The organism is Lysinibacillus sphaericus, assembly GCF_015844675.1.
Classification (GTDB): Bacteria; Bacillota; Bacilli; order Bacillales_A; family Planococcaceae; genus Lysinibacillus; species Lysinibacillus sphaericus_E.
The window spans coordinates 1-57,671 of record NZ_LDGC01000007.1 but is presented as its reverse complement, the minus strand read 5'-3'; the positions used below and the strand labels follow the sequence as shown (position 1 = coordinate 57,671).

Below are 57,671 nucleotides of genomic sequence, written 5' to 3'. Positions count from 1 at the left end.
GGTGCAGCAACCTGAGTAGGATGAATCTCCCATGAGTGCTTCCCGTGAGGGAGCGACAGTCAGTGATACACCGTGGTCGTTGGAGTCAGACTAACGGAAGGGCTCAAGGCACCATAGTTTATCGACCTTCCTCTCCCAGCCGTAGTATACAATACCCGTTCTGAGTACATTTTCATCTTCTGTGGTGTAGCGCTGGTTTTTGCGCTACATGGATGGCTAACGGGTGCTTTAGTTGAACAAAAAAGTTAAGGTAGCCTTGTTAAAAGCAATCTAACAAGGCTATTTTTTTACTTCATTAATTATCTATTTAAACTGCTCAAAATGATTAGAAACCCATCGCTTCTGATTTTCTGCAACATATTGTTCAACTGCTATCAATCTGTTCACCAATTCTTCTTTTGTAAGCTGGATATACTTTTTTTTAGCATTGTTTACATCACGTTCAGGGGAAATCCTTCTTAATGTTGCTTCATCAAATTTAAAGGGCATTACAGACTTTTTACGTGTATTCTTCACTTTGTATGTTCTACTATGCATTTGATAATAGGTATGTAAATCATTATTTTTTTTAATTGTATTAGGATGTATTCCTTTTCCTTTTTTATCAAATTGTTTTGAATGCTCACTAATATTGTGATACGTCACCGGGATACCTTGTTCAATGAGAAAATCTATCGTATTAATTCCTATAGAAACTAATCGTTCTTTAAATTCCAGTCTACTTGTAATCGTTTATTAGTCCTTCATCCATTATAACTTCTACCATATTTGAAGACCCCATCCTAAGTTTAGGTCTACGTTTAGGGCTCGGTATACTATAAAGCTCCACCAAAAACTACTTATAAGCATCAAAAAAATGAATAGTAATCGGAATAGGTTTCCCATTGCCATCATACAAATAATTTATAAAATAATAGTATGAAAATGAATAAATATTAGTATAATGTTCTATTTATGTATTTTTATGCTATAATACAACTGTAAACGGACGTATGAAACATATTCTATTGCATGAAAGAAGTGTTTATTTGAGTTTATATGTAGCGTATGTGTTGGTAGGACTTGCGATTGCCATGCCTGTTGGGGCCATTACAGTAGAAATGACAAAGCAAGGACTAAAAAATGGGTTTATGCACGGTTGGGCTGTCGGACTTGGTGGTATGACAATTGATATTGTATTGGTTTTTGCGTTATATATGGGACTAGCTACCATTTTAGCAATGCCTATCATTCAAATCCCTATGTGGATTATAGGGGCTGGATTTTTATTCCTTTTAGGACTGGATTCTATCAAAAATGCTGATCATGATATTACGCTAGCAGGAGAGAAAGTGACAAAATCATTTTTTACTTCTTATCGTAATGGTTTACTAGTTGCAATTTCGCCTGGAAATCTAGTGTTCTGGGTAAACGTTTTCGGTGTTGTACTAGCCAAATCATATGGGCAAGGGGAGTCATCGAACTTTCTAGTGATTGCTGCAGGTGTTCTGAGTGGCATATTGTTACATGATATAAGCTTGATGGCCATTATTTCGGTTACTCGTAAAGCGATGAGTCGTAAAGTCATTAAGTCGCTTACAATGGTAGCGGGCGTATTACTAATTGGATTTGCTGGATATTTTATTTATGAATTTATACAAGCTATAAAGAGCTATATCTAAGGCTATTAACTTCAACAGTGTAGCAAAAGAAGCTGGCTTAACGAAAGCGAACTTATATAATCATCCTGACATTCGAGAATGCATAGAATTCTAGTAATGCAAGAGTTAAGCGAGATTAAGCAAATCAAGACGCTATGATTGCTTCTCTTAGACGGAGAATTAAGAAATTAGTAGAAAGAATTGAAGAGTTGGAAGATGAAAACAAAAAATTACGCAAAATAGAAAGTACAGAACTAGCATATTATATGAAAAATTACTTTCTGTAGCTTTGTAAAAAAGATTAATATAGATTGATAATTTGTAATAAAGTTTGATAAAAATCATCTCCTTAGTTATCCTTTGAGATGGTTTTTTTATTGGACATTAATGTTAAAACTGATGTTTATCTTGTGAAGAATTTCTTCCAATCCTTCCACCGTATGGTCCACTTTATCAAACGAACTTAACAATTGACCAAATGATTGCTATTCAACGCTCTCATAAAATTGGCGTCAAGAATTTAAATAAATGGAAATTACCGGTGAAGGGAGAGTAATTGGGGATTTGTGGTATTATATAGTGAGCGAAGAAACAGAATAAAATTTTCCAACGAGCTTCGCAAACAATTGAAAATTGAAATTACCAATAGGGGGTCCTGCCGACAAAATTTAGAAGGATAAATCAGTTCCTACTTTTATAGAATAGGCTGAAATGGTATTTACGTAGGTTATAGTAACAGCTAGGTTTTAATAGCTGAGAATTAAAAGGAGAGATTTCATTATTTATGTATAAAAATTTTTTTGGAAAGTGCTTAGTAACTTTTTTTGTTTTACTTTTACTTATTCCTGTTTTTACAAATCAAAAGGCTACAGCTAATTCACTACCTCAAAATGAAATGCGTGCAGCCTGGATTGCAACAGTATCTAATATTGATATGAAGGCAGGTATGAGTAAAATCCAATATACTCAATGGGTTCAAAGTACCTTAGACAAATTAAAAGCTGATAACTTTAATACAGTTATTTTTCAAGTTAAGCCATTAAATGATGCGCTGTACCCGTCTAAGCTTGCTCCATGGTCATCGTATATAACAGGCAATACACAAGGGACCAATCCAGGTTTTGATCCATTGCAAATAATGCTGGACGAAGCACATAAGCGAGGATTAGAACTTCATGCTTGGGTAAACCCATATAGGGTCACTATGCCTTCGCAATCTTTGTCTAATCTTGCTGCCGATAATGTAGCCCGTAAAAATCCTAATTGGGTAGTGAAATACGGTAAACAATACTATTTAGATCCTGGTTTGTCGGAAGTTCAAAATTACTTATTATCAACCATAGAAGAATTAGTAAGCAACTATGATATCGACGCTGTACATATGGATGATTACTTCTATCCTTATAAAATAAAAGGAGAGACTTTTCAAGATCAACAAACTTTTAAAAAGTATGGTGGCTCATTCAATAATATTGAAGACTGGCGCAGAAATAATGTTAATCAATTAGTAAAAAAGGTTTATGCAAGCATTAAGGCAATTAAACCCCATGTTCAATATGGAATATCTCCGTTTGGAATTTGGCGAAACAAAGGGCAAGATTCTACTGGTAGTAACACGAATGGAATGAGTAACTACGATGATCTTTATGCTGATACAAGACAGTGGATTAAAGATGGAAGTATCGATTATATTGCTCCTCAAATCTATTGGTCCAGAAATCATAAAACAGCAAATTACTCTGTTTTATTAGATTGGTGGGGAAGAGAAGTTCAAACGTACGCAAAAGTCCATCCTGTTAATCTATATATTGGCATGGCCAATCATAAAGTTGGAAATGATTCTGATACTGCATGGAATAATAAGACGGAACTTATCAGCCAAGTAATCGCCAACAGAGCAAATAAAAATGCTCAAGGACAAATGCATTTTTCTCTAAGAAGTATTAACAATAACGCTCTTGGATATGCTTCTTATCTAAATCAGCAACTATACAATTATAAAGCTTTAACACCTACAATTTATTGGAAAGGCTCTGCAATACCTTTATGTCCAACTGATGTTAAATTGAGTAAAGAGTCTTTAGGCATGAAGCTTACTATTACAGATGAAAATAGTACTCAACCTAGGAAATATGTAATATACCGATTTGATGGAACAAAAGAAGGATCATATGAAGACGTTAAAAATATAGTTGACGTGGTTTATAACACACAAGGTAATACTGTTTATGTAGATACTATTGCAAATAATAGTAAAGTATACACATATGGTATAAAGTCTATATCTGCTACAGGTGTGGAAAGTAAAACTGCTTTTGTTCTAAAAGACGGAAATCCTTACCAGTAGCAATAGAGCCAACACCTGAAGGGGCAGAGCAACCAGAAAAACCTGTAGATCCAAAGCCTATTGGTAGAAAATAATCGATCTTTTTTATAAAAACCAATCTTAAATTTGAGGGATAGAATCCATTTTGATCAATCTTTTTTCAAAATGGATTCTTTTTATTTATCGTAAAATGCTGGCTTGTGAAGAATTTGAATTTTTGATCAAACTTTAGTTTAAAGCAACACTTTCTCTTCTTTGTCAATTTAAAATCACCACTAATACTATCTTTCTCTCCCCAGAAAAACCACATATATTTATTTGCTTTATTAGCAATAAACTTTTCTTTCTACTGCCGCACCTGTTTTACCCGATCCGACCAAAAGACCAACTTTCCCTTCTTCACCAATCAACAAATACTCACCCTTTGTCCCGTCACCAAAAGTAACAGGTAATGAAAAAGAAGGACTTACCTCTCGATTTTCCTTCTCATTAATATTGTTAAAACCGACAAGTGTCATTAAGAATAGCACAGGAATCAACATAATCATTTTGTTCCTCATATTGCCCCCCTTATCAACTAGATAGACCTGTTATTAAACCTGAGATAAACGATATTCTCTACTACTTCAACATTATTACAAATACACCTTCTTCTTCAACTAGCCTGCACCATTAGTTGAAGAAGAAAAAGATGGGATCTCTGTGGAATCCCATCTTAAAGTAAAGCCCCAGTTAATTCAATAAATATATACTTTATTCAATAAAGGTGATAATACAATTAATTAAAGACCGTAAAGAGGTGTATTCAGGAAAATGAAAAGGATATTACTCGTTTTTACACTCTCCTTTGTTCTAATTATATCTTTTCAAACAACAACCGTTTCATCATCTGAACCAACGCAAGACTCTAACCAGCTTAGATTACAGGATATGCTTATGTTAATGCTTACTCCTTATATAGAAAAAGATTTAAATAGCTATTATTTATCCTAAGATTTTAAAGGATTTTTCACCTCATGTCACACCATGGAAAATTGAAGTTATTGAAACTAGAAGAGTAAATAGTTTCCGTGGTTTTATTTTGCAAATTACATTTGAAATTGAACCTACTGATGGTGGACAGGGGATTCCAGTAGGGAAGGACCGAATGACGTATGAAGTTTCTTTTGGACCAGAGGTTAAATTAATAAATCACACGCACTTAAAAACATATAAATATCCACCAGAATAATTACGTAATTTATACTGACTTTGTTCAACTAACCTGCACCGTTAGTTGAATAAGACAAGATAAAACAACAATCGTTACGAACAGAATCATAAAAAATAGGCCAAATATATTTTAAATATAAAATATGTTTGATCTATTTATTTACATACGTTTGAAGGTTGTCACCCTAAGATAACCTAATGATCGCACTTTTTATTGTTCCTAAGTTCATGGTCAGTGAACTTTGTATATGCATGGATGCAAGCTAAAATTTCCTCTGCTAATGAAAAGTTCAGCATATGTAAATTTTAGTATGGGATTTATTAAACCTTACTATGATTGCTTTCTTTGAAAAACTGTAAGATATAAAATCATGCAGAGAATAAGGATTGTCCCAATAAATTGAAAACCTCCAAAGGTAATTTTAAGCCAAAGCACACTCGTTATAACAGCTGTTAGGGGCTCCAGACTACCAAGTAAACTCGTCTCTTTAGGCGATAAATAATTCAAACTAGCAATATAAAACCAAAATGCTAGCATTGTCCCGAAAATAACGATAAATAAAAAGTAAACGATAGTCGACAATGCCCAGTTTGACACGTCAATTTGCCATGGCTGATGGAAGAGGCTCATTACAATCCCGCCAATAAACATTGACCAGCCTACGACTAACAATGAATGAAATTGCTGTAAAAGTGGGACTGCATATAACGTATAAAAAGCAGCCGAAAGACCAGATAAAATCCCCCAAAACACGGCCATCGCTGGTACAGAAAGTGTAGACAACGAGCCATTTGTTAGTAATAAAAAAGTACCAACAAGTGTAAAAGTTACAGCGATTCCATCCTGCCTTGTCAATTGACTGTGCTTCGTTATTAAATAATAGGCCATAATAAAAAGTGGTGCTAAATATTGCAATAAAGTCGCAACAGCTGAGTTACCTATAGCAATCGACATCATATAAGTATATTGAACCGCCAGCATTCCTAATAAACTAAATAAAATTTGTCTAAAGGCATTTTGCTTTGTCCGCCACATCATGAAAATAGACTCTTTGCGATGTGTAAGTTTATAGGCAGTAATGAGCAATAGGCCAGCTAAAAGGAGACGACTGGAAACGAGCCAGCCAACCTCTATATTTTCCTGCTGAAAAAGCTTTTGAGCGACGGTACCACCAATACCCCAAAAACTTGCTCCTAGAATGACAAGTATAAAACCAAGCGTACGATTTTTCTGAGCTGATTGATTCAACTTAAAACATCTCCTAAACTATCAATATAAAGAAATTATAAAAAATGTTTGGCGTAAAAAATATCGATTTAAAGGGTTAATAATATCAATATATTGAGGTGAGCTAAGTAGTGGTGTTAACACATATTAAAATTGCAAAGGATTTACAAGAACTTACGTTACATGGGACGAAAGAATTTCCAGTTGCACTGTATGAGACGCTTTTGCGATTAGATCGTTTAGATTTTTTACCGTTACATTGGCATAAAGAAATTCAATTTGTCTATGTGAAAAGTGGCCGTGTGGAATATCGTGTAGGAGCAGATGTTTTTGTACTTGAGGCGGGGGAGGGACTATTTGTCAATGCATCAGGCTTACATGAAGCAAAGCCTTTTCAAGTAGAACAGGCTACAATTTTGTGTATTAACGTGGACCCGTTGCTATTAGGTGGACATAAGGACAGCATTTTTGCCACTAAATATGTACTACCTTATATAACGAACAATAGACTGCCTTATGTCAAGCTTTCTGGCCAATTGGCGCAAAAAGTAGACATCGTGGCTAAATTACTACAAGAACAAGCCGTTTTTTATGAGCTAAAGGTATGGAGAGAGCTATTAGTCATTTGGGAAACTGTTTTGGCACAATCAATGCTAACAGAAGAAATACTGGATCCAGCATTTATTGTCCAGCATGAACGAGCGAAGGATATGCTTGATTATTTACATACTCATTATCAGGAAAAGATATCTTTAGAAAGTTTAGCTGGTCATGTTTTTTTAAGTCGTGCAGAATGTAGTCGCTTTTTCAAAAAAATGGTCGGCATGACACCATTCACATATTTACTACACTATCGTCTTCGTAAAACTATGGAGCTATTACGAGATAGTGAGCAATCCATCACTACAATTGCTACAACTACAGGCTTCAGTACAGTAAGTTACTATATTGAAAAATTTAAAACATATACAGGATACTCCCCATATGTATATCGTAAACAATTTTTTGATAAAGGAAAGTATTGAAGTGGAACAGAATCGAATACTCGTGTTTATCTAATGAAATAGGGATGTCTACTTATTTTGTAATTTAATTATAGTGAATAGAATAAACTTGGAGGTGGCTCAATGAAAAAATCGATGTTCCGGATTTTATTCGTCATTCTTTTTTTACTTTCTGCGTGTACTAATGCAAAAACGCAAACATTAGAAAAATTTTATAAGGATGCAAAAATTGAAACTGTAGATAAAGCAATCATTCAAGATGGTTCAACTGGTTATTCTAAAACGATTACAAAGCAAGAACAAATTGGTGAATTGCTAAATTTGATTAAAGATATAGAATTTACGCCACTAGATAATCAAGAAGAACGAACAGGCTGGCGATATGGTATTGCTCTTTTTGATGGCGAAAAAGAAATTATATTTACGCTTAGTGAAATAGACGATATCTATTACGACTCAAAGCCGGATATTTATCCAATCGTAGAGAATTATTACAAACAATTAGATATCGAAGAAAAATAAGGATGTTAAAACTAGACCTCTTAATCAGGGGTCTTTTATTTTCCCATTCTAATGTCTCGATAGTTGAAATAAGCATTTACCACTGGCTTTGTTAAGACATGTGAAAAGTTTTTGAAAATTAAAGGGTTAGTTCCTGCACTTTATCGCTGAACATATTGACAATAATAACCATATAAAATAAAGTAAAGTTAATAGTAAAGATACCTTTACTATTAACTTTACTTAAAGGAATGAATGAGTTATGGCAAAGGATGAAGAACTTATCTATAAGCTTGTGGAGGAAATAAATAAAGCTATTTATTCGATGGATGGTCATTTCATAAAGCTACATCAAAATCTAATCAGTGATGAACTTTCTCCTAAACAAATAATTTTATTGGATTTTATTAACAAAAATAGGGTAGTGACGATTGGACAAATTGCGAGTTATATGAATATAACTTCTAGTGCGGTCGGACAGCTAGTTAGTAAACTTGAGGAACAGCACTATGTATCTCGGAGCATTAATCCGGAAAATAGACGTGAAATATTTGTGAGTCTTGATACGTCAGGCATTAAGTATTTTGAAAGGGAGGAAGAAATAAAACGATTTATTATCTCGAGATATTATTCAAAACTTGAGTTAAATGAGATCGTGCAATTAAAAGAGATTGTTCAGAAGTTAAACCAAATTGTATTAAAGGAAGGAATTATACATGAAATAAATGATAAGGGAGAGATTTAACATGATTGCATTAAAGAAAAAGCAAAATATATGGCTAGCATTTTTGTTAGTCGTACTTGCCAGTAATTTTACGCTTTATAACACTGGGCTCGGCGCATCCATTTTACCACCTGAAACAAAGGGCGTTGTTATGGGCTCATTAATTGATTTTGTCCTTATTATACCTGCTTTATTTCTGCTTTATAAACGAAAGTTTTCTATAAAACAAGCGGTACTATTAGCAGCATCTGGTTGTATTGCAGCCCGTTTTATTATTCCAATAGAACATCTACAGCCATTTGTTGCAGTAACTTGGGCTGGGTTTGCGATTGAAGGTACGATTATTCTATTAGAAATTTTAATCATTGCAACGCTTGTTCGTTATATGCCAAGGATTTTAGCGGATGTACGATCAACTACTTTACCAGATTTGTTTTCATTTCCAAAAGCAGTTGAAAAACATGCACCGAAGCATCCTATTATCCAATTTCTTTGCACAGATTTTTTAGTGTTTTACTACGCTTTTGCAAGCTGGAAGAGAAAAGAGCGACCTGGGTTAACCTTGCATAAAAATTCGAGCTATATTGCCTTTATCATTATGCTAATCCATGGAATCGCCATTGAAACAATAGGGATCCATTGGTGGCTCCATGAGAAATCCCTTGTTCTATCTATTCTATTGCTTATTTTAAATGTATACTCTGTTCTATTTTTTGTAGCGGAAATGCAAGCCATTCGTTTAAATCCTGTTCATGTAACATCTGATAAACTGTATTTGTCATTAGGATTGATGAAACGAGCAGAAATTCGCTTTGATCAGATTGAAGAGCTTATTGAGGATAAGGAACAGTTGGAACAAAAATTAGCCAAAGATACAATTGATTTTATAGCACGTGATTTTGAAGCGGTATATCCACAGTTTATATTAAAAATGAAGGAGCCTGTGGAAGTGACTTTGATGCTGGGGATTAAAAAACGTTATAACAAAGTAGCCATTAAAGCTGACCAAGCACAGGAATTTAGAAAAATGCTTCTACAAGGAATGGAATATAATGGATAATAAACAACAGGTGTTAGCAAACTAAGCTAGCACCTGTTTCATTTGGACAATCAAAAAATAGAGGATGATATTTGTTAAAATACATACCATTTATATAAAAGTTCATTGTAGTGGAGACTGGGCGCTCCTTGGGGATCAGCAATAGAGGAACGAAGGCTAAAACCATCACGTCCTGTGATAACGCCTTCGTGACCAACATCATGTTGGCCTGAGACCCTAGAGCGAGCATCACGAGTGAAGCGGCTCATCGGACGCCCCTAGAAAGCGCCCAGTCGGAACGGAAATCAACCTCACGTTTTGAGCCTTAAATTACAAGACAAATAACAAGGATACACAATAACGGCAGATCGACAAAGAGTGCATGTGTACTCATTAAAATGGCGGCACCTTGCGCTTTTAATTCTTCTAAAATCATTAGAAGCTTACGCATTGCCTGCGGATCTAGGCCCATAAATGGTTCATCTAAAATATAGGTAGAATGCTTATCAAGAAATGCTAATATAAGCATTACTTTTTGCTGCATACCTTTGGAAAACGTTGTTGGATAATCGTGTAGCTTATGGTCCAGTTGAAAAATTTTCAGTAATTCATTCGCACGATTTGTTAAAGAATTCTCCTTACCAGCTACACGTAAATAAAAATCTATATGCTCCCACAATGTAAAATACTCATACAAAATTGGTCTTTCAGGTACGTAGCCGTAAGTTTCTATTGTTACTTGACCATCCACTACTGGTAGTACACCCATCATTGCTTGCAATGTTGTACTTTTACCTGCCCCATTGGAACCGATTAATTCAACGAGTTCACCGCTATTTACTTGAAATTGAATGTTTGAAATAATGGCTTCGTCTTCTACATAGCCACCTTTATGTATGTTAATATCTATTGTCATTCACTTCCTCTCTTTGTTTATTTACGAATGGAAGAGGAAAATGTTTCGAGTTTTAGCTCTTTTTGGGGAAATAAAATATTAGAAGATAATTGACTCTTACAATTGCTCACCTACTTAATCTAGGTGGGCAATTGCATTTAATACGTCTTCACTCACTGCAGCCCAAAATTGTTGCTGTACTGCATCACAATACATATATAGGTCTTTATTTTGGACATGCTCATATAGCTCGGAAATTGCTTCTTTATGAAAAAGAAGTTGATGATTTAATGCCTCCCGTTCTTCCTCAATACAAAACGATTTATACGTATCTGCAAGACGTTCAAGCTTTGCTAACTTTTGTTTCGTTCCCTCGTATTGTCTTTGATGAAAGCGTCCTACTGCTGTAGTCATCGAGATCTTTGCTCGATGCTCGGTATTTAATGTGCGCAATTCTTCCTGACGAATAGCTACTCGATACCAAAATTCATAGCGAATAGGTAAGTCTTTTAGCTCGTATGTGAGCAGGGATTTTAAAATAAAACTAACATGCTCAAAAGTATCTATAATCTTCTCTGACTCTTTAAAAATACCAAACATACAGCCACCCCCGTTTAGTTTAATACTACGAACAAAGAGTAAAATCCTTTAAATTTTTGATAATATTCGGAAAAGTCATGAAGCAAAAAAAATACCCCAAAGATTATTAGAAATCTAACTATAATACAAGCTCGAATTGTTGGAAAAATGAATAGAAATTTGCATTCTCTCAGATGGTGCATGGAGTGCAAGTGAGTAGGGGAACGAAGCTAATTCACGTCCTGTGAAAGGCTTAGTGACCAACATTTTGTTGTGGCTGCCGCTTCGCTTTCGCACAGAAAACATGTGTTTCCAAAAGTGACTTTTCGGACTCCTCTAAAAAGCGCTCGAAACAGAAAGTAATTCCACGTATGATGATGCGCCTTCTAATTCATAAAAACAGACAAAATGATTAATTGACCATCTACAAAAATATATATTCATTCGCACTAGTTTTTACCTAGGTTAGAATCTAGTGTTTTTGAATCTAGTGTTTTCTATTGAAGGAAAAAAGTTGTTGAGTTATCGCAAAATTCCCTATTTTTCGTAAAGAAATAGACTGTTTTTGAGAAATAGCATTTACAAAATAAAAATAAATGTGTTAACTTAAAAAATATAAACAGTTAACTTAAAAAGAGGGGGTAGGTTAACGATGCAACATTTTTGGGTTGTAGGGACAGATACAGACGTCGGTAAAACGATTGTCACTACATTGCTAATGCGTCAATTACAAAAGCATGATCTACAAGTCACGCCTTATAAGCCTGTGCAAACTGGCGAAGTTTGTGAGAATGGGTATTGCTATTACTACGATACAGCAATGTATGAAAAGTATTCATTACAAAGCCTAAAGCAAGAAAATTTAAATGGTTATTCGTTTAAGGAAGCTGCATCACCACATTTTGCTGCACAGCTGGAGGGTCAGCAAATTAATGTGGAGTATTTATTACAGCAAATTCAGTTGTTACAGCAAGCATACGATGTCGTGATTTGTGAGGGAGTAGGGGGACTTTTTGTTCCGATAGATACATATGGAGAACATACACTGCTTGATGTCATCGTTCGAAGTAAGCTTCCAGTCGTTCTTGTCACACGAACAACACTTGGAACAATTAACCATACATTGCTTACTCTTGAGGCATTACGTGCTCGTAATATTGATGTTCTTGGTCTTGTATTTAATGGAGATACAGGCAGTCAGATGGAACAAGATAATGTAAAAATGATTTTACAACGTCATGATTTGCCATATGCGACGATTCCAAAGCTACGGGATATTTCACAGATTGTTGACTTCTCTATTTCACACACATCTTTGTTTGAAAGGTTGGTCAAATATGAAACAATCTTTAACTGAATTGCAGAAGAGAGATTTACAGCATGTTTGGCATCCTTGCTCACAAATGAAGGACTATGAGCAATATCCGCCTATTGTTATTAAAAAAGGACAAGGTGTATGGCTGTACGATGAACATAATAATCGCTATTTAGATGCCGTATCTTCCTGGTGGGTAAATTTATTTGGACATGCGAATCCACGGATAAGTCAAGCATTAAGCGATCAAGCATTTACATTGGAGCATACGATCTTTGCGAATTTTTCACATGAACCTGCCATTAAGGTGGCAGAAAAATTAGTTGCCTTAACGCCAGACGGTTTAAATAAAGTATTTTTTGCAGACAACGGCTCGTCGGCGATAGAAGTAGCACTCAAAATGAGTTTTCAATATCATATGCAGACGGGAAAAACTATGAAAAAACGTTTTTTAGCTTTAACGGATGCTTATCATGGTGAAACACTTGGTGCCTTATCTGTTGGTGGGGTAGGGCTATATAATGAAGTGTATCAGCCACTGTTGTTGGATACTGTACGTGCGCAAGGACCAGATTGCTTCCGATGTCCTTTTCAAGAGAATCCAGGAAGCTGTCAAGCCCAATGTATACAATTTGTTGAAGACGAGCTTCGTCAGCATCATGAAGAAATTACAGCTATTATTATTGAGCCGCTCATTCAAGCAGCTGCTGGTATGAAAATGTATCCTCCGATTTATTTGAAGCGCTTACGAGAGCTTTGTACAAAATACGATGTTCATTTTATCGCAGATGAAATAGCAGTAGGTTTCGGACGTACAGGTACATTGTTTGCTTGTGAGCAAGCGGGTATTGTTCCAGATTTTATGTGCCTATCAAAAGGTATAACGGGTGGTTATTTGCCACTATCCGCAGTTTTAACGAATGATGATGTATACAACGCTTTTTATGATGATTACGGTACAATGAAAGCTTTTTTACACTCCCATAGCTATTCCGGTAATACACTTGCTTGTCGTGTAGCCCTTGAAGTTTTGACCATGTTTGAAGAAGAGCAAGTAATCGACATGATAAAACACAAAGGTGAACGGATGCGAAGGCTAGCTAAGCAGGCATTTGAAAAGTTGCCGTTTGTTGGTGAATATCGGCAGGTTGGACTAGTTGGCGCTATTGAATTAGTTGCCAATCGTGAAACAAAAGAGCCACTTCCAAGTGAGGAACGTATCGGTTATCAACTATCTAAACGTGCATTAGCAAAAGGCTTACTTATTCGTCCTCTTGGCAATATATTATATTTCATGCCTCCATACATTATATCTGATGATGAAATGGATTTTATGATTGATACAACAAAAGAGACGATCATGCAATTTTTTGAGGAGCGGGAGGGAGTGAGTTGTTCAAACGACAATCAACACTGTCACTTGTGATGATTGCGATGTTTGCCGCTTTAACCGCAATCGGGGCATTTATTAAAATACCGCTACCAGTAGTGCCCTTTACATTACAAATTGTTTTTGTTTTTTTAGCAGGTAGTTTGCTCGGTAGTCGAAATGGATTACAAAGTCAGCTCGTCTACATAGGGGTTGGTTTAGTTGGTTTGCCAGTTTTTACACAAGGTGGGGGGATCACCTATGTATTGCAACCGACATTTGGCTTCCTGATTGGCTTTGCACTAGCCGCCTTAATTATTGGTTTCATGATTGAAAGAGTGGATACGCCAACGAAAAAACATTTTATCGGTGCAAATATTGTCGGACTAATTATTATTTATGGGGTGGCGGTTCCGTATTTATATGTAGCTTTGAATTTCTGGTTACACGTGAAAACGAGCTGGTCACACATTTTCGTAGTTGGGTTTTTAAACAGCATTGTGGCTGATTTTTGCTTAGCGATAGCTTCTGCAATTTTGGCCGAGCGTCTTTACAAAGTTTTTCATTCAGCAAGAACAATAACTTCTTTCAGCTGAAGTAAAGTATCCAGCCAATACAGATGTGAGAAGAATGCAGATTTAAATTGTTTTCTAGCTGTTGATCACAGATTAGCTGAAAAAGAGGAACTCAGGCTAAGAGCTTCACATCCTGAAAATGCCTGAGTGACCAACATCGTGTTGGCCTATAGCCTCCGGCGGATGTCACGGAATCGGAAAGGAGTTCTTTGTGCATACAAAAAGTCGATTCCAGACGCAATTATGCCGAGGCATAATTGATAAATTATCAAATAGAGAGGGAGAATGTCTAGATGAATTGGTTACAGTTAGCAGAGGAAGTTATTGCAGGGAAAATCCTTAGTAATGAGGAGGCTCTTGCCATTTTACATAGTGAAGATGATGAGCTATTAAAGGTGATGGACGGTGCCTTTGCTATTCGTAAGCACTACTATGGGAAAAAAGTAAAATTAAATATGATTATGAATGCTAAGAGTGGTTATTGCCCAGAGGATTGTGGCTATTGTTCTCAGTCATCTAAATCTACAGCACCGATTGAAAAATATCCATTCATTACGAAAGAGGAAATTTTAGCGGGTGCTAAACGAGCATTTGACAATAAAATCGGTACTTATTGCATCGTGGCAAGTGGTCGTGGACCGACTCGAAAAGATGTCAATGTAGTTAGTGAAGCGGTTACAGAAATTAAAGAGAAGTATGGCTTAAAAGTTTGTGCTTGTCTTGGCTTACTAAAAGAAGAACAAGCGCAGCAATTAAAAGAAGCGGGGGTGGATCGTTACAACCATAACTTAAATACATCTGAACGACATCACTCTTATATTACTACGTCCCATACGTATGAAGATCGTGTGAATACGGTTGAAATTGCGAAAAAGCATGGAATCTCACCTTGCTCAGGGGCCATTATTGGTATGAAGGAAACAAAAGAGGATGTCGTGAATATAGCGCGTGCACTTCATCAATTAGACGCGGATTCGATTCCGGTCAACTTCTTAAATGCGATTGATGGCACGAAACTAGAAGGGACTAAAGAATTAAATCCACGTTATTGCTTAAAAGTGTTAGCGTTGTTCCGTTATATGAACCCAACAAAGGAAATTCGCATTTCTGGTGGACGAGAAATCAATCTTGGGTCACTTCAGCCACTAGGCTTATATGCAGCAAACAGTATATTTGTTGGGGATTACTTAACAACTGAAGGACAAGAAGCAAACAGTGATTATCGTATGCTTGAGGATTTAGGCTTTGAAATTGAATTATCAGCGAAGCAAGAAGCAGCATTCTGCTAAGTAAAACTTATCCACGATTAACGGGAGTAATGAACTGCCCGTAAAAGCCCGATTGGTGAAGACTAAAATCAGTGCGGGATAAGAAACCCCACTGAATTAAAGATTCACTTTATGAAATAAAATCTACTACTACTACTTAATTATCATCGAATTTGGAAAGCCGTATGTGCGTCGTGGAAAAGGCGTACATATGGCTTTTTCTGTTTTTCTGTGGAGGGTAAAGTGCTCGGGTTCAACGGGAAAACGCTCAGGTAGGAGGGTAAAGTGCTCGGGTTCAACGAGAAAATGCTCAGGTAGAAAGGTAAAGTGCTCGGGTTACCAAGAAAAACTGCTCAGGTAGCATGACCAAGTGCAGTCAAGTCCTTAATATTGTGTAAAATTCTATACAAAGTTTTTCAACCCTGATCTAGCTAAATATCTGATTGGTAAAATGAATTGGATTTACTTATTTAGCCTTCCTACATTTTTTTGGGCCGTAACTTCCGTGTATTTAGATGCCCACATTCAGAAATGGCTGTCAAAGGCTCTTTTCACTTTGATAGCCGTTTCTGAATGTGGCACCCTACGGAATGGAAGTTACGCTAAAAATACTTTAAGAATTGTTAAGTTGTAAGCCCTTTTTTCTTTGCGTATATAGTTTCTTGATATTGCATTAGAACCGCACCTACTAATCGAAAAGCAGATTGTGTATTAGGGAAGATACGAATTACTCTTTCTCTTCTACGAACTTCTTGATTTAAACGTTCAAGAGAATTGGTACTACGAATATGACATCGTATTTTTTCTGGATAGTTCATGTATTGTATAGTATCTTCGAATCCTTCATCAAAGATGGCAAGAGCTTTCGTATATTTAGAATTGTTTCCGAATTGATCAAATAACTCATCTTTAAACTTTCGAATATCTTCAATTGTGATGGCTTCAAAAACACGTTTTATCATCATGCGGATTTCAGCTGAGTCTTTTTTAGGAAGCTTTTCAATGATATTTCGTTTGAAATGTACGTTGCATCTTTGCCAAGATGTCCCGATAAAATCGCGCTGTATAGCTTTTTGAAGACCTTGATGAGCATCTGAAATCACAAGCTTAGGTGATTGAAGCCCACGAGATTTGAGGCTTTGGAAAAATCGACTCCAACTCTCATAACTTTCTGCGTGGTCCACACTTAAACCGAGTATTTCACGTTTATTTTTATCCGTAATAGCTGTGGCAATATAAACAGCCTTTGAGACAATACATTGATGTTCACGAACTTTTATATACATCGCATCTACAAAAAGAAAAGGAATATAAGTTGTATTTAATGGACGCTTCGCCCAAGCATTTACAATTGGATCCAGCTTTTGTGTAAGTGAAGATACAAAGGATTTAGAGATGCTTTCTCCACAAAGTTGTTCAACAATATGAGTGACTTTACGTGTTGAAACGCCATTTATCACCATTTCTAGCATAGATAAAACGAGAGCTTGATCACAACGAGCATACTTTTCAAAAATTGTTGGTGAAAACTCGCCATTACGAGTTCTAGGAACAGTGAGCTTAATTTTACCGATACTCATCGTTAATTCACGTTCATAATAGCCGTTACGGTAATCACGGCGATTAGTAGAACGTTCATAGGTGTCTACTTGCAAATAGTCGTCTCTTTCTTTTTCCATAAACTCGTTTAAAACCAAAACTATTGCCGATTTAATAACTGCGTCAATATTAGAATTGATAATCGAATCTTTTAAAAGATCCATGTCTAGGTTAAACTGTAATTGGGTCATTTTATATTCCTCTCTTTACTTTATTTTCGTGGTTGAAAACATTGTAACCAAGAGGAAAGAAAATGACCCCTTTTCTTTTTACACAATTATATGGACTTAATCCCAAGTGCTCAGCATCGTCGAAACCCTACGATTGGCATATAAATGAAAAAAAGTGACGGATAATAAAACGAAAAGAACTGTTTTTATGCCTTGAAAAATCAGGTTTTCACAAATTGTTCAATGAAAGCGTTTTGAAATTGAACAGTTTGTGAAAGGCTTCACATAAGGCTTACATTTTATAAAAAATCGGCGTAAAATAAGAATCAAGTAAGGAATTGTTATAATTGTTATAAAACAGTTGGAAAAAGCATCACGGTCTTCGGTGGTTGTTATATTACAAAAACGAATTGGAAGGGAGCTTTTATGATGTGGGTTATTACAGTATTTGATAAAAAGGACGTTCGAATTTTTGAGTATGCAAACAAAGATGAGGCAACACGGGCTTTAGAGAAATTTAAGAAACATGCCGTTTTAACGTATACAAAATAATTGCAGAATTGAACGAAGCAACCCTTTTCGACGCTATAGCGCACGAAGAGGGTTGCTTTTTATTCTTTTAATGAAGGAGAATTGAAATCGCGCTGTATACTACTAAAAGAGCCATCACGATATTAAACGCCCGAACTGCTCAGGATAGTTGCATAAGCCTTCTTTTGAAAAAGGATATTTATCATCCCAAAGAGAATTTAAATAGAATGGATTATTATATGGAGGATAAAAAGAATGAATAAATATCTTAATAGAATTTCCCAAGACTTAGTAAATGCAAATTTGGATAATTATTGGTCAGGTTTTGAATCGGTTGCTTACGCATTATATGATAAGAGTTATGTTTATCTTTTCAACCATCCTAGAATGAAAAAAAATAACAAAATAATTATCAAATTTTAAATTGGGATGAACAATTTATGGGGTGTACACTTATTCTTTATAATGATTATCCAACAGCAATTGTAAATGTCGAATTGTATGAGGATTATGAAAGTTTATATTCTATTCTCGTACACGAATTATTCCACGGTTTTCAATATGTTAAAGGCGAAACACGGTTTGCAAATGAAATTCTGGGAATCACATATCCGATATCGAAAGAAAATGTGGAATTACGAAATCAGGAAAGAACCAACCTTTATAGTGCTGTGTTAGAAAATAATATTATTAAAAAGAAACTTTATCTTAATACTTTCATTGCCCTAAGAGAAAAAAGAACTACTAAGTTTAATAATAATTTATTATACGAAAACTTAATTGAAACAATTGAGGGACCTGCGTGGTATGTTGAACTAAAGGCTTACTCAGAAAAAGCCCCAATAGCTTACAATTCAGTTCTAAAAAAATATGGACTACACCTTAAGGACAAATATGAATCTACTTCTGATTTACGAAAGAGTTGTTATAGTTCAGGCTTGTTTATGTGTTTGTTACTAGATGAGCTTTTACCAGGTTGGAAAGAAAGTTTTTGGGGTAAAGAGGAAACATTATACGATATATTTAAACAGCTTTCGGATGATTTTATAATAATAAGTAACGTAGGAATAAGCTCTGAAACAGAAGAAGTAATTAATTTTGCTATACAAAATAGAAAAAATACATTTAAAAATTTTGAACAACAAAAAGGAATTCATCTATTTATTGAAGGTGAAATAACAGCTAAATCTTTTGACCCGATGAATATCGTCTCATTAGAAAATAGGTTTTTACATAAGAACTTTATAAAAGTAAGAATTAACAATGAAGACTATCTTGTACAACAACCTGTTATCGCCTATTGTAAGGATGGACTTCAAAAAATAATTAAATTACATCTGATATTAAAGAATAATCCCATTGAAAATGTCGATTCGCTTAAAATTGATGGTATCGGAGTAATAAAGGGAAGGTATGAAAAACAGGAAAATATTTTGCATTTATATGTGAATTAGGATCATTTCTTCTACAACGAACGGAGTGCTTTAGTTGAAGAAGATACAAAATCAGAAGTAACAATCTTTGAGGAAACAGTCTTATTTAAAGGTGAAGAGAAGGATTTATTTAAGGGATAATATATGTTGAATGAACACGAAAGCAGCTTAGAATATTTCTAGGCTGTTTTTGATCTTTATCCGATATAATCCGTATAAAAAATATCGAGTAAAAAATCAATGGATACAATATGATGTAATTGTTAAGGAGGGAAATGAAATGTTACAAGAATTCAATCAATTAATGGATTACATCGAAAAAAATTTAACGGAAGAAATATCAGGAAAAGAAATATCAGAAATAGTTGGTCTATCTGATTATCATTTTAAAAGGATGTTTTCTTATATGGCAGGAATGTCATTGAATGAGTATATCAAAAACAGGAGATTATCGGTAGCGAATGTTGAATTGATAAACGGTGCGAAGGTTACAGATGTTGCCTATAAATATGGCTATCAATCAATCGAGGGATTTTCAAGAGCCTTTCGTGAATGGTGTGGCTTCTTACCTTCGGAAGTAACGAAAAATAAAATTCAAAAATCATTTCCCAAATTTTCATTCTTTATAGATATTAGGGGAGGAATTTCCATGGAATTCAAAATAGAAAAGAAAAAGAAATTTAATATAGTTGGAGTATCAAAAAGGGTACCAATACAGTTTGAAGGTGTCAATAATGCAATTTTAGAACTAGCCCAGTCTATTACTGAACAACAAAGAAATGAGATGCATCAATTAGCTGATTTATATCCTCATCAAGTTTTGAATGTATCTTATGATTTTGATGATGGTTACTTAGAAGAAAAAGGTTACTTAACTCATATGATTGGTTTTGCAACAACAAAAGAAAATCAATTAGCTGATTTAGAACAACTTTCTATTGAAGAAAGTTTATGGGCAATTTTCCCTAATCATGGACCATTCCCTGTTACCCTTCAAGAAACGACCGCGAAAATTTATTCGGAGTGGTTGCCATCTTCAGGTTATGAAATAGTCGACCTACCTGGAATTTCTTTTATAAAGCATGATGGTACTTATGAAAATGTATATTGCGAAGTTTGGATACCAATAAAGAAAAAAAGTAAGCGTTAGTTATAACAATGAGGGTATAAGAGTTGTATTCGAGTAGATGAACTGGTGTTCAGATTACTTCACAAAGAAAAAAGGGTCATACGTATAAAACCTCATTTAGAAAGGTCACGGTGAACCGTAACGGTTGCTTTAGTGAATAAAGGAGTACAAAAATTATCTAATACTAAATAAAAAAGGTTAAACTCCATGTTAATTAATATTTTTTAGAATGGAGTTTGTATAAATTAGCTAGTTAAAAAATCTGATTTTAAATCAAGTATTACTCAATAATAGAAAGGCTTAGGAGTTGTTCCTAAGCCCTTTTTGAGGTTTTAAATGAAAGAAATGTAATGAATATAGCATTGGTTTTATGTATTTAAAAAGATTCTTTTATTAGCCTTCGGTACACAGGAGGTATGTATCAAATGAATCTATTTTGTCTATAGGGATGTTCTTTTTTGATATAATGATTCGACGTATTAACTATGTGTAATATCGATTTCTTAGGTAATTGTAAAAAGAGAAGAAAAAATAAAAAAGTAGCTAATTTATCTTTGAATAGTTTAGCAACTTTTATATGTAACCTACATTACAAGTGGATTTTTCTTTTTGATTAGCCTTAATAGGCTCTGTCCTCATTTTTTACTATGATGAGAAATAAGAAAAGATGATATGAAAATTTCACACCATCTCTTATTAATAACTTTGTTTATTTTTAAACAATTTTTATAAAATGCTACCTAAGCGTTTAATACCTTCGCGGATGACTTCTGGTGTTGCATTTGTATAATTTAAGCGCATTGTATTTACACCCGTTTTAGATGTGTAGAATGGATCGCCTGGTACGAAGGCAACTTTTTGCTCCATCGCTTTTTGGAAGACGTCTAATGATGAAGTTCCATTATTCATTGTAGCCCAAATGAACATTCCGCCATCTGGTCGTGTGTAGTCCACATGTGCTGGGAAAAACTCCTCCATTGCATTTAGCATAGCATCGGCTTGGTTTTTATATAACGCTATAATTTTCTGAACGTGCTCCGTATAGTCATTGTTTGCTAAATAATCATAAATGACATATTGAGAGAAAATATTTGTGTGTAAGTCAGTTGCTTGCTTCGCAGTTTCGATATGCTGCATTAATTCTTTATTTTTTGTAATGATAAAGCCAAGTCGCATTCCTGGTGTGACTGTTTTAGAGAAAGAACCTAGCAAAATACTATTTTCTAATTTACCAGCACCAATGTATGGTAGTGGCTCACCTTGGAAGCGTAACTCTCCATATGGATCATCCTCAATTAACGCTACATCATATTTTGATAGGATTTCGAAAATTTGCTGACGTTTTTCTTTAGAATACGTAAGACCTGTTGGATTTTGGAAATTTGGAACTGTATACACGAATTTTACATTTGGTTGTTGTAGTGCATTCTCTAATTCTTCTAAGTTTAACCCATCATTTTCGAGTGTTACACCATAGAAGGTTGGCTCACTTAATGTGAAGGCTTGAATAGCACCTAAGTAACCAGGCTCCTCGATGACGATACCATCGCCTTTGTTAATAAGTACTTTCCCAATTAGTTCAAGAGCCTGCTGTGATCCTGTTGTAATAAATACATCGTCAGCATGGACATCTAGTCCGTGTACTCGTCGATATTTTGCAGCAATGTACTCACGTAAAGGCGCATAACCTTGTGTACCTGAGTATTGGAATAGACGACTACCGTTTTCCGAAATAGCTTTGTTCGCAGATGCCTGTAACGCTTCAACTGGGAAAGAAATTGGGTTTGGAAGACCCCCTGCAAAAGAAATAACATCATCTGATTCAGTTACTTTCAAAATGTTTCGGATGAATGAAGACGGGGTATTTAATATTTTTTCTGAAAATTCCATAATTTATCGTCCTTTTTTTCTGATTTTTTAAAAATTATATCATTGTCATCATATGCATACAATATTATCATTGTATGCAAGACAATTAAATATTGTATGCAAAATTGAGAGAGAAGGAGCTTAGCTTAGAAAATGCCAGTTAATTCGTTCGAAGAATACCCAATGAGTTGGAAGCCGAATATTAGCAAAGGTTCGGCTCCGTTATATATAGCAATTGCTGAACAGCTAGAACAAGATATAAAGGATGGAAAATTATCGCCAGGCACGAAGCTACCTCCTCAGCGTGAGTTAGCTGATTTTTTAGATGTAAATTTAAGCACAATAACAAGAGCTTTTAAGCTTTGTGGGCAAAAGGGGCTTATTTATGCTTCTATCGGAAATGGAACGTTTGTTTCATCAGATGCAGCGGCAAATAAAATTTTATTACCAACAAGTAATTCTTCTCAGATGATTGAAATGGGCTCTGTGCTGCCAGAAAATCATGCGAATGGGGATATTACACGTTATATGAAAAAGATGATGAATGACCCTAATTTTAGTAAATTATTTCAATACGGACGACCAGAAGGAAATGCATGGCAAACGGAAGCAGCCATGAAGCTATTGGAAAAGGTTAACTTTCAAACGGATCAACCAATATTACTTGGGGCAGGGGGACAAAATGCCATTGTTGGCACGTTAGCGGCATTGTTTCAACCAGGGGATCGAATTGGTACAGATCCCATTACTTATGCAGGTATAAAAACAGCAGCAAATATGCTTGGTATCCAACTAGTAGCAATCCAACAAAGAAACGGAGAAATGACAAGGGAGGGGCTATTATACGCTTGTAAAAATGAGCATATAAAAGGTCTTTATGTTATTCCAGATTTTCATAATCCAACTACTCATACAATGTCGATGGAAACAAGGAAAATGATAGCAGAAGTAGCGAGGCAGAAAGACATAATCGTCATTGAGGATGCAATCTATAGTTTTCTTAAAGAGAAACCACTTGCACCAATAGCCTCCTATGCACCAGAAAAGGTCATTTATATTGCCAGTGTTTCCAAAACTATCTCACCGGGCTTACGACTATCCTATATCATTACACCGCCAGCTCTACGAAAAAAAATAATGGAAACATTGTATAACATAAATATTTCAGTGTCTTTAATGATGGTGGAGCTTACGGCTAGGATGATTCATGATGGCGTTGCGCAAACCATTTTAGAGAAGCACCGTTTGTATGCCAAGCAACAAAATGCCCTTGTCGATCAATATTTAGGGGAATATAACATTTTAGGAGAAGAGGAATGTATTTTCAGATGGCTTATACTTCCCGAAAAATTCACTAGCATTCAGTTTGAATTGCTAGCAGCAAAAGCGGGTGTGCAAGTGTACGCGGCTGAACGTTTTGCTGTAGGAAATGCGAAGTTAGTAAATGCAGTTCGTTTGGCCATCACTGCACCTGAAAATCAACTTGAACAAGCTCTGATCATTTTGAAGGATTTACTTGAAAGTGATGGTGATTATACATTTGTTGATTAAACGAAGGAAGGTTTATAATAAAGTTATGTAAAGAAAAGTGGCGATACGATAGCGCATACAGGGTAAGCCAAAGTAAATGAGGAGATAAATATGAATAAAGGAAGAATCATTTTACATATTGACCTTAATTGCTTCTATGCCTCTGTTGAACAAATTTACGATGCCGCATTAAAAGGGAAACCTGTGGCAATCGCAGGTAATCCAAAAGAGCGTAGAGGTATTATTATTACTTGTAGCTATGAAGCAAGAGCAAGTGGTGTTTATACAACTATGAATGTCGGAGAGGCGCGTCGAAAGTGCCCGGAGTTAATTGTACTACCTCCTAATTTTGAACGATATAGAGCAGCGTCTAAGTCATTTTTTAATTTGTTAAAAGAGTATAGCGACATTCTCCAACCAGTTTCAATCGATGAAGGATATTTGCAACTTCCTATAGTCGAAGGCCAACATGTATTGCAGCACGTACAAAATATGCAAGATAGAATCTGGAACGAACTGCAACTCCCTTGTTCAATCGGCATTGCACCGAATAAATTTTTAGCGAAAATGGCAAGTGATATGAAAAAACCAATGGGTATTACAATACTCCGAAAGCGCGATGTTCCCGCAGTATTGTGGCCGTTGAATGTCATTGAGATGCATGGAGTAGGTAAGAGTACAGCGGAGAAATTAGGTAAATTAGGTATCAAAACAATTGGAGAACTTGCTGTAGCTGATGAATATATATTAAAGCAAAACTTTGGCATTAATGGTCTGCGCATGAAGCAAAAGGCAAATGGCGAAGATGACAGACCAGTTGATCCAGAAGCAATATATGATACGAAAAGTGTGGGGAATTCAACAACACTTTCCCGTGATACAACAGATAGGGATGAACTATATAAAGTAATCGCTACCCTGTCTGAAAAAGTAGCAGAAAGATTAAAGGCCAAGAAACTTGCTGGAGTTACTGTAAGTATCATGATTCGTTCAGCTGATTGGGAAACATGTACACGAAGTAAGTCTATCAATAACGCAATTCATTCGAAAGAAGATATTGTTGAGCATGCCTGGTATCTCTTTAATAAGCATTGGGACGAGGAACCAGTACGATTATTGGGTGTTACTGTATCGAATGTCAGTGATATTAAAGAAACGACACAACAGCTAACGTTATTTAATTTTGAAGAGCATGTAAAAGATGAACCCATCATTAAACTGGTTGATCAAATCGAGCAAAAGTTTGGAAAAGGAACCATTTTGCGAGGTTCAGATATTGCCAAACCAGCTGGGAAATATCAAGCAAATACGAGTTTTAGTAAGGACTTTTGGGACGAACATAAGTAGAATAAATAATCAAACTTTAAAATCAAACAGAAAACCGTCATTTCGATCAACCTTTTTTCGAAATGACGGTTTTCTATTTGTAATTAGACTAAAAGCGGCTTATTTAAGTGGAAATATTATATGTTTGTAGAAAATTCATTTTCCTTTTGTTCATAGTTTTCACGGCGATTTTTGATTTTTTGTAATACACTATCTAGCACATTCCGTTCAGCTAGCGTTTGATAAAGGACATTCTGTACCTGTGCGGCTTCCTTGTTTTCTTCTTGATTACTTAGGAATTCACTGAATGTTCCCATATAATCATTATAATCTATATTGGAAAGTGTCTTAGCAGCTACCTGTTTGTGCTCAGTTAACGCAGAAGTAAACTGTTTACGTGCCTCATCTGGTTGGGCAGGTATTAGTTTGATTTTACCTTTTGTATCTGAGTCTCCTGTGAAGTCAAGGTATTGATAATCGAACGCCAATGGTTTAGCAAGAGCGATATGGGCGTGAAGAGCAACAGCATGGTCAGGAAGTTTTTCAGTTATCTCACGAAGGATATCGTTTCCTTTGTCTAGATAACGACTGCCATCGAATGCAAGAACACGGCCGACTTCTTCAGAGAAATAGTCTTGAGCAAGGAATTCCTGATCGTATCCGGTAGGTGGTAAAACACGAAGTCTTAAGTTATTTGATACGATGTTATGGCCGTTTATTTGCATAGCTACTTGAATGTTATAAAATCCTGGGTCATCAATTAACCAGCCATTTTTCCCTACGGACGCGAAAATAGTTTCGTATAGTGATTCACCAGGCATGATTACCTTATTCTCTTTATTCCATAAATATTGAACATGAGGTAGTAATCGACGTCCTTGTTTTCCGTCTTTTTTAACCAATACAGTCATTCCGTATAAATCAGACAATATATGTTTATTGATTGACTGAGGTTGATTCGAAGTATTTGTTAATTTGATTTCAATAACTGCAGGTTCTAACCATTGGAATATAGATGTTTTACGGTTAACCCTCAATTCAAGATTAAATGAAGGGTGAATAGAAACGGTTGGTTGCTCAAAACCATGATCTACAGCCCAATCAGCATTACCCATTTGAACGAAGCGCTCTGGAGCGTGGCGCAAAAACAAAAGTTCTTGATCACTAAAACGATACTCAAAGTTTTTAAAGAACTCCTGTTGGTTGCCATCAAATTTGAAAGGATAATTCATAAAGCTTAGAGCCTTAGGTTCTGGAGTAAGTGGTCGATCCAACGGTTCCCAAGGATGACCTAGGTGTTTTTGCCAAGAGTGCAGGAGATTGAAAGCATGTCCCATCTCATGGCAAGCGCACCAAAAACGATATCTCTGTACCCAAGCTTCTGGGGAGGGGTCACCTTTAGGTGGATCTGAAATAAATGAATTATTAAAAATGGCTGTCCCTTGACGATGATTCGGACCTATACTATCAAACATAATACCGCCCAGACCATGGCCTTCTTCAGCTTCCGAATTTGCAAAGAATGTCCACATGGACCATTGGGGCTTATTATCAAAGTGTGACCAATATACTTGCATGGCATCATGCATCTCTTGAGTGTTCCACTTTTTATCAGTCCCTGTATAGTCTTTGGAAACAAAATTATTACCGTCTGATATTTTTACATCAAACCCAGTACGTTTAAAGACTTCTGAAATTGACAGAGTTTCATCCGGCAAAGATGTTGGTTTGTCTGGATGCGCGTGTGTTTGATAGGTTGTGACTGGTGTTGTCCCTTCTTCACCATCAAATTCAAATTCCACAGGATGGAAGTAAGGAGATTGAAACTTGAACGAGCTAGTTCTGTCTGTCTCTCCTCCGATCAGAAATGCGACTTCTGCAGTATGCTGTTCAGGGATTGAACCGCGTGTAACTTGTATTTTTACATTTGTATAAGGAAATGATTGTATGTCGTCTAAGTATTTATTTCGAATATTACCTGTCCAAGTATCTGTACCGTTAGCTGTTAGCTTGGCAATCCAATGAATAGTAGAAGACATGTTTGAAATAATAGTTCCGCTTGCTACCATTTGTGGGTAGTATCCGTCTACATCGATACGAAGTTCCTCACTGATTTGCTGTTCACTCCATGCATATAAGCCACTAATTGGTGCGAGGGGAAATTCTCCTAAACTGGAAGGGGTAATGGCTTTTACTAATTCTTTTGCTTCGTTCGTTTTGTTTTGATCCATCTTTATTACCTCCATGTTTATTATTTTTTGTCTTTCTTCCTCAATCCCAAGAGCTACAATATTTCATCAAAAATGCTAAATGTGTTTCAAGTATTATATATGCAACAGAAACTATAAATATGACACTATAAATAGTAAAATAAATACAGTGCTTAAAATATAAGAATAATCTAATTATTTCCCAAGAAATACAAGAACAAAGAAAGAAGGTGTGGTAATGAATTATAAGGAGTACGGTGATCTACATAAGCCACTCATATTATTGATTCATGGGGTGGTGTTGGAGGGTGGATGTGGGATAAACAAGTCCAATACTTTTCCGATTATCATTGCGTTGTACCAGAATTAATAGATAACGAGGCTAGTAATATCTCTGATTTTTCAATTGAAGATAGTGCAAAAAAGCTACTATCTATAATAGAAGATAAAGCAAAAAATAAACTTGTCATAGTAGTAGGATTTTCACTAGGAGCACAAATTGCTATTCAAATGATTAGTTTAAAACCGCAATTAATAGATTTTGCCATCATCAACAGTGCTTTAGTGACACCTTCCCCAATTGCAGAAAAAAGGATTCGACCATTGATAAAGTTAACTTTTCCCTTAATAAAAAATAAATCATTCGCTAAGCTTCAAGCTAAAACGTTATATGTAGATCAAGAATATTTTGAGCAATATTATGAAGATAGTTCAAAGATGAAAGTAGATACCCTTATTAAAATATTGAAAGAAAATATGTCGTTTGCCATTCCTCGTGATTTTTCGAAAGCCCAATGTAACATTTTAGTAACTGTCGGTGAAAAAGAGAAAGGCAACATGAAACAATCTGCAACCCATCTTGTGAATAGCAATCCTAATTGCCAGGGTGTTGTGCTATCTAACATCGGCCACGGTGTTTCATTAGCGAACCCTGAGTTCTTTAACCGTTTTGTTGAAGAGTGGATGAAGGATGGTAAGCTACCAGAAGGGAAGGTTATCAATTAGTGTTTAAATTTATATCCCCTGAAGAGATAGGGAGGGGATTTTTAAAATGTATGCTATATTTATAAGTTGATTGGAGTTATTTACTAAGGAAAAATACGTTAAATAAAACAATTAGAGGCAATGTTTTGGTGATTATTTAGGTCTTGCAGTATTAAGAAAATCTCCTAGATAGAAGCAATGGGAGTGATAAGTGATACGAGTGTTTAGCCAAACGGATAGCATCGAATAGTTCTGTTCCTTAAAAACTTATCTAACCATACTTAATCAAAGACTTGATAGTATAGCTTAGAAGCTCCGTATAGCACCATATTGATGGAGAATGGAATATATTACAACAAACGGATAAGTGGTAAAATACAGTAATGGAGTTATTTTGAAAATATGACCTAAGGAGAGAAGTACGGATGGGGAAGAAGAAAAAGACCTTACCGAAAAATTTCGATGAACTAATTGAAGTAGGCGATATATCAGCATTAAAAGAGGTATTTATGCTATGCGAATTAGATGCTCGTGGCGGATACAGTAAATCAACAGCTTTGAGCTTTTTCAATATACCGAATGAATTGGTCAGCTGGCTAGTGGAACAGGGTGCTGATATAAATGCTAGTGACAGTTACGGAAGAACGGCTCTACATAAACATGCAATAAGTTGGTGCGGTAATACTGAATTGCTGCTTGAGTTGGGTGCAGATATAGAAGCCATTGATTATCAAAACGAGACACCTTTATTTGCCGCCGCAGCTTCATTCAAGCCAAATGCGGTAAACACGTTGATTGCCAAAGGGGCAAATATCAGCGCAGAAAATAAGATGAAACAGACACCCTTAGAAAAAGCTTTGGCAATGTGTAGAAACATAGATATCGTCAATATGGCGAAAGTCGCCGATATTTTGCTAAATGCTGGTGCAACTGTAACGCAGAAGATGAAAGACTCTATTAAACGAATTGGAAACGACTTTGAGTTTCACAGAGAAGGCTTTAATAAAGAATATTTGAATCAAACAGAGGAGGCACTTTTACATCTATATGAGCTATTTGATGTTCCTCCTATAGGGAAACGAAAGACTCACAATGGCACCTCTCCAATAGAGGTATCAGCAAAGGGATGGCAGGCGCAACACAATGAACTCTGGAATTTATTAATTCCTTCACAAGGACATGCGAAAACCGTACAGGGTGAGGTTATCCGTATTACTGGTAAAGTGTCATACGAAATTTTAGATAACGGCAGTATCAACTGGGATGATCAATATCGTAAAATGCTCAATAGTTTGAACCATTACTTTAGCTTGGGTACGCCATTACATCCAGATGCACTTCTGGAGGCCGAAAGACTAGCGAAAGAACTTCACAACGGCAATGGTAGTAATGAACCTGTGAGACTATGCGAACTTGCAGTGAATTGGGTACTCAGTAATCTTGATCCTATTACTTTGGAACAGCCCGACTATAAGCGATAACTTATGTACGACTTAATCAGCGTATACAATAAGCTTTTTAAATGTACTATACATTCTTTCTAAGCACATACCAGCTAAGAAGATGGATGAAATAAAGGGGGTTAATCAAATATGGTGGAACGCATACCATGCAAGACGGAATACTGCAGCGCAACAATTCTGCCGAGTACAGCAGCTAAAACAGGCGGCATCTGCATGCCTTGCCATCAGGAGCAGGAACGAAAAAAGCAACAAGCTTATATTGAGCAGCACCGCAAAACGGTGAATCTCTATGATGGATTAACAGATCATGTAGACATTCTCAAGGTTATGCATGCACCGAGAAAGTATGACCCGCTTATCCAATACGTCCCTTATCCGTTAAGCATGGAGCAGGTGTACATATTCTTATCAGACCAAGAAGCGAACTCTATGCTGAAATATGCAATGAAATTATTTGCTGTTAACAATGAAAGTGAAGCAGAAGACATTTTATTATCATTAGTATGCTATCGGAATTATAATATCTCGAATGCTTTGCCTGAGCTTATAAAGCGCGGCTTGTTTTATAATCCGATTATTTTTAAAGATGCATCACAAGATATTCAAGATCAGCTTTTGGAGCGGGCGATATGGGATGAGGACAACCGAAATCATCTCCTCCTTGTGCTCGGATGGATTGGTAATGCCGTAGTCACAGAGCAGTTTCGGGAATGGCAATTGCAGCCGCCAAAATGGGCGGAGCAACTGTATGTAACTCCTGAAACATATGCTCTTGATGGAGGATGGGAGCTAACCCCAGACGGAGAGAAGCGTGACCTAATTAACCATTTATGTTATGCAATCAGGCTAGAAGAACAACAGAATGACGATTTAAATGAAGTACATCATGCCCGTTTTCTTGAGATAAGCCATTCAACATGCCCATGGTGCGATAGGAAGTTAACGAAGTTGATGGACGTAGCTACCTCTCATCCTTCCTTGCAATATCTCGACTTGCAGATCGAGAATCTGCAGGTGATAACCTGTGATTTATGTGGGGGATTTAGCACGATATACATAGAGCTGGACAATCATGGCGTGCCTGTCTGGAGCCACTATAATCAGGAACCTGCTTATCTTCCGGATATTGATGACGTAAACAATAGTACTGAAATCCCACTTAGTTTAGTCCTATCACATGAGCCGCAATCACCGTATTATGCTGCAGTTTGGACCATGTCACAATTAAATTCGCAGATTGGCGGCCATCCAAGCTGGGTCCAGGATCCGGAGTATCCGCTTTGTCCTTGTTGTAAACGAAGAATGCGGTATATAGGGCAAATCGATTATGCTGATTTTGATAAATATGGTGAAGGCATTTTTTATATGTTTATATGTGCAAAAGACAGGATTACGGCAACAGTATATCAGCAAAGCTGAATAAAACAGCCGCTAAAATAAGGAATGCTGAAGACACAAAGGAGATCCCAAGAAGAAGAGCTCGCTTTAGCCTCGGTTTGAATAATCATAGAACCGTAGGAATCCACGGAGATAGCTTGGTAAATAAGAGAAACCGCTGTTGGTAAAGAAATACACCAACAAGTATGCTCTGTTCCCAAGAATCTCCCACTTCAATCTAGACCGTAAGGCCGATAAGTGGGGGTAGTTCAATAAGGGTGTCATAATTGTACAAAAATTCATATGTACTTTTTTATAAAAAATCTGGAATTGAAACTTCAAATTAAAAAATTTTCGAGTATAGAGTAGTTTCTTTTAGATATGTTTACTCCGTACTCTGGAATGCTTTTTTGCGCAGGTTAGTTATAATTTCTGTCAACAAATATTTCATTCGGTACTTCCCTTGCTTGAGATGGAATAAGAAAAATATCTAGTAGCCGAGAACCAGGATATGTTTGGGAGTCGAACAAATTAAAATCATATTTAAACCTCGATCCATTCAGTATGGGTCGAGTTTTTTTGAGATTATTACAAATGTTATTCAACTAACGAAATATCAGTGTGTAAAAAGAATGGAAATCCTTGATGTGGGAAATAATGTAGTTCTCTTATGCAAATAACAATTCAAAATAAAACCAAAACATTACGGAGGTAAAAAATGAATGTCCTTGATTGTATCATTATAGGTGGAGGTCCTTCTGGGTTAAGTGCTAGCTTAACTTTAGGAAGGGCTAGGAGAAACATTGCATTATTTGACGATAGAACGAATAGAAATAGGGTGACACAAGCATCACATGGATTTATTACTCGTGATGGGATAAAACCACAAGCGTTTAAAGAAATAGCTTTAAAAGAGTTGGAGAATTACCCCTCCGTATCCTATTTTACTGAAACAGTTACTGAAATTATTAAGGATATAGGTAATGGGCGATTTACTGTCAAAACATCTACTAGTCAGGAATTTGTTTCAGAAAAAATAATACTCGCCACTGGTATTCAAGAAATATTTACTATACCTAGTATAAGAAAGTTTTATGGGAAAAGTCTATTTAGTTGTCCGTATTGTGATGGCTGGGAGCAAAAAGATAAGCCATTAGTGGTTATTGCAGAAAAAGAAGAGCATGTACTGCATTTGACTAAGTTAGTTTATAATTGGTCGCAGGATTTGGTTGTCTTAACAAATGGAGTTCAATTATCTAAAGAAGGTAAAATGGAGTTACAAAAACACAATATCAAAATTATATCGGAAAAGATTAAAGACTTAATAGGTAATGACGGTTACTTACAAAAAATAGAGTTTGAAACAGGAGCAACAATTGTAAGATCGGGTGGATTTGTTGCCCCATCTTATTATCGACCAAATCAATTTGCTGAGAAGCTTTGCTGTGACATTCATGAAAATGGAAAAGTTATAACAGATGGTGTTGGTAGAACAACCCAAAAAAACGTATATATTGCAGGAGAAACCGAAAGATCTAAACCATCCTCTTTAATGATTTCAGCTGCTAAAGGTAATAAAGCTGCAGTTTCAGTAAACACTGATCTAACGATGGAACGCTTTTGATTGCGTCATAACACCTTCTGCTTCAACTAAATAGGTACTTTGCTAATATAATTAAACACATTAGCGCCAATGTGTTGTCACATATACTTCAAACATTAGAGTTAGTATAAGAAATTACGAAGAACGGATTTTTATTTTAGAATTCGTTTTTTTCTTGTTGCTAAAAAAGGATTGAAGTTTTTTTGATGAAGTTATTGAACTCGTGGACATTCATGACATAATCCACCTGCTTTTAGCAGGTGGTAATTTAAAGCACTCTTATCTTAACTGATATTAAAGTGAGAATGTTTATTTTGACTTATTAAGCATTATCTACTGAATATTTTAGCTTCAACGCCATTACTTAAATCACATTAATTATTGAAAATGCTTGTCATTTTTTCTGCAACCTCTTCGGTAATCGCAAGAAATCGTTTGGAAATTGATGTCATGTAACGATCCTTAAGTGTAATTATATTAAGTTTTGTTTGTAACACTGGATTTGCTAGTGTTCTAAGTACCGGTAAATCAGGAGAATTAAGTAGCTTGAAACAGCTAGGTACAAAACAAATTCCTGCGCCTTTCATTACCATCATAAGTGTCGGTAATGTTTCTGTCCCCCAGTAAACGACATTAGGCGTAAATCCACTTTTTTGGCATGCCTCGATCACATCATCAGCAACACCTGATCCATAAGATGTTGTATTTAAAAGAAATCGTTCGTTTTTCAAGTCTGCAATATCAATAGAATCTTTTTCACATAGATGATGGTTGGGTGGAAGAGCTAAAAGTAAAGGTTCTGTTAGTAGTGTTGAAGTATGGATGTCTTCCGCTCTCACTGAAGTTCGGACAATTCCAATATCTATTTTATGACTTCTTAGTTCTTCTAAAATATATGATGTATTCCCCTCGCGAACATGTGTAACTATGTTAGGAGTTTCCTTTTGAATTTTTTTTAAGACATTTGGCAAAATAAATAGATTTGCTGAAGTAGTACAACCCAATTTCACAGTACCTCTAATTCCTTCATGAAACTCGACTAATTTTTTCTCCGTATTCTCAGATAAATCAAGTAATTCTTTTCCTTTTTCATATAAAAATACTCCACTTGGTGTTAATTCAAGAGATCTACCTAAACGATTAAACAAAGTGACATTTAATTCTTGTTCAAATTTTCTAATTAAAATACTTAAGGGGGGTTGAGTCATTTGCAGTGCAGTAGCAGCTTTTGTAATGCTACCTTCCTCAACTACTGTAATAAAACAATGTAAACGATGAAGGTTCATTTTGATAACTCCTCCTTTTAGTATTCATAAAATATATGGAAGTCATATAAATATTATAATTTACATTATAAAAATGTAAAGATATACTATTTTCATAATTAAGAATAGTTCAAAAATTGTTTCTGAACAGTATTTCAGTTTTAAGTTAGTTGATACCAGAGTGTGTCCATACAATCGCAAATTATTAATTTATAAATGGAGGTTTTATCAATGACAACTAAAATTACTCAACAATCAAGAACTGTAGAGTTAGCTAAACTGGACAAAAAGCACTTGCTACATCCAGCTACAAATCCGAAGGCTTTAATTGACAATGGACCGCCTATTATCTTTGTTAAAGGTAAAGGCGTTACAGTTACAAGTACGGATGATGTGGAATACATCGACGGGATGTCAATGCTTTGGAACGTGAACTTAGGGCATGGGAATCAAGAACTTGCAGATGCTGGTAATAGTCAATTATCTACCCTCGCGTATGCATCATCATTTAAAGGATTTTCAAATGAACCATCCATTCTACTTGCTGAAAAATTAGCTGAGTTAGCACCAGGAAATTTAAATAGTGTATTCTACACTTCTGGTGGGTCAGAATCAAATGATACAGCAATTAAATTAGCTCGTTTCTACTGGGAGCTTAAAGGGAAATCAGAAAGAAGAAAGATTATTGCGCTAACGAATGCTTATCACGGTGTAACAATAGGAGCACAAACAGCTACTGGTCTTGCAGCATACCATAAGTTCGCATCATCAAATATAGACGGAGTTGTTCGTGCAACAGCCCACCTATTAAACAGCGAGTTAGGGGATAAAAGTGACCCGAACTATGCAGATTCTATCCGTGGAACAATTGAAAGAGAAGGTGCGGAGACGATTGCCGGAATTATTATTGAACCTGTGCAAGGTGCAGGCGGAGTTAATATTCCACCAGAAGGTTACTTAGAAGCAGTTCGTAAAATCTGTGACGAATACAATATCCTTTTCATGGCAGATGAAGTTATTTGTGGATTTGGTCGTACGGGTAAAATGTTTGGTGTAAACAACTGGAATGTTGTCCCTGATATGATGTCAATTGCAAAAGGAATTACGAGTGGCTATTCGCAACTTGGCGGGGTCATGATGAATGATGAAATTAGAGAAACAATTGCTAACTTCGATGCTGTTATCCCACATGGTTTCACATATAGTGGCCATCCGACTGCTTGTGCGATTGGACTGAAAAACATTGAAATACTAGAGCGTGATAATATTATTGACCACGTAAACGAAATGGAGAAAGAACTTAAAAAAGGTTTAGATTACTTAGCCGAAAAACATAGTATTGTAACAAATTGCAGAGTAATTGGTCTGTTGGCTGCATTTGAACTTTATGAAGATCCAACAAGTGGAAAATTGTTTGATCCAACTGTTTTCCCAGCAAATGCGGTAGTTGACGCATGTTTCGATCGCCAATTAATAGTAAGAGCGCTTGGAGCGTATAACCAAATTGTGGCAATTGCGCCACCGCTTATTATTAACAAAGAAGAAATTGAAAAAATGATTCAAATTATTGACGATTCGATTACAGCTTTTAAACATACACGCAACTAAACTATTCCTATAAAGTAAGTTGAGTAGTGGTGGTTATAGTTAAAAAGGGGAGGTTCTCTAGTGCTTTATATAAATGGTGAATGGCGAGATACAGGAAATAAATTAGATGTAACAAATCCTGCGACAGGAGAAATAATTAGAACGGTTGCTACAGGTGGTAAAACTGAAACTAAAGAAGCGATTGAAAGTGCGAAGAGAGCATTTGAATTCTGGGGTAAGACAACTGGAAATGAACGCAGCAACTACCTATTTCAAGTGGTTCAATTGATGAAAGAAAAAACTAAAGAATTAGCTGAAACAATTACACTTGAAAATGGTAAGCCTTTACCAGATGCTACTCGTGAAGTAGCAGGTGCGATCGGCTATCTAGAATGGTATGCAGAGGAAGCTAAGAGAATTTATGGGGAAACAATTCCTGCATCTGCAGCTGATAAACACTTAATGGTAATTCGCGAACCTGTTGGGGTATGTGCAGCTATTACACCATGGAATTTCCCGTTATCGATGATTACAAGAAAAATTGCACCTGCACTTGCTGCAGGTTGTACGATTGTTTTAAAACCGGCTGACTTAACTCCTCTTTCGGCGATAAAAGTATTCGAATGCTTTCATGAAGTTGGACTACCTGCTGGAGTTGCAAACCTGGTAATTGGCCCAGCTGAAGAAATTGGAAACGAGATGACGAGTAACCCAGACGTTCGTAAAATCACATTTACTGGCTCGACGCGTGTGGGGAAAAAACTTATCCGTGATTCGTCTGATACAGTAAAGAAAATATCAATGGAGCTTGGTGGACACGCACCGTATATTGTGTTTGAGGATGCTGATATTGACGCAGCAGTTAATGGAATCTTAGTGTCTAAGTTTATTAACTCGGGTCAAACTTGCATCAGCACCAACCGGATTTACGTAGCAGAAACTATAGCTGATGAATTCTCAGGAAAGTTAGCTGAAAAGGTATCTAAATTAGTTGTAGGAAATGGATTAGAAGATGGCGTAAATGTCGGTCCAGTAATTAATAAAGTAGCTCTTGAAAAAGTGAAAAGTCAAGTAGAAGACGCTGTGAAACATGATGGTAAAGTAATTGCGGGCGGTAATGTATTTACATTAAATAATGGAAGCGGTTACTTCTTTGAGCCAACAGTTATTCAATATGCAAACGATAATATGAAGATTACAACAGAAGAAACATTTGGACCAGTTGCACCAATTTATACATTTAAGACGGAAGAAGAGGTAGTAGAAAGAGCAAACCATCCTGAATATGGTCTTGCAGCATATTGTTATACGCGAGACATTGGCCGAGGCTTACGAATGATGCGTGCTTTAGAGTTCGGAATTGTTGGTATTAATGATCCAGCTCCAGTGGTTGTACAAGCTCCCTTTGGTGGTATGAAGGAAAGTGGAATGGGGAAAGAAGGCGGTTGGTACGGACTTGAGGAGTACTTGGAGAAGAAGTTTGTATCGATCTTTATAAAGTAATTAAAAAATTGTTACTAATCTAGGGGCTCTACATCAAAGTCTCTACTTGACAGCACATTCCACTACAGGCGGACGCTTTCCTGGGGGCGAACCTTGAGTCTCCTCGTCGCTAACGCTCCTGCGGGGTCTAAAGTTGTTCGCTAATCCCCAAGGAGTCGCCGCCTTTCGTTCCATGTGCTTACATGGCATAAGATTTACATTAAATCAAGTGCATATTGTGGTAATGACTCAATCTAGGTAACTAAATATATTGTGGTAGACTTTTCTGCATTCTCCCAAAGATTACTTTCCCCATACTTAGTTTATAAAGGATGTGGATTAAATCTACACAATTAAAGTAATGAACTTTAACAGGCGTGTTGATTAGGGGTTTATTGAATAATTTCACCCTTATTCCTCAGCTTCCTAATAAAATTTACCGTATAAATAATGCCAATTTTATAGATTGTAGCGAAGGGCTACTCGACTCTACGCTCGCCCGCAGGAAAGCGAGTATCCCTTAGCGGAAATCAACCTTTTCTTTCATTAGAATTAGATAAAATTAGTTAATCAACACACCTGAAACTTTAATTTAATTTCAATAAAATAAGAGGGAGGATTTATTATGTCTCAAGTAAATGTAAAAAATAATGGACTAGAAATAGTTGTCCGCAATATTTTAAAAGAGGATCTTGCTGAAGTTGCCGCACTTTCTATGAAGTGTTTTGGACCTGATATGGCATTAAAATATGAGCATTTTGAAAGTCAAATTGAGTTGTTTCCAGAAGGTCAAATTTGTCTAGAATATAACGGTAAAATTGTAGGAACCGCTTTAAGTCTAATTGTAAATTTTGAAGATTATGGAGATAGTCACTCATATTTTCAAATCTGTGATTTAGGATTTATTCGAAATCATAACCCTAATGGTAGAAACCTATATGGTATTGAAATTGGCGTACACGAAGATTTTAGAGGGTTACAATTGGGACGTCATTTGTACGATGGCCGAAAAAGAATTTGTGAGAAACTTAACTTAGAAAATATCTTAGTAGGTGGTCGTATACCTTTTTACTATAAATATGCTGAGCAGATGAGTGCAGATGAATATGTACTAGAGGTAATGAAAGGGAAAATATATGATCCTGTATTAACATTCCAATTGAAAAACGGATACGTTTTAAATAAAGTAATGCCAGGCTATTTACCTGGAGATGTTGAGTCATTAGAATATGCAACACTTTTGGAATGGAAAAATCCAGTTTACAAGCTTAAATTAGTATGAGTCTTTTGTCCGTTATGTTCGCCTATTTTAATAGGCGAACAGTGGATGCCCATTGTTTATTGCGATTATTTAACTTCTGTAGTTATGTAAGCGCTTTCAATGTTGTTGTAAGAGTTTTATTAGAAGTAAATCTTAGATAAAGAGAGGAGTTATCAATGGTTATCGCTGATAAAGTTATTTCGAGTGAAGCAGTATTTACAGGTTTAGAAGATGAAGCAAAGCCAGCAGCTATTGCGATTAAAGGTAACAAAATCATTGCGGTAGGTTCGATGGAGGAAATAAAACCATTTATAGGTTTAGACACGAAGGAATATCATTATGGCGACCAACTCATTATGCCAGGATTTCATGATGCGCACCTTCATCTTATGTTTGGTAGTCTTTTCTCGCATGCAAGTATCAATTTATCGAAGGCTCATTCGGAAGAAGAAGTTGCTAGTTTAGTAAAGCAATTCTCGGAAAACGTGCATGCTGATGAGTGGATTATAGGCTATGGATGGGATCATACAAACTGGGCAGAGAAATGCTTGCCGACACGTTTTTCTTTAGACAAAGTAGTTCCTAATCGCCCGATACTTCTTTTCCACGCAGAAGGTCATTATTCGTGGGTTAATAGTTTAGCACTTGAACATGCTAGGGTTACAAATGAAACTGAAGACCCTCCTAATGGTACGATTCAAAAAGATGAAAATAATGAAATTACAGGAATTCTTCTTGAAACAGCAATGAATTTAGTTGTGGATATTGCTCTCGCATTTCCGGATAAACGGAAAGAAGAATTGTTTGAAGAGTTCTTAAAAAAATCAGCTCAATTAGGCATTACATCAGTAAATGATTTGTTTGCAAGTAGTTTTGATAAGTTAAATAGTTTTGATATGTATAAGGCATATGATGAAGCTGGAAAACTTACGACGCGAATTCATCTTTACCCTGAGTTAAATGATGATATAGATAGAGCGATAAGCTTGCGTGAAAAGTACAATTCCGAAAAATTACAGCTTGCAGGACTTAAGCAGTTTATTGATGGCGTTGTAACTGGACATACCGCATACATGTTAGATCCTTACTTAGACAAACCTATAACTCGAGGGAGTACTGCTTTTCCTGTAGAAACGATCAAAAACTGGGTGACAAAAGCGGATAAAGAAGGGTTTCAAATTCGTTTCCATACAATTGGTGATGGCGCAGTTAGGCTTGCTCTAGATATATTTGAAGCGGCAAGAATGGATAATGGTGTAAGAGATTCACGACATGCGTTAGAGCATATTGAAGTGATTCATCCGACAGATATTAAGAGATTTAAAGAATTGGGGGTTGTTCCATCTATACAGCCTTCTCATCTAGCATTGATGCCAAAAGAAAGTCATACTTTGCGTGTCGGTAAAGAAAAAGACCCTTATACGTATTTATGTAAAACGTTATACGACGCAGTCGACTATATTGCTTTTGGTACTGACTATCCAATAACAACATTAGATCCTTTTAAAGAAATTTTCCATGCGATTACGAGACTAGACTTTACTGGTGATTATGAGTGGAATAGTCAAGAGCAGATAACACTCGCAGAAGCGTTGAAGGCGTATACAAAAGGTTCAGCATACAGCACATTCAGAGAAAAAGATTTGGGTACATTAGAAGTTGGAAAATTAGCAGATATTATTGTACTAGATAGAAACCTCTTTGAAGTAGAAAATAAAGAAATTCTTCAAACGAAAGTTTTGTTAACAATTATGGATGGTGAAGTTGTTTGTAGTGAATCAATCTACTATCCTACTATTTTAGTTAATTGATCATTTTACCGGGAAGATTTTTTTATCTTTATTCAACAGAAAACTCCCCCTCTATAGGTGGAGAGATGAATGCGATTTTGGTACCTTTTCAGTGGGTGTCCAAACACCTACTGAAAGAGAAGAACTCAGTCAAAGAACGCCACGTCCTGTGGCAAAGACTGAGTGACCAACTTCGGTGCTGCTGCCGCTACGTTACACTACGCTTTCGCGCAAAAAACATCTGTTGGCCCAAAGCCTCCGGCGGATGTCACGGATTTTCAAAGGAATGAATTGTGGTGGCACAATTCATAATCCGGACGCAATTACGCCAAGGCGTATTTGATTACAATTCGAGGAGTGAAAAAATGAAACATTCAGTTAATTTGTCTAGATCGCTTTCTTTAACGTCTGTTGTTGTTACTGGGTTGGCCTTTATGGCTTTAACTACCGTGTTTAGCACATACGGCATAGCCTCTAAAATATCTCATGGAATGGTAGCTGGATCGTATGTAATTGCATTAATTGTGATGATGTTTACGGCTCATAGTTATGGTCAAATGGCAAAAGCGTACCCCATTGCGGGATCTGCCTATACCTATGCGCAAAAAGCGATTAATTCTCATGTCGGTTTCTTAGTGGGATGGGCAATTTTAATGGATTATCTCTTGATCCCAATGGTTAACTTTTTACTATTTGGTATTTTCTTCTCAGCTGCAATACCTGAGGTTCCACAGTATGTTTGGATATTTACATTAGTAGTTCTTGTGACGTTTGTAAATGTTAAAGGTGTAAAGTTAAGCGCAAATATCAACATGATTGTAATAGGCTTATCGGTATTATTTATTATTGTCTTTTGCATCTTATCAGTTAAATCAATAGTAACTGGAACCGGGACTGGCACTTTATTTAACCTTGATCCCTTTATTAATACCGAGGAGTCATTTAAGTATATAGTTGCTGGTGCTGCACTATTATGTTTCTCTTTCCTCGGTTTTGATGCAGTTTCTACTTTTTCAGAAGAAGTAAAAAATCCGGAGAAAAACATACCGCGTGCAATATCTTTAGTAACAATAATTGGTGGATTATGTTTTGTAGTCGTATCTTATTTTGCACATAATGTTTGGCCAGATTATACGAGTTTTAAAGATGCTGATTCTGCTTCCTATGAAATTGCTTTCCTAGTAGGCGGGAATGCCTTACAAGCAGCATTCCTAGCAAAAACTGCAGTGGTTGTATTTGGTTCCGCGTCCGCATCTCAAGCAAGTGCTGCACGTGTATTATACGCAATGGGAAGAGATGGACAATTACCTAAAAATTTTTTTGGAAAACTAAATAAAAGAACGAGAACCCCGGTTAACAACATTTTATTAATTGGTCTTTTATCGTTATCTGCAATGTTTTTAAGTCTAACCTTTGTCGCGTCTTTCATTAACTTTGGCGCCCTACTTGCATTTACTGCTGTGAATCTATCCGTTGTTTTTTTATATTTCGGTAAGCGAAAAGAACGCTCTTTAAAGGGGATTATCTTCTATTTGATTTTTCCATTAATCGGCGCAGTACTGACAACTTGTTTGCTTTTCAATCTAGATGTTTATTCGATTGTTCTTGGTAGTATTTGGTTGGGTATTGGTGTTATTTATTTATTATTTATGACAAAAGGTCTTAAGCATAAACCACCAGTGCTCAATACAGTTCAGATTGAATAGTCGCAGTTTAAAACATTAATGAAGCAGCTAAAAATATGTTAAGGGGATGGATGAATGACAGATAACACTACGCTCAAAAGGTCCTTAGGTGTTTGGTCAATTGTTGCACTGGGATTAGGATATATGACGCCTACAGTGGTCTTTGATACGTTTGGAATTGTATCAAAATTAACAAATGGTGTAGTACCAATGGCGTATTTTGTCGCCTTGTTAGTAATGGTATTGACAGCGATTAGTTATGGAAAGATGGTACAGGTATTCCCGGCTGCTGGTTCAGCATATACATACACCCGGGAAACAATGGGGTCCCACCTTGGATTCCTTGTAGGATGGGCATCGTTATTAGATTATTTATTATTACCTTTAGTTAATGCATTAATTATTCGAATATATATGGAATCTCTGTTTCCGAATGTACCTGTCTGGATTTGGGTTTTTGCTTATGTCATTGTAGTTACTGCAATTAATGCTTATAGTATGGAATCAACATCCAGCTTAAACTTTATACTCGTTGTTTTCACGATTTGTTTAATAAGTATCTTCATAATACTTGCTTCTGTACAACTTTATCACGGTATGGGAAATGGTACTTTATTCACGATTCATCCACTATCACATGAAAATGTGAAATTAATGGCCGTATTAACTGGGGCAACAGTAGTGGCTTTCTCGTTTATCGGTTTCGACGCAATAACAATGTATACGGAAGAAGCAAAGGATACATCAACAGTTCCTAGAGCAATCCTACTTACTGTTTTAATCGGTGGGGGTATTTTCTTTATTGCTTCTTATTTTACACAAGCATTATTCCCGGATGTTTCTGTGTTCAAAAATGTAGATGATACATTGCCGGAAATTGGTTTATATGTAGGAGGGAAGTTATTCCAACTTCTTTTCATTGCAGGAGCTTTCGCTGCTACTGTAGCTTCAGGACTTGCATCTCATGCAAGTGCATCTCGTTTGCTGTTTGTTATGGGCAGAAATGGTGTACTTCCTAAAAAAACTTTCGGCTACTTACACCCTAAATTTAGAACGCCTGTTTTTACGATTGTTTTAACGGGAATCGTATCATTATTTGCAATAGGACCAAATTTAGAATTAATTGCTTCAGTCATTAACTTTGGGGCATTAATTGCATTCACATTCGTTAACCTCTCTGTTATTGTTCATTTCTATATTCGTCAGAAAAGGAGATCAGGCAGTGAAACCTTTAAGTACTTAATTATGCCTTCTTTCGGAGCATTAGCTACTGGAATTCTTTGGTATCATTTACACGCTGATGCATTTATAGGTGGAATCGTTTGGCTTATAATCGGAATCATTTACATGCTGTTTATAACAAGATTCTTTAAAAAAGAACTTGGAAGTATGGACTCTATTGATGACTTGGAGTCATTAGATAAAGAGATTTTTAATGAAGAGAAGATTCAAGTCTTGAACTAACTATTTAGAGGATGAGAGTCTCTTAGATAATCTTCCTCTTTTTAATGACACAAGAAGTAAATATAGGAGTGATTGCTTTGAAAGAAAAAATTCGACTGTATATAGAAGAAAATAAAGAAGAATTATTTAAAACAATTCAAGATGTCGTACGTATAAAAAGCGTTGTTGGTAATGAACAAGAGATGCAATTATACATGAAAAAAAAATATGAAGAACTTAACTTGATTTTGCATGAGATTGAACCAAAATATGAGAAGGTTTCAGCTCATGAAGCGTTTATTGATTCAGGTATTCCGTTTGAAGACCGAAAAAATATTATCGGAATACATAAAGGTGTCTCCAATGGTAAGTCATTAACGATTCATGGACATGTAGATGTTGTTTCTCCAGAACCATATTCAAACTGGACGATGGACCCATGGAGTGGAGATATTATTGGAAACAAGTTATATGGTCGAGGCTCTGCCGATATGAAAGCAGGACTTATTTCAAATTGGTTCGCATTGAAAACATTAATTGATTTAGGTTATCCAATTGCTGGAGATGTTCAGCTACATTCAGTAATAGAGGAAGAAGCTGGTGGTGGAGGCGGAGCTTTAGCATGTTTGGAGGAAGGCTTCGTAACAGATGGGTACATTTCGACAGAGCCACATAATTTGAATATGACAATAAGTCATGGGGGGATTATGTATTTCCGAGTGTACGTAAAGGGAAGAACAGCGCATGCTGGTTTAGCGCATGAAGGCATAAATGCTATTTCAAAAATGATGAAAATCCTTAGTGCGCTGGATGAATTAAGTGAATGGCGTGCTAAAAATGTTAAGTTCGATTTATTTGAAAAGGGGTCTGGACAGTCCGTTCACTTAAACTTAGGTGTACTAAAAGCTGGGGACTGGGTATCGACAGTTCCAGGAGAAGCGATCCTCGAAGGAAGAATTGGTTTTATCCCAGGGGAAACTCGTGAAGAAATTAAGCAACTAGTACAAGACACAATTATGAAATCGGTCTTAGGCGATGAGTGGATGGATAAAAATCCACCTGTTATAGAGTGGTTTGGATGGTCAACGGAGCCATGGTACCAAGATCCTGAGAACCCTTTTGTAAAATTATTCATCGAAAATGCAGAAGATGTTATGGGACATAAAGTAATAATGGTTGGAAGAGCTGGAGGAAATGATGCACGATTTACTCAGTATTACGGAAAACAAGGATTGTGCTTTGGACCAATTGGAGAAAATATGCATGGACCAGATGAATGTGTTCATTTAGATAGCGTAGTAGAAGTAACTAATGTTTTAGCAAATTATATTATTAAGTGGAGCGAGAGTTAATCATCGTTAACTTTTGGGAATATCCATTTCAAATTAATATAGTATCACTCATAATGCTTCTAGCTTGGGTAGCTGAATGATTAGGAATGTTATGGAAAAAGGGGTAGGCTTAATGCAATGGGTTAGATTTAAAAGAAAAACTAGCATTAAAAATGACACAAGAAATGCACAAACTAACGAATAAGTGAGGATTATTTGTACACTAAAAAAACTTTTAATCGGGAAATTAGTAGTGTGGAAAAATATTTGATAAAACAAATCTCTCTTAACAATTAAAACGACGAAACAATTCCTGCATTCTTAATTGATTGAAAATTAAATTAATTTATTTCCGAAATGTAAGTAAATCAAATGTTAGTAGTTGGCAAACTTATTGTTTAAAAACATTTAAAGAGAGGATGTATTTTTATGAAAAGAAATTATTCTGTTGAAGAATTTAAAGTGTTAGACCAAAAGCATTTTCTACACCCTACTTCACCAGTAAAGACGGAAAATGGACCGGCATTTATTTTTACAGAAGGAAAAGGTGTTTATCTGTATGATATTACAGGTAAAAAAGTTATTGATGGTATGTCTTCACTTTGGAATGTGAATATCGGACATGGTAGAACAGAACTTGGTGAAATAGCGAAGGAACAAATGGATAAATTAGCCTTCAGTTCTTGTTTTGCAACGTTTAGTAATGAGCCTGCTATTCTATTAGCAAAAAAGTTAGCAGAATTAGCACCTGGTGATTTAAATACTACATTTTTTACGTCCGGTGGTTCCGAATCCAATGATAGCGCCTATAAATTGGCTCGTCATTATTGGATATTAAAAGGGGAAACTTCTCGAAAAAAAATTATTTCAAGATCGAGATCTTATCACGGGGTGGCAATCGGTGCTACAAGTGCGACGGGTTTAAAAGGATTTCGTGATTTTACAAATTCTAATGCACCGGATTTTCTATTCGTAGATCATTTCTCCATACAGGCTTTACGTGATTTGATTGAAACTGAAGGTCCAGAAACAATAGCAGCTTTCATCACCGAGCCAGTACAAGGTGCAGGGGGGGTGCACGTTGCACCGGATAATTATTTCAAAGAAATTCGTGAAATTTGCAATGAGTACGGTATTTTGATGATAACTGATGAAGTTATCACAGGATTTGGTAGGACGGGTAAGTTTTTTGCGATGGAACATTTTAATGTGGTACCGGATATGATGTGCTTTGCAAAAGGTGTTACTAGTGGATATGCACAATTAGGTGGTGTAATGATCTCAGAGAAAATACATCAAGAATTTTCTGAGTTATCAGAAGGAACTATGTTGCATGGATACACTTATAGTGGTCATCCAATGGCCTGTGCAGTTGGGTTGAAAAACATTGAAATTATAGAGAAAGATAATTTAGTAGCAAATGCAGAAATTCGTGGTCAAGAACTATTAGCAGGGTTAAAAGTATTACAAGCGAAGTATCCATTTATTGTAGATGCAAGAGGTTTAGGTTTAATGGCAGGTATAGAAATCTCTTATGAAGGTAGACTCCTCGCTCCGCAAATAGTGACAGAGGCAGCAAAGTTGGGATTAATATGTCGCTCTGTTGTACTAGATGCTCAAGATATTGTTGTATTTTCACCACCATTATCAATAAGCCAAAAGGAGTTAAGAGATTTATTAGATATTCTAGAAAATGCGATTCAAGAAGTAGAGAATCAGGTATTAGCAAATAAGTTGTAATACGAAAGGTGAGGTAATTATAATGAGGAAAAATTTATTTATCAATGGGGATTGGGTGGAAGCAGCAGAGTATACAGAATTATGCTCACCATTATAGTAGCGAGGTCATTGCAGAAATACCAAAGGCAAATGTCGAGGAAGTAGAAGCAGCTTTAGTAGCTGCCGATGCTGCACGTAAAACGATGGCGAATATGCCTTTGTATAAGCGTGCGATTATTCTTGAAAAATTAGCTTCTTTATTAGAAGCACGTGCTGAAGAAGCAGCAGAGCTAATAGCACTAGAAGCAGCCAAGCCTATTTCAACTGCCAAAGCAGAAGTTCAGCGTACAATTCAAACGTATAAATTTGCTGCTGAAGAAGCAAAGCGAATACACGGAGAAACAATTCCTGTGGATGCTGCCCCAGGTGGAGACGGGCGCATTGCCTATACGGTTCGTGAACCATTAGGCATCGTGGCAGCTATTACACCATTTAATTTCCCAATGAATCTAGTAGCTCATAAAGTAGGGCCAGCAATTGCATCAGGTAACACAGTTGTATTAAAACCAGCAAGTCAAACACCATTAACTTCCTATTTTATTGGTGAATTATTAGTAGAGGCAGGATTACCGAAGGGTGCGTTAAATATCGTTACTGGTGCAGGTTCTTTAATTGGTAACAAATTAGTCACGGATAATCGCGTGAAAAAGATTTCTTTTACAGGTAGCCCCGCTGTAGGTATTGGCATACGCAATCAAGCAGGTCTTAAGAAAGTAACGCTTGAATTGGGTTCTAATGCGGCTGTTATTATCGACGAAAATGTTAATATTGATAAATTAATTCCACGTGTCGTTTCCGGTGCATTTGCATTCCAAGGGCAGGTATGTATTTCAGTTCAACGAATCTATGTTCACGAAAAAATGTATGATTTGTTTGTAGATAAATTTGTAGCAGCTACAAAAGAGTTGAAACTTGGTGATCCCCTAGATCCTACAACGGATGTTTCAGCCTTAATTAGTCCACAAGATGTAAAACGAACATTAAGTTGGATTGAAGAAGCAAAGGGGCAAGGGGCAATTATTGCAACTGGTGGAGAATCTGAAGGGAATATCTTACAACCTACCGTACTATTAAATGTAAAACCGGAGCAGAAGGTTTCCTGTCAGGAGGTATTCGCACCAATCGTATCTATTATGAAGTTTACATCTATTCAAGAGGCATTTGATCAAGTAAATGACTCCAAATATGGTTTGCAAGCTGGTATTTATACGGATAATATCCATGTTGCTTTACAGGCAACGCAAAAACTCCATGTAGGTGGTGTCATTATAAATGATATTCCTACATTCCGTTTAGATCATCTACCATATGGTGGCGTAAAGGAAAGTGGTATGGGAAGAGAAGGGCTGAAGTATGCAATTGAGGAAATGACAGAAATGAAACTTGTAGTTATAAACCAAAACTAATAAAAAAATAGGTAGGAGGAAATATAATGATAATTGGTGTACCTAAAGAAATAAAAAATAATGAAAATCGAGTAGGAATTACTCCAGCAGGTGTTGTGGCTTACAAAAAAGGTGGTCATGAAGTAATAATTGAATCGAGTGCAGGGCTAGGTAGTGGATTTACAGACCAAGATTATTTAGATGTAGGCGCTCAAATTACTAAATCGACTAAGGAAGCTTGGGATGTTGATATGGTGATTAAAGTGAAGGAGCCGATTCGGGAGGAGTACAAATATTTTAAAGAGAATCTAATTCTCTACACATACCTACATTTAGCTCCAGAGCCAGAATTAACGAAAGCTTTGCTTGAAAGTAAAGTTACTGGAATTGCTTATGAAACAATTCAATTAGATTCAGGTGCATTACCGTTGTTAACACCAATGAGTGAAGTTGCAGGCCGAATGTCTGTACAAATTGGTGCACAGTTTTTAGAAAATTCCAAAGGAGGCAAAGGAGTTCTCTTAGGTGGTATTCCCGGTGTTGCACCTGGAAATGTAGTGATTGTAGGTGCTGGAGTTGTTGGGACGAATGCTGCGAAAATGGCAGTAGGATTAGGTGCAAACGTAACAATTTTAGACGTAAATATTACACGCTTAAGTCAAATAGATGATATGTTCCAAGGACGTGTTCGTACACTTGCATCAAATACCTACAATATCGCTGAAGCAGTGAAAACAGCAGATTTGTTAATTGGTGCTGTGCTAATTCCAGGTTCACGTGCACCACAATTAGTTTCAAAAGAAATGATTCAAACGATGCAAAAGGGGTCGGTTGTAGTGGATGTAGCGGTAGATCAAGGGGGTTCCATTGAAACAATTGATCGAATTACTACTCATAGTAATCCTACTTTTGAAGTATACGGTGTTGTGCATTACGCAGTTGCGAATATGCCAGGTGCTTGCGCGCGTACCTCAACAATGGGCTTGTCAAATGTAACTGTTCCATACGGTTTGCAAATAGCTAATAAAGGCTATCGCCAAGCTGCTTTAGATAATCCTGTTTTAGCGAAGGGGATAAACGTAGTAAATGGAAAAATAGTATATAAAGCGGTAGCTGATGCACATGGATTACCATATACGGATCTACAAGTAGAATTAGCAGCAGATTCAACTTCGGCGTTAGCAGTTAAATAGAATAAGAGAAATAATGTTATTTGAAATAAAAAGAAGGTGAAAATTGGGAGGGAACGTAATCTAGCAGCTTTCACCTTCTTTTCTATTTTTATATTTCGACCTATTAATATAGTGGTGAATAGATATTAATACTAGCCTCTTGTTGGATAAGGGTATGTTTCCATAACTTTTTTTTCACGGATTCGACCTTGTTTATTGTGTACAAGCAATTCAGATTTTTGGTTTATGGCGATATCTCAACCATATTGTTGCTTCATATAGCCATTTTGCAACGCCACATCCAACCAATAGATTAATTCGTTATTGAGAACTAAAAGCATTTCAACCATATCAAATCATAAAACTACTTTTAATAACAGGTTTTTAACGTTACCTATCATTCATATATATATAGTAAAAGCTAATAGGGGTAGAAATCATTGGACAAACAAAATAGCAAATATAGATGGGTTGTATTTGTTTCTGTATTATTTACTTATTTGTTAATGGCGAGTCAACGAACCGCCCCAGGACTGATTACAGACCAATTGATGCGAGATTTTAATGTAACAGCATCAACGATTGGGTTATTGACGAGTATACAATTTTTTGTCTACACGAGTTTACAAATTCCGATGGGTATTTTAGCTGATCGATTTGGGCCAAATTTTTTTCTAATTATTGGTGCTACTCTTACAGGTTTAGGGACAATTGTTTACAGTATGGGTACACATGAATTCGTCCTGTTTTTTGCCAGAATACTAACTGGGGTAGGGGATGCGACCATATGGGTTAACATGGTGCTAATTTTGGCTCAATGGTTTCAACCAAAGGAATTTGTTCGATTAATTGGCCTGGCGGGCATGACAGGAAGTCTTGGTTTCTTATTGGCGACAGTACCTTACTCCACGTGGATCCTTTTATTTGGTTGGAGGGTAACATTTTTCTCAGTAGGACTACTATTATGTTTATGTGGCATTCTCCTTTATTTTGTACTTGTAAAAAAAACAAAACAAATTTTGGGGGATGAGCAAGTAGTTGAACTAACAGAAGTGCAACGTGAAAAAACATCCGTTTTACTCCGAAGAATATTTTCAAATCCGCAATCATGGGCTCTATTCTTTTGCCATTTTGGGGTAGTCGGCGGTTATGTAGGGTTTATCAGTTCGTGGGCAGTACCATATGGGATGAATATGTATGACATGACTCGTTCAGATGCCAGCCAACTAATTATGATCGGTCTTATCGGGGCACTTATTGGAGCACCTCTAGCTAGTTGGGTTTCAAGTCGGTTAGAAACAATTAAAAGACCGTATATTGTCGTTCATATCATTGTTTTATTAGGGTGGTTATCTTTCCTTTTATGTAATGGGCATCCTTCTTTTGTCTATCTAATTATTATTTTCTTTATCATTGGCTTTGGATATGGGGCAAGTGCATTAACCTTTGCAGCTGTTCGTCAATCTTTTAAACTGGAGGAATCAGGAATTGTTTCAGGGATTGCGAATACGGGCGGCTTTCTAAGTGCTGTATTGCTACCGATCATTTTTGGATATATATTGGACCATTTTCAATCAACTTCAGGAAATTTAATGGATGGATATTACTATGGTTTCATCACGCCGGTTATCTTCTCCATCGTTGGTTTGATTGGAGTGACTTCATTTAAGGAAACATAAATAAGATAACAAGCAGGGGTGAAGAGCATGGAAGCAAAGCAACCATTCTCTGCTCCTGTTTTTTATTCCTTTACTAACCTGATTTACAGGGTATAGGCTTATCTCCAAAAGTTGTGGATGAAATTTGTTAAACGTATACCTTGTATATAAGTTGATTGGAGTGGAGGCTGGACGCCCCCAGGAAAGCGCCCAGCCGGAACGGAAATCAATTACACGTTTTGGTGAAGAGCCAGGGTATATAAAAACAGTAAGATGTTAGGTATAATTATTATTTAAGAAAAGAAAAATTATGATTAGATTAAATCTAGTATAGAAGGGGGAGAAAACTTAAATTGACGAATAATAATAAAACGGTTATCCGTTCTATGGATATATTAAATTTATTTATCGAACATACTGAACTGACATTTCAAGAAGTAATTGAGTTATCAGGAATCCCTAAAACCTCTGCTTTCCGCATGTTGAAATCTTTTGAGGAAATGGAATTTTTAGAGAAGGGAACTGATGCAAAATATAGGTTAGGTATTCTCTTCCTTAAATTTGGACATCTAGTATCAATGCGCCTAGATGTGCGAAAAATTGCAGAACCAATTATGAATGAGTTACATAATGATGTAAAAGAAGCGATTAATTTAATCGTTCGTGATGGTGACGATGCTGTTTATATCGAGAAAATAGATACAAAGCAAAAAGTTCGACTCTACACAGCAATTGGTAGAAAAAGTCCTCTTTACGCAGGAGCATGCCCTCGTGCTGTATTATCCTTTTTACCGGATGCAGACATAAAGGAATATCTTGAATCGGTAGAACTTAAATCATTTGCAATGGGGACGATTACGGAAAAAGCAAGGCTTTTTGAAACGATTATGCAGGCTAGAGAACTAGGTTATACAATTAGCCATTCAGAATTAGAAAATTATACATCTGCTGTTGCTGCTCCGATATACGATCATAAAGGAGAGGTCGTTGCAGCAATGAGTATTGCGGGACTAGAAACCAATTATCAAGGGGAAAACGTTGAAATCTACGTCGATAAACTTAAGAAGGCTACCGCACAAATTTCTAAACAATTAGGGTATGAACAACTTTAAAAAATGGGTAGTCTCAAATGTTATTTGAGATTACCCATTTTGCATTGGAGTTGCTAATTTTTAGAAGATATTATTATCTATATATGCCATAACCTTTTTAAACGGAGCCCAAATGCTAATTCACTTCGTTTTCTTTCTTGATGTATTAATGCCAATTGAGCTTCTTCCAGAGTGACCTCTTTAAAATAGACGCGACCATTTGCTTGCATTTGTGCTAAAGATGGTAAATCGGCAGAAATCACTTGAGCTATTTTAGGATATCCACCAGTTGTTTGACGATCTGCCATTAAAATAATAGGTTGCCCATTGGAGGGCACTTGAATCGTTCCAAATGTAACTCCTTCGGATAATAATTCAAATGGTTCTTTTAATTGAATTGCTTCTCCTTCTAATCGATAGCCCATTCGATCTGCGTGTGTTGTGATGGTGTAGGGTGTTGAAAGGAATTTTTTTAAACTCTCTTCATCGAAACGCTCATATTCAGAGCCTCTTATAAAGCGAATTGTTTGCGTTTTTTTAAATGTAACAAAGGATGTGTAATCAGCTGACCAAGGAAGGTACGTTGGTTCTTTTTTTAATTGTTCAAAAAGATCCTCTCCTAACTCTGATCGTCTATCTAATTCAAGGACATCATTCTTCAGCAATTTTCTTCCTTTAAATCCTCCAAATCCAGCACGTATGTAGGTACTTTTACTGCTCATCACTTCGGGCACTTGAATTCCGCCACTAAACGATACGTACGCTCGGCAACCACTAATCGCAGTATTAAATTTTAAAACAGAGCCTTTTTGAATGAAAAGTGGTCGCCACATTGGTGCTTCTTTTCCGTCTATTGTAGGTTGTAAATTGCCACCTGTAATTGCAATAAGTTCATCCGTTTCGAATAAAAGGGATGTTCCATAAAGGGTCACCTCAAGAGCGCCTTCTCCTTCCGAATTTCCAACAAGTAAATTCGCAATTCGTAAGGAAATTGAATCCATTGCTCCTCCGACGATAACACCAAACTTTTGTAGCCCATATCTTCCTAGATCTTGAATGGTTGCCTGCATACCTGGCTGTAATACTTTTATGCCCATGTTTTCATCTCCCAATCGCTCTTATATTCTTCCAACGAAATTGGTACAAACTTAATTCGATCACCCGGTTGTAATAAGGTTGGAGGAGATTGTTCAGGTAGAAACAAACGAGAAGGTGTTTGTCCGATGATTTGCCATCCCCCTGGAGTTTCTAATGGGTAAATACCTGTTTGATTTCCCGCAATTCCAACAGATCCCGGAGAAATCGATAACTGTGGAGTTTCTTTACGAGGTGTTGCTATTTGTTTGTCCATTCCTCCCATAAACGGAAAACCTGGAGCAAACCCTATCATGTAAACAAGATATTCTACAGAAGAGTGAATGTTAATAACTTCATTAGGTGTTAACCCATGATAAGAGGCTACAAATTCTAAATCTGGTCCCATTTCACCACCATATACTACAGGGATTTTTACGACACGTTCCTTTGTTGTTTCAACTATGTGAGATTGATTCATTAAAGAAAGAATTGTTGCTTTCACCTTTTCGTAAGGCAGTTCGCCTTCTTTACCTATATTAGAAAAGTATACTTCAATCGGATTGTAATAAACCGTCACATTATTATAGGCAGGTACAACCTCGATGAATCCTTTAAATGGATTTCTCTCTAATAAGTTCAATATATTTTTAACTTTGTTGTGAACTGCCTCACTGATTCCTTCACCTACATGAATGACTAGTGCAGAATCACTCAAAGGTCTTATCTGTACATGCTCTTTTAAATTCATCATAAAAACCATCTCCTGAAGTTTCGTAATTCGGTATGTAAGTTTTAAATAACGGATTATTAATAGTATATTTAAACAATAAACGAAAACAAGTTTAATTTAAATGAAAATTTCCAAAAAAAAATTATTTCTCAAAATTTCAAATTTATACTTTTCAGTAATAATAAAATATGATAAGATTTTTTTAAATTTCAAAACTTAAGTTCCGAATATCGGTACGAAATATTGTAAACGTATTCAGTGAAATTATTTTAGTGGGAAGAAAATGGGGGAAGAAGATGTTTCGAGTTGATTTAAACTGTGATTTAGGGGAAAGTTTTGGTCGTTATCGACTTGGAGAGCAAGAAGAAATCTTAAAATATGTAACCTCTGCTAATATTGCTTGTGGATTCCATGCTGGAGATCCAACAGTCATGCGAGAGACAGTTAAGCTAGCCATTGCTAATGGGGTGAAAATCGGGGCACATCCAGGATTACCGGATTTAAATGGCTTTGGACGACGTGAGATGAACATCACACCACAGGAAGCCTATGATATGGTTATTTATCAAGTTGGAGCATTGCAAGGTTTTCTAACGACTTACAATGAAACGATGCAGCATGTTAAGCCACATGGAGCACTTTATAATATGGCTGCTAAAAATCCAGCGATTGCTGAGGCAATTGCACAAGCCATTTATGATATTTCACCTTCACTTGTGTTATTCGGCCTTTCAGGTAGTGAATTGACAAAAGCCGGAGAAAAAGTAGGGCTTCAAACAGCCCATGAAGTGTTTGCAGATCGTACCTATCAGAAGGATGGTTCTTTAACATCTCGTAAACAACCTGATGCATTGATTACCGATAAGGAACAAGCTGTGAATCAAGTTGTGAGAATGGTGAAAGAGGGAATTGTGCTGTCACAACAGCAAATCGATGTCCCATTACAGGCAAATACTATTTGTATTCATGGGGATGGGGAACATGCTGTAGAATTTGCACAATATATTCATTCAAGATTAGCAGAACATCAAATATCAGTACGTGCAATCAAGGAGGGGTAAGCCAATGGTAGCAAAAAAATCGGAAGTTAGTGAAGCGGGAATCGAGCAAGAGAAAAAAGGTAAATTTGTTAAGAAAACAGCAAGTAAAAGTGTATTAATAGGAGCTGCCTTTTTAATGGCTACCTCATCTATCGGACCAGGTTTTTTAACACAAACGACAGTATTTACACAGCAATTAGCGGCTAGCTTTGGATTTGTCATTTTAATTTCATTAATTCTAGATATTGTCGCACAGGTAAATGTTTGGCGAATCATTGCTGTTTCTGGCTTGCGAGGGCAAGAAATTGCCAATAAAGTGTTACCCGGATTAGGAGTTCTCCTTGCACTTATGATTGTTATAGGTGGTTTAGCATTCAATATTGGTAACGTTGCTGGAGCTGGATTAGGGTTAGATGCAATGCTTGGCATAGATCCAATTATAGGTGCCATTGTCAGTGCACTTTTTGCTATTTTTATATTTATCTATAAAGAAGCAGGGAAGGCAATGGACAAGGTTGCGCAAATTGCTGGCGGTGTCATGATTCTACTCATGCTATTCGTTGCTTTTAAAACTTCACCACCTGTAGGAGAAGCGATTGTGAACACCGTTTGGCCTAAAGAAATTAGCTGGTTTGCGATTGTAACCTTGGTTGGTGGATCAGTTGGAGGTTACATTACTTTTGCTGGTGGTCACCGCCTTTTGGACGCTGGCATCAAAGGACAAGAATCATTGCCAGAAGTAACAAAAAGCTCTGTGACAGGGATATTGATTACTGGCGTAATGCGTATTGCTTTATTTTTAGCCGTTCTTGGTGTTGTTTCAAAAGGTTTAGTTATTGATCCTGCCAATCCACCTGCATCTGTATTCCAACTAGCTGCGGGTAATATCGGTTATCGTATGTTTGGTATGATTATGTGGGCTGCAGCGATTACTTCTGTTGTAGGTGCAGCTTATACATCCGTTTCATTTATTCGTTCATTCCACCCTAGCATTGAGAAATATCATAATTGGGTGATTATAGCATTTATCGTTATTTCAACAACAACTTTTGCCTTGGTTGGAAAACCTGTTAATGTGTTAATTTTGGTAGGTGCATTAAATGCACTAGTTTTACCATTATCACTTGGCATTATATTAGTTGCTGCACACAAAAAAGAAATTGTTGGTACATATAAGCATCCACGTTGGTTAACTGTCACTGGAGCAATTGTAGTTGTACTTATGGGGTATCTCAGCATTAATACATTAATTGAAGAAATCCCTAAAATTTTTAGTTAATCTAACAAAACCATCCATGAGCATTTTTTCATGGATGGTTATTTAATAAGGAGTGAATGGATGATGACAACATATAGTGCTTTAGAGCCGAATGAAATCCGTAAACTTATTCGCCATCAAGAAATTTCTGGACCAACTTCTGGCATGTCGATTGGGTTTACACAAGCAAATTTAGTAATTTTGAAGAAGGAGCATGCCTTTGACTTTCTACTATTTTGTCAGCGAAATCCAAAGCCATGCCCATTATTAGACGTGACAGAACCTGGATCATTTATACCTTCAAAAATTGCTGAAAATGCAGATATTCGCAAGGACATTCCGAAATATCGTATTTATCGGGATGGTATTTTAACTGAAGAAGTATTAGATATTACAGATTATTGGGAAGACGATATGGTAGGTTTTTTAATAGGGTGTAGCTTTACATTTGAAACACCGCTTCTTGAAGCGGGTATTCCAATAAGACATATTCAAGAAAACTGTAATGTGCCAATGTATAAAACAAATATCGCGTGTGAAAAAGCAGGTGTGTTTGAAGGACCAACTGTTGTCAGTATGCGACCTATGACACCAGAGGATGCGATTCGTGCAATCCAAATTACTTCGCGCTTTCCAAATGTACATGGTGCACCAATTCATATTGGTAGTCCAGAACAAATAGGGATTACGGATATTTCAAAACCTGATTTCGGTGATGCCGTGTCGATTAAGCCAGGGGAAATACCAGTATTTTGGGCTTGTGGTGTAACCCCTCAGGCAGTAGCGATGGAAAGTAAACCTTCTATTATAATTACCCATGCACCGGGTCATATGCTAATCACTGATATAAAGGAAACAAGCTTGAGCATACTTTAAGGAGTGATCAGGGACATCTATTTATAGTAAGCGTCAAGAGGATGGACAAAACCAATTTCTGAAATCTAAAAAGCTGGTGAAATTTTACGACGAGTAAAATTCCATCAGCTTTAATTTTTTTTTGATGATAGTTTGTCAAATTAAGTGCAACAGTTGCTCATTAAATGCCTCGTTTGCAGTTTTCCAACCAAGACATTTTCTTGGTCGATTGTTGATATAGTTTAATGCTTCTGTTAGTTCTTCTGGTGATACTTCATCGAAATTTGTTTGCTTAGGGAAGAATTCGCGAAGTAATCCATTTCCATTTTCGTTACTTCCACGCTGCCAAGAAGAATAGGCATCCGCAAAATAAACATCAATTTTCAAGTCTTTTTCTAACACTTTATAGCAGCTAAATTCTTTACCTCGGTCTGTTGTGGCTGTTTTTATAGTGTCTTTTGGTAATTTAGTATGAAGTAGGCGTACTGCTCTTTCCATTGATTGAGCTGAGCGATCTGGTATCAAAAAGCCAACATACCATCGTGTCATTCGCTCAATAAATGTTGCTACACAACCTTTTGCTTTCCCACGTCCAGATACAACTGTATCTAATTCCCAATGTCCAAAGGTTTCACGTTTACGTACTTCTTTTGGGCGTTTAGAAATTGGTGTACCAATGTTAAATCTTCCCCTTGTTTCACGGGGTTTTTGGCGCTTTCCTTTTTGACGGAGAACGGTGGCAGGCACTTCTAAAAGTCCATCGTAAATCCAGCGATAGATAGTTTTAAAACTTAGCTGTCCTTGATACATGCGACCGACAATTTGTTCAGGCGACCAAGTATCCCACAACTTTTCTTGAACAGCTTCTTTTACTTCAGGCGTA

Annotated in this window: 44 protein-coding genes and 3 pseudogenes; 35 read left to right on the top strand and 12 right to left on the bottom strand. The window is 36.3% G+C overall.

The genetic code is table 11. The annotated features are described in order from the left end of the window. Window positions 1–303: 303 nt before the first annotated feature. Window positions 304–645, bottom strand: coding sequence for a hypothetical protein (locus ABE34_RS02735; RefSeq protein ID WP_346655512.1), 342 nt, complete (start codon window positions 643–645; stop codon window positions 304–306). Between the two features lie 383 nt (window positions 646–1,028). Between ABE34_RS02735 and ABE34_RS02730 the strand changes: the two genes are divergently transcribed. Together ABE34_RS02730 and ABE34_RS02725 are read left to right on the top strand one after the other, a co-directional pair. Then, complete coding sequence (locus ABE34_RS02730) at window positions 1,029–1,661, top strand: LysE family transporter (protein WP_197140303.1); 633 nt, start codon at window positions 1,029–1,031, stop codon at window positions 1,659–1,661. 763 nt (window positions 1,662–2,424) lie between these two features. Continuing rightward, window positions 2,425–3,987 carry a glycoside hydrolase family 10 protein gene (locus ABE34_RS02725; protein ID WP_197140301.1) on the top strand — a complete coding sequence of 521 codons (1,563 nt, stop codon included), beginning with the start codon at window positions 2,425–2,427 and terminating at the stop codon, window positions 3,985–3,987. Window positions 3,988–4,292: 305 nt separating this feature from the next. On the opposite strand, the gene ABE34_RS02720 is transcribed toward ABE34_RS02725, so the two are convergent. Continuing rightward, entirely contained in the window at window positions 4,293–4,526 is a 234-nt protein-coding gene (locus ABE34_RS02720; RefSeq protein ID WP_197140300.1) for a hypothetical protein, read from the bottom strand. A gap of 253 nt (window positions 4,527–4,779) precedes the next feature. Between ABE34_RS02720 and ABE34_RS25760 the strand changes: the two are divergent. Continuing rightward, window positions 4,780–5,197 (top strand): annotated as a pseudogene (locus ABE34_RS25760) (DUF3888 domain-containing protein). A 312-nt stretch (window positions 5,198–5,509) separates the two neighbouring features. On the opposite strand, the gene ABE34_RS02710 reads toward ABE34_RS25760, so the two are convergent. After that, window positions 5,510–6,427: an EamA family transporter gene (locus tag ABE34_RS02710; RefSeq protein ID WP_197140299.1), complete on the bottom strand. Its 918-nt coding sequence runs from the start codon at window positions 6,425–6,427 to the stop codon at window positions 5,510–5,512. A gap of 110 nt (window positions 6,428–6,537) precedes the next feature. Between ABE34_RS02710 and ABE34_RS02705 the strand changes: the two genes are divergently transcribed. The 4 genes from ABE34_RS02705 (at window position 6,538) to ABE34_RS02690 (ending at window position 9,695) form a co-directional block, all read left to right on the top strand. Continuing rightward, entirely contained in the window at window positions 6,538–7,431 is an 894-nt protein-coding gene (locus ABE34_RS02705; RefSeq protein ID WP_197140298.1) for a helix-turn-helix domain-containing protein, read from the top strand. 102 nt (window positions 7,432–7,533) lie between these two features. Beyond that, window positions 7,534–7,932: a hypothetical protein gene (locus ABE34_RS02700; RefSeq protein WP_197140297.1), complete on the top strand. Its 399-nt coding sequence runs from the start codon at window positions 7,534–7,536 to the stop codon at window positions 7,930–7,932. 241 nt (window positions 7,933–8,173) lie between these two features. Further along, window positions 8,174–8,656 (top strand): MarR family winged helix-turn-helix transcriptional regulator, encoded by a 483-nt coding sequence (locus ABE34_RS02695; protein WP_197140296.1) that lies wholly within the window; start codon window positions 8,174–8,176, stop codon window positions 8,654–8,656. A 1-nt stretch (window position 8,657) separates the two neighbouring features. After that, a complete protein-coding gene (locus ABE34_RS02690; protein WP_197140295.1) occupies window positions 8,658–9,695 on the top strand; it encodes a beta-carotene 15,15'-monooxygenase in 1,038 nt (345 codons plus the stop codon). A 304-nt stretch (window positions 9,696–9,999) separates the two neighbouring features. Here the strand turns inward: ABE34_RS02690 and ABE34_RS02685 are convergent, their stop codons facing one another. Beyond that, on the bottom strand, window positions 10,000–10,590 hold the full coding sequence (locus ABE34_RS02685; protein ID WP_197140293.1) for an ATP-binding cassette domain-containing protein: 591 nt from the start codon (window positions 10,588–10,590) through the stop codon (window positions 10,000–10,002). 114 nt (window positions 10,591–10,704) lie between these two features. Next, window positions 10,705–11,169 (bottom strand): hypothetical protein, encoded by a 465-nt coding sequence (locus tag ABE34_RS02680; RefSeq protein WP_197140291.1) that lies wholly within the window; start codon window positions 11,167–11,169, stop codon window positions 10,705–10,707. 631 nt (window positions 11,170–11,800) lie between these two features. On the opposite strand from ABE34_RS02680, the gene bioD reads away from it, so the two are divergent. The 4 genes from bioD (at window position 11,801) to bioB (ending at window position 15,696) form a co-directional block, all read left to right on the top strand. After that, window positions 11,801–12,505, top strand: a complete 705-nt coding sequence (gene bioD / locus ABE34_RS02675) for a dethiobiotin synthase (RefSeq protein ID WP_197140289.1) — start codon at window positions 11,801–11,803, stop codon at window positions 12,503–12,505. Then, on the top strand, window positions 12,486–13,889 hold the full coding sequence (bioA, locus tag ABE34_RS02670; RefSeq protein WP_197140287.1) for an adenosylmethionine--8-amino-7-oxononanoate transaminase: 1,404 nt from the start codon (window positions 12,486–12,488) through the stop codon (window positions 13,887–13,889). The genes bioD and bioA overlap by 20 nt, the downstream gene beginning before the upstream one ends. Then, window positions 13,856–14,428, top strand: a complete 573-nt coding sequence (locus tag ABE34_RS02665; RefSeq protein WP_197140285.1) for a biotin transporter BioY — start codon at window positions 13,856–13,858, stop codon at window positions 14,426–14,428. Before bioA ends, ABE34_RS02665 begins: the two co-directional genes overlap by 34 nt. Window positions 14,429–14,700: 272 nt before the next feature. Continuing rightward, entirely contained in the window at window positions 14,701–15,696 is a 996-nt protein-coding gene (gene bioB / locus ABE34_RS02660) for a biotin synthase BioB (RefSeq protein ID WP_197140283.1), read from the top strand. A gap of 602 nt (window positions 15,697–16,298) precedes the next feature. Here bioB and ABE34_RS02655 read toward each other — a convergent pair. Further along, a complete protein-coding gene (locus ABE34_RS02655; protein ID WP_197140281.1) occupies window positions 16,299–17,465 on the bottom strand; it encodes an IS256 family transposase in 1,167 nt (388 codons plus the stop codon). A 405-nt stretch (window positions 17,466–17,870) separates the two neighbouring features. On the opposite strand from ABE34_RS02655, the gene ABE34_RS25355 reads away from it, so the two are divergent. The 3 genes from ABE34_RS25355 (at window position 17,871) to ABE34_RS02640 (ending at window position 20,558) form a co-directional block, all read left to right on the top strand. Further along, complete coding sequence (locus ABE34_RS25355; protein WP_276569472.1) at window positions 17,871–17,996, top strand: hypothetical protein; 126 nt, start codon at window positions 17,871–17,873, stop codon at window positions 17,994–17,996. A gap of 419 nt (window positions 17,997–18,415) precedes the next feature. Beyond that, the gene (locus ABE34_RS02645) at window positions 18,416–19,429 is read left to right on the top strand and encodes a hypothetical protein (RefSeq protein ID WP_197140277.1); all 1,014 of its coding nucleotides are present in this window, start codon (window positions 18,416–18,418) and stop codon (window positions 19,427–19,429) included. Window positions 19,430–19,688: 259 nt separating this feature from the next. Continuing rightward, window positions 19,689–20,558 (top strand): AraC family transcriptional regulator, encoded by an 870-nt coding sequence (locus ABE34_RS02640; protein WP_197140275.1) that lies wholly within the window; start codon window positions 19,689–19,691, stop codon window positions 20,556–20,558. Between the two features lie 705 nt (window positions 20,559–21,263). Here the strand turns inward: ABE34_RS02640 and ABE34_RS02635 are convergent. Beyond that, complete coding sequence (locus ABE34_RS02635; RefSeq protein WP_197140273.1) at window positions 21,264–22,427, bottom strand: PLP-dependent aminotransferase family protein; 1,164 nt, start codon at window positions 22,425–22,427, stop codon at window positions 21,264–21,266. 132 nt (window positions 22,428–22,559) lie between these two features. Between ABE34_RS02635 and ABE34_RS02630 the strand changes: the two genes are divergently transcribed. Both ABE34_RS02630 and ABE34_RS02625 read left to right on the top strand, forming a co-directional pair. Then, the gene (locus ABE34_RS02630) at window positions 22,560–23,957 is read left to right on the top strand and encodes a PLP-dependent aminotransferase family protein (protein WP_197140271.1); all 1,398 of its coding nucleotides are present in this window, start codon (window positions 22,560–22,562) and stop codon (window positions 23,955–23,957) included. Between the two features lie 90 nt (window positions 23,958–24,047). Continuing rightward, window positions 24,048–25,283 (top strand): DNA polymerase IV, encoded by a 1,236-nt coding sequence (locus ABE34_RS02625; RefSeq protein WP_197140270.1) that lies wholly within the window; start codon window positions 24,048–24,050, stop codon window positions 25,281–25,283. A gap of 116 nt (window positions 25,284–25,399) precedes the next feature. Here ABE34_RS02625 and ABE34_RS02620 read toward each other — a convergent pair whose 3' ends face one another. Then, window positions 25,400–27,493, bottom strand: coding sequence for a hypothetical protein (locus ABE34_RS02620; RefSeq protein ID WP_197140268.1), 2,094 nt, complete (start codon window positions 27,491–27,493; stop codon window positions 25,400–25,402). A 217-nt stretch (window positions 27,494–27,710) separates the two neighbouring features. Between ABE34_RS02620 and ABE34_RS02615 the strand changes: the two are divergent. From ABE34_RS02615 to ABE34_RS02600, 4 genes and pseudogenes are all read left to right on the top strand, one after another. Next, window positions 27,711–28,477, top strand: a pseudogene (locus ABE34_RS02615) (alpha/beta fold hydrolase). 404 nt (window positions 28,478–28,881) lie between these two features. Continuing rightward, on the top strand, window positions 28,882–29,937 hold the full coding sequence (locus ABE34_RS02610; protein ID WP_197140266.1) for an ankyrin repeat domain-containing protein: 1,056 nt from the start codon (window positions 28,882–28,884) through the stop codon (window positions 29,935–29,937). 111 nt (window positions 29,938–30,048) lie between these two features. Further along, complete coding sequence (locus ABE34_RS02605; protein WP_197140264.1) at window positions 30,049–31,338, top strand: DUF1963 domain-containing protein; 1,290 nt, start codon at window positions 30,049–30,051, stop codon at window positions 31,336–31,338. Between the two features lie 676 nt (window positions 31,339–32,014). After that, window positions 32,015–32,920, top strand: a complete 906-nt coding sequence (locus ABE34_RS02600; protein ID WP_197140262.1) for an NAD(P)/FAD-dependent oxidoreductase — start codon at window positions 32,015–32,017, stop codon at window positions 32,918–32,920. A 353-nt stretch (window positions 32,921–33,273) separates the two neighbouring features. Here the strand turns inward: ABE34_RS02600 and ABE34_RS02595 are convergent, their stop codons facing one another. Then, window positions 33,274–34,185, bottom strand: coding sequence for a LysR family transcriptional regulator (locus ABE34_RS02595; RefSeq protein WP_197140260.1), 912 nt, complete (start codon window positions 34,183–34,185; stop codon window positions 33,274–33,276). Between the two features lie 210 nt (window positions 34,186–34,395). On the opposite strand from ABE34_RS02595, the gene ABE34_RS02590 reads away from it, so the two are divergent. The 12 genes and pseudogenes from ABE34_RS02590 to ABE34_RS02535 all read left to right on the top strand — a co-directional run bounded on the left by ABE34_RS02590 (window position 34,396) and on the right by ABE34_RS02535 (window position 51,849). Beyond that, on the top strand, window positions 34,396–35,772 hold the full coding sequence (locus ABE34_RS02590) for an aspartate aminotransferase family protein (protein ID WP_197140258.1): 1,377 nt from the start codon (window positions 34,396–34,398) through the stop codon (window positions 35,770–35,772). A gap of 60 nt (window positions 35,773–35,832) precedes the next feature. Beyond that, window positions 35,833–37,254 (top strand): aldehyde dehydrogenase family protein, encoded by a 1,422-nt coding sequence (locus ABE34_RS02585; RefSeq protein WP_197140256.1) that lies wholly within the window; start codon window positions 35,833–35,835, stop codon window positions 37,252–37,254. A gap of 604 nt (window positions 37,255–37,858) precedes the next feature. After that, window positions 37,859–38,515, top strand: a complete 657-nt coding sequence (locus ABE34_RS02580) for a GNAT family N-acetyltransferase (RefSeq protein ID WP_197140254.1) — start codon at window positions 37,859–37,861, stop codon at window positions 38,513–38,515. A gap of 155 nt (window positions 38,516–38,670) precedes the next feature. Next, complete coding sequence (locus tag ABE34_RS02575) at window positions 38,671–40,305, top strand: amidohydrolase (protein ID WP_197140252.1); 1,635 nt, start codon at window positions 38,671–38,673, stop codon at window positions 40,303–40,305. Between the two features lie 344 nt (window positions 40,306–40,649). Continuing rightward, window positions 40,650–41,990, top strand: a complete 1,341-nt coding sequence (locus ABE34_RS02570; RefSeq protein WP_197140250.1) for an APC family permease — start codon at window positions 40,650–40,652, stop codon at window positions 41,988–41,990. A gap of 54 nt (window positions 41,991–42,044) precedes the next feature. Continuing rightward, window positions 42,045–43,433 (top strand): APC family permease, encoded by a 1,389-nt coding sequence (locus ABE34_RS02565; RefSeq protein ID WP_197140248.1) that lies wholly within the window; start codon window positions 42,045–42,047, stop codon window positions 43,431–43,433. A 77-nt stretch (window positions 43,434–43,510) separates the two neighbouring features. Next, entirely contained in the window at window positions 43,511–44,764 is a 1,254-nt protein-coding gene (locus tag ABE34_RS02560) for an ArgE/DapE family deacylase (protein ID WP_197140246.1), read from the top strand. Between the two features lie 408 nt (window positions 44,765–45,172). Next, window positions 45,173–46,483 (top strand): aspartate aminotransferase family protein, encoded by a 1,311-nt coding sequence (locus ABE34_RS02555; protein WP_197140244.1) that lies wholly within the window; start codon window positions 45,173–45,175, stop codon window positions 46,481–46,483. A gap of 22 nt (window positions 46,484–46,505) precedes the next feature. Then, a pseudogene (locus ABE34_RS02550) lies at window positions 46,506–47,928 on the top strand (aldehyde dehydrogenase family protein). Between the two features lie 26 nt (window positions 47,929–47,954). Further along, window positions 47,955–49,100: an alanine dehydrogenase gene (gene ald / locus ABE34_RS02545; protein WP_197140242.1), complete on the top strand. Its 1,146-nt coding sequence runs from the start codon at window positions 47,955–47,957 to the stop codon at window positions 49,098–49,100. 419 nt (window positions 49,101–49,519) lie between these two features. Next, window positions 49,520–50,758, top strand: a complete 1,239-nt coding sequence (locus ABE34_RS02540) for an MFS transporter (RefSeq protein WP_197140240.1) — start codon at window positions 49,520–49,522, stop codon at window positions 50,756–50,758. A 332-nt stretch (window positions 50,759–51,090) separates the two neighbouring features. Then, on the top strand, window positions 51,091–51,849 hold the full coding sequence (locus ABE34_RS02535) for an IclR family transcriptional regulator (RefSeq protein WP_197140238.1): 759 nt from the start codon (window positions 51,091–51,093) through the stop codon (window positions 51,847–51,849). A gap of 77 nt (window positions 51,850–51,926) precedes the next feature. Here ABE34_RS02535 and ABE34_RS02530 read toward each other — a convergent pair whose 3' ends face one another. Both ABE34_RS02530 and pxpB read right to left on the bottom strand, forming a co-directional pair. Beyond that, the gene (locus ABE34_RS02530) at window positions 51,927–52,925 is read right to left on the bottom strand and encodes a biotin-dependent carboxyltransferase family protein (protein ID WP_197140236.1); all 999 of its coding nucleotides are present in this window, start codon (window positions 52,923–52,925) and stop codon (window positions 51,927–51,929) included. Further along, window positions 52,916–53,656 carry a 5-oxoprolinase subunit PxpB gene (pxpB, locus tag ABE34_RS02525; RefSeq protein ID WP_197140234.1) on the bottom strand — a complete coding sequence of 247 codons (741 nt, stop codon included), beginning with the start codon at window positions 53,654–53,656 and terminating at the stop codon, window positions 52,916–52,918. Before pxpB ends, ABE34_RS02530 begins: the two co-directional genes overlap by 10 nt. Window positions 53,657–53,931: 275 nt before the next feature. Here pxpB and ABE34_RS02520 point away from each other — a divergent pair, with 275 nt between their 5' ends. From ABE34_RS02520 to ABE34_RS02510, 3 genes are all read left to right on the top strand, one after another. Next, entirely contained in the window at window positions 53,932–54,696 is a 765-nt protein-coding gene (locus ABE34_RS02520; protein ID WP_197140231.1) for a LamB/YcsF family protein, read from the top strand. Window positions 54,697–54,736: 40 nt separating this feature from the next. Next, a complete protein-coding gene (locus tag ABE34_RS02515; protein ID WP_346655513.1) occupies window positions 54,737–55,954 on the top strand; it encodes an NRAMP family divalent metal transporter in 1,218 nt (405 codons plus the stop codon). A 63-nt stretch (window positions 55,955–56,017) separates the two neighbouring features. Continuing rightward, complete coding sequence (locus ABE34_RS02510) at window positions 56,018–56,809, top strand: putative hydro-lyase (RefSeq protein WP_197140307.1); 792 nt, start codon at window positions 56,018–56,020, stop codon at window positions 56,807–56,809. Between the two features lie 135 nt (window positions 56,810–56,944). Here the strand turns inward: ABE34_RS02510 and ABE34_RS02505 are convergent. Then, the coding region (locus ABE34_RS02505) for an IS30 family transposase (protein ID WP_197140227.1) at window positions 56,945–57,671 on the bottom strand (727 nt) is incomplete at its 5' end.

Coding starts and splice junctions, on each gene's coding strand:
- ABE34_RS02575 (WP_197140252.1), top strand. CDS start 38,671: ATGGTTATCGCTGATAAAGTTATTTCGAGTGAAGCAGTATTTACAGGT.
- ABE34_RS02700 (WP_197140297.1), top strand. CDS start 7,534: ATGAAAAAATCGATGTTCCGGATTTTATTCGTCATTCTTTTTTTACTT.
- ABE34_RS02635 (WP_197140273.1), bottom strand. CDS start 22,427: ATGGAATTTTCAGAAAAAATATTAAATACCCCGTCTTCATTCATCCGA.
- ABE34_RS02690 (WP_197140295.1), top strand. CDS start 8,658: ATGATTGCATTAAAGAAAAAGCAAAATATATGGCTAGCATTTTTGTTA.
- pxpB (WP_197140234.1), bottom strand. CDS start 53,656: ATGATGAATTTAAAAGAGCATGTACAGATAAGACCTTTGAGTGATTCT.
- ABE34_RS02680 (WP_197140291.1), bottom strand. CDS start 11,169: ATGTTTGGTATTTTTAAAGAGTCAGAGAAGATTATAGATACTTTTGAG.
- ABE34_RS02595 (WP_197140260.1), bottom strand. CDS start 34,185: ATGAACCTTCATCGTTTACATTGTTTTATTACAGTAGTTGAGGAAGGT.
- bioD (WP_197140289.1), top strand. CDS start 11,801: ATGCAACATTTTTGGGTTGTAGGGACAGATACAGACGTCGGTAAAACG.
- ABE34_RS02610 (WP_197140266.1), top strand. CDS start 28,882: ATGGGGAAGAAGAAAAAGACCTTACCGAAAAATTTCGATGAACTAATT.
- ABE34_RS02530 (WP_197140236.1), bottom strand. CDS start 52,925: ATGGGCATAAAAGTATTACAGCCAGGTATGCAGGCAACCATTCAAGAT.
- ABE34_RS02630 (WP_197140271.1), top strand. CDS start 22,560: ATGCCAGTTAATTCGTTCGAAGAATACCCAATGAGTTGGAAGCCGAAT.
- ABE34_RS02685 (WP_197140293.1), bottom strand. CDS start 10,590: ATGACAATAGATATTAACATACATAAAGGTGGCTATGTAGAAGACGAA.
- ABE34_RS02605 (WP_197140264.1), top strand. CDS start 30,049: ATGGTGGAACGCATACCATGCAAGACGGAATACTGCAGCGCAACAATT.
- ald (WP_197140242.1), top strand. CDS start 47,955: ATGATAATTGGTGTACCTAAAGAAATAAAAAATAATGAAAATCGAGTA.
- bioA (WP_197140287.1), top strand. CDS start 12,486: ATGAAACAATCTTTAACTGAATTGCAGAAGAGAGATTTACAGCATGTT.
- ABE34_RS02720 (WP_197140300.1), bottom strand. CDS start 4,526: ATGAGGAACAAAATGATTATGTTGATTCCTGTGCTATTCTTAATGACA.
- ABE34_RS02620 (WP_197140268.1), bottom strand. CDS start 27,493: ATGGATCAAAACAAAACGAACGAAGCAAAAGAATTAGTAAAAGCCATT.
- ABE34_RS02645 (WP_197140277.1), top strand. CDS start 18,416: ATGGGGTGTACACTTATTCTTTATAATGATTATCCAACAGCAATTGTA.
- ABE34_RS02520 (WP_197140231.1), top strand. CDS start 53,932: ATGTTTCGAGTTGATTTAAACTGTGATTTAGGGGAAAGTTTTGGTCGT.
- ABE34_RS02555 (WP_197140244.1), top strand. CDS start 45,173: ATGAAAAGAAATTATTCTGTTGAAGAATTTAAAGTGTTAGACCAAAAG.
- ABE34_RS02600 (WP_197140262.1), top strand. CDS start 32,015: ATGAATGTCCTTGATTGTATCATTATAGGTGGAGGTCCTTCTGGGTTA.
- ABE34_RS02640 (WP_197140275.1), top strand. CDS start 19,689: ATGTTACAAGAATTCAATCAATTAATGGATTACATCGAAAAAAATTTA.
- bioB (WP_197140283.1), top strand. CDS start 14,701: ATGAATTGGTTACAGTTAGCAGAGGAAGTTATTGCAGGGAAAATCCTT.
- ABE34_RS02565 (WP_197140248.1), top strand. CDS start 42,045: ATGACAGATAACACTACGCTCAAAAGGTCCTTAGGTGTTTGGTCAATT.
- ABE34_RS02510 (WP_197140307.1), top strand. CDS start 56,018: ATGACAACATATAGTGCTTTAGAGCCGAATGAAATCCGTAAACTTATT.
- ABE34_RS25355 (WP_276569472.1), top strand. CDS start 17,871: ATGATGTGGGTTATTACAGTATTTGATAAAAAGGACGTTCGAATTTTT.
- ABE34_RS02655 (WP_197140281.1), bottom strand. CDS start 17,465: ATGACCCAATTACAGTTTAACCTAGACATGGATCTTTTAAAAGATTCG.
- ABE34_RS02695 (WP_197140296.1), top strand. CDS start 8,174: ATGGCAAAGGATGAAGAACTTATCTATAAGCTTGTGGAGGAAATAAAT.
- ABE34_RS02590 (WP_197140258.1), top strand. CDS start 34,396: ATGACAACTAAAATTACTCAACAATCAAGAACTGTAGAGTTAGCTAAA.
- ABE34_RS02625 (WP_197140270.1), top strand. CDS start 24,048: ATGAATAAAGGAAGAATCATTTTACATATTGACCTTAATTGCTTCTAT.
- ABE34_RS02580 (WP_197140254.1), top strand. CDS start 37,859: ATGTCTCAAGTAAATGTAAAAAATAATGGACTAGAAATAGTTGTCCGC.
- ABE34_RS02725 (WP_197140301.1), top strand. CDS start 2,425: ATGTATAAAAATTTTTTTGGAAAGTGCTTAGTAACTTTTTTTGTTTTA.
- ABE34_RS02570 (WP_197140250.1), top strand. CDS start 40,650: ATGAAACATTCAGTTAATTTGTCTAGATCGCTTTCTTTAACGTCTGTT.